Here is a 56,794-nt window from a genome sequence, read left to right as displayed (position 1 = left end):
ATGGATGTGCTGCGCACCGGCTGCTCCATGCTCGGCGATCTGGAGCCGGAAGATGGTTTCGAGCATGAGCATGAAGTGGCGGATCGGCTGCTGGCCGCCTTTCCGGGCATTCTGATCTACTGGTACAAGTTCAGTCACGAGGGCGTTCGCATCGCCCTCGATACCGATGAAGAGTGTATCGGTGGCCATTTCCTCGCGCTGCTGCACCAGAAAGCGCCGAGCGAGCTGGAGCGGCGGGTGATGCATGTCTCTCTCATCCTCTACGCCGAGCATGAGTTCAACGCCTCTACCTTTGCGGCGCGAGTTTGCGCCTCGACGCTCTCTGACATGTTCTCCTGCATCACCGCGGCCATCGGCACCCTGCGCGGCCCGCTCCACGGCGGTGCCAACGAGGCGGCCATGGCAATGATCGAACACTGGCAGGATGAAACGCAGGCAAGGCGCGAACTGCTGGCCAAGCTGGCGGCCAAGGAGAAGATCATGGGCTTTGGCCACGCCATTTACCGCACTTCTGATCCGCGCAACGTCATCATCAAGGAGTGGTCGACCAAACTCGCCGAGGCGGTAGGGGATGATCGCCTCTATCGCGTCTCCTGCGAGGCGGAGAAGGTGATGTGGGAGGAGAAAGAGCTCTTTCCCAACGCCGACTTTTTCCACGCCAGCGCCTATCACTACATGGGGATCCCGACCAAGCTGTTCACGCCTATCTTCGTCTGCTCGCGGGTCACCGGCTGGTGCGCACACGTGATGGAGCAGCGCGAGCACAACCGGATCATCCGCCCGAGCGCCGATTATGTCGGCCCGGCCCCCCGTCACTTTGTCTCTCTACAACAACGATAAGGAAATCACGATGTCCGCCAACGTCGACGTCAACCACAGACCCGAGCCCGATCAGGTGCTGGTCGATATTGCCGATTATGTCTGCAACCACCCCATTACCAGCGAGGCAGCCCTCGACACCGCCCGCTACTGCCTGATGGACACCCTTGGCTGTGGCCTGCTGGCCCTGCGCTTCCCCGAATGTACCAAACACCTTGGCCCCATCGTCCCCGGTACACTGGTACCCCATGGTGCCCGGGTGCCCGGCACCCAGCTCTGCCTCGACCCCGTCAAGGCAGCCTGGGACATCGGTGCCATCATCCGCTGGCTCGATTACAACGACACCTGGCTGGCCGCCGAATGGGGTCACCCCTCCGACAATCTGGGCGGTATTCTCGCCACTGCTGACTGGCTCTCCCGTACTCGCGTGGCCGATGGCAAGGCACCGCTCACCATGGCCGATGTGCTGGTGGCCATGGTCAAAGCCCACGAGATCCAGGGTGTGCTGGCACTGGAGAACTCCTTCAATCGGGTGGGTCTCGATCACGTGGTGCTGGTCAAGGTCGCCAGCACCGCCGTGGTGACTCACATGCTGGGTGGCACCCGTGATCAGGTGATCGATGCGGTCTCCCAGGCCTGGGTCGATGGGCAAAGCCTGCGTACCTACCGTCATGCCCCGAATGCGGGTTCCCGCAAGAGCTGGGCGGCGGGGGATGCCACCTCCCGCGCAGTGCGCCTCGCCCTTATCACCATGAGCGGCGAGATGGGCTATCCAGGCGTACTGAGCGCCCCCAAGTGGGGTTTCTACGATGTGCTGTTCAAGGGCAATCAGTTCGCTCTGCATCAGGGGTACGGCAGCTATGTGATGGAGAACGTGCTGTTCAAGATCTCCTATCCCGCCGAGTTCCACGCCCAAACTGCTGTGGAGTGCGCCATGAAGCTGCATGGGCAGGTGAAGGGACGGCTGGAGGAGATCAACAGTATCGAACTCACCACCCATGAGTCGGCCATTCGCATCATCAGCAAGGTCGGCTCCCTCAATAACCCGGCCGATCGGGATCACTGCCTGCAGTACATGGTGGCGGTACCGCTCATCTTCGGTCGCCTGATCGCCGAGGATTACGAGGACGATGTTGCCGCCGATCCCCGCATTGACGCGCTACGCGGCAAGATGGTGGTGCAGGAGGACAAACGCTACAGCCGCGAATATCTGGAGGCGGATAAGCGCTCCATTGCCAACGCCATCCAGATCTTCTTCAAGGACGGCACTCACACCGCCAAGGTGGAGGTGGAGTATCCAGTCGGCCATCGTCGCCGTCGGGAGGAGGGGATCCCGCTGCTGGTGGAGAAATTCCAGCACAATCTGGCCACCCGTTTCCCGGCCAAACGGGTCAACGATATTCTGGCCCTCTGTCAGGATGGGCCGCGCCTTGCCGCCACCCCGGTACATGCCTTCATGGATCTGCTGGTGATCTGACCGGTCTTGTATTGGGCTACATATCGGCAAACTGTGATAAACGAAAAGCGGGCTCATCGGCCCGCTTTGTTATTCTGGCGGCTTATCCCTCGCGTAAGCCTTACCCCAGCGCACGGCTGTCGCCGTTAAAGAGCGCCGTCATGATGGCCGTCTCACGACTGGCGATGGTCTCGAGAAACTCGTTGGCACGCCCCATCTGATGACACACCTGATAACCACGCTCGACAAAGGAGAAAAGCTCGCCAAGCCCCGCCAGATGGGCGGGACCTGACACCAGTTTGAGGGTTGCCCCCAGCAGTGGCTTTCTCGCCAGTCTGTCCAGCGTCATCCCAAGCTCGCTCACCAGCGCAATCTGATGTTCCCGGCGCGCCTGTTCACCCACGGCACGATAGGCGATGGTGTAATGATCCGGTGTGATGGGATCAATGCCATCAATGCGTCGCAGCGCCACCACCATCAGGTAGTCCAGCTCTTCGGAGAGGGCATCAAGCTCGATCGCCTGCGCCAGCACCTTGAGGCCGGACTCCGGCAACAGCCGCTCGGCGGTCGGCATCACCCGCATCACGTCCGCATCGCGGCGGGCGCAATCCCCGGGGCCATAGAGATCGGTCAGGAAAAACTCGGCGGCGGGGCCGTAGCGGTCACTCTCCAGCAGATCTCGATGGGTTCGCCCCAACCGGTCGGCCTGCCACTGGCGTAGCCGATCCCGATCCTGCTGATCTTCCGGGTGGGCACGCATCTGCTCGCGCAAGGCTGCAACCCGCTTGAGCTGGCGGTAGAGCCGACCCAGGGTGCTATCGTCGTCGTGGGCATGTTCTTGATGCGTCATCTACAGCTCTCTGGCCTTGGGCCCATTGATGAGAATTCGGTGATACGAAGATACAAGTGAATGAAAAACAAGCAGCTTTTGCTGACCGTTCCGTGACAAGTGTAGCGCGCACGGGGGAGGGAATAAATGCCATGCCCCGCTGATGGCCTGCATCCCTCTCGACTCTGTTAAGTGAGTCCCATTTATGTGAACCATCCTTTCATTTGTTGTGAACATGTGTTTAATATCAATAACTAACTTATGACCCAGAGTAACGACCATGTTCTTCAACTCGCTCGCTGGCAGCAGCGCACTCTCTACCATCCAGATCAGCCGTCAGCATCCGCTGGGATTGGCCGCCGCCCGGCTCGCGGCCGAAGCCATCGCTGCGGACATGAGCGAGAGCTATCAACTCGATTGCGAATGGGCAGATGAAGAGGAGACCGAGCTACACTTTCGCGGCTCAGGGGTACATGGCACTCTCACCCTGGACGAAGATACCCTGGAACTGGAAGTGCATCTTGGTTTGATGCTGTTACCGGTACGCAGCGTACTGGAGCAAGAGATCCTCGATTATGTCGACAATCGCTTACCTTGCCCCAAACGTGTTTGAAACTTTTCGTCGGACTGGCTTTAAATAAACCAGCTGTAAACGATGGCTGTTTGAAATAAGTTGGCAAGCCATATGGTTTGTCAGATTTATTATTCGGCGAGGTCTCGATTCTATTTTGTAAGTAATCTTTCATCTTTATTTCATATTTCGAGTCGGCACTCTTTAATGTCATTCTGATTGCATCAAGTCTTCATCCGGATATGAGGGCAGGAGCAATTTGCCGTCTCGGTAAATTCATTTTGTAGGGAAACAACCATGCCACTGAGTGAATTTATCTCCTGCGTCGATACCGCCTGGTTACGCATGGACAGACCCAACAACCTGATGCAGATCATCGGTGTCCTGATGTTTGAAGGAGAGCTTGATGAAGCGCGTCTGCGGGCCGGATTAAACCATACCATTTCGGTGCAACCCCGCTTCCACCAGCGAGCCGTGCTGGAGGGGGGCTCCTACTACTGGCGTCATGATCCCGATTTCGATCTCGATCAGCACCTCAAGCGAGTGATCCTGCCGGGTGAAGCGGGCAAGCTGGAGCTGGAGAAGCTGGTGGCCGATCTCGCCTCAACGCCGCTCAACCACCAGCGCCCCCTGTGGGATATGCACCTCACCGACACTTCGCTGGGTGGTCAAGCGCTGGTGGTGCGCATTCACCACGCCATGGGCGACGGCTTCTCGCTGGTGCGGGCCATGCTGACCATGATGGATAACACCCCGGAAGGGGCGCCGCGACCACCATCACCGGAGCCACTGGATGACAGCGATGACGAGGATGAGGAGGATTGCCACCAGGGCAGCCGTCTGGTGCGGGCCGGCCTCAAGCTGACCGGTAGCCTCTGGTCCAAATATGTCGAAGTGGTCACCCATCCCACCAAGGCGGTGGATTACCTCAAGACCGGGCGGGATGTGGCGAGCGAGCTGTGCAATATTGCCACCCTCGGTGATGATTCACCCTGCCGCCTGCGTGGCAAGACCACTAGCACCAAGCGGGTGGCCTGGTCGGAGCAAATTGATCTGCCGGATATCAAGGCAGTGGGCAAGGTACTGGGCTGCTCGGTCAACGATCTGCTGATCGCCGCCACCGCAGGGGCGTTTCGCCACTACCTGCAGGAGAAGGGGGATGATGCCAACAAGGTCAAGATCCGCGCCCTGGTGCCAGTCAATATGCGTGCACCGGACGATGAGGGGGCACTTGGCAACCGCTTCGGGCTGGTGGCCCTGGACTTGCCACTGGATGTTGAACACCCGTTGCAGCGGCTCTATACCGTACGTGACCGAATGCAGGCGCTGCGCACCTCGCTACAACCCGTGGTAGTGCTCAACTTGTTACATGCCCTTGGCATGGCCCCCAATGCGGTGCAGCAGCAGGCCGTCGAGCTGCTCACGGCCAAGGCCAGCGCGGTGATCACCAATGTGCCCGGCCCGCAGCAGACCCTCTATCTGGCTGGAGCAAAATTGCGTCAGCCGCTGTTCTGGGTGCCGCAATCGGGGGATATCGGCGTCGGCGTCTCCATCCTCTCTTACGATCACAAGGTGCAGCTGGGCCTTATCACCGACAAGAAGCTGGTACCTGACCCGGATCAGGTTGTCGACCGCTTCGCCGTGGAGTTTGAACAACTGTTACTGCTGGTGTTGCTGGAGCCTGAGCTGCTGTTCGACCCGAACGGCCTTGATGCGCTGCTGGGTTGATCCGATACGTAAAAATCCCAATAAAAAGAGGCCAACCCGCGGGTTGGCCTCTTGTTTTGCTACCTCTTAGTGGCAGGAGTGGCGGTTAATCCTCCAGCTCTTCGCGCGCCGCCTCCACATCGAGGCGCTCCATGGCATCCATCGGTTCGCACTCGGCTGCTTCAGCATAGAGGGCTTCGGCGGCTTTCAGGCGGCTCTTGCCGTGCAGCATTACCTGAGCGTTGGCGTACTCCATGCGGGCGATAGCGGAGTCGGGGATCAGCGCCAGCGCTTCCTTGAAGTGGCGCTCGGACTCCTCCTTCTTGGCGCCATAGGTGAGGCCGCCGATCATGGCCCCCAGCTTGTCGACGATCTCCGCATGCCAGGCACCAAAGGCGATATGGGCCTCGGCGTGATCTGGCGCCAGCTCCAGAGTCTTCTCAAGGCTTGCCTTGATCTTGTCGCCAATCCCTTGCGAGAGGGCCTTGGAGATGGAAATGACCTGACTGTAGCGCCCGAGTGCCAACGCGTGGAAATACCAGGCGTTGGCATTCTTGGGCTGGCGTTTTTGCAGCTTCTCGGCATGGCTGGCCGCCCGCTCGAAGGCGGCGCGCTTGGCATACTTGTCTTCCAGCAGATAGCTGGCGTGGATCACCAGTGCCTTGTTTGCCACATTGAGGCCCGCCTCACCGGCCGCTTCGCCAAGGGCGACGGCCCGGGCAAAATCCCCGGCATGATAGGCCCGCCAGGCATCCTGTACCTGTTCATCCTCGGGCCAGGGTTCGGCATCCCCCTGATGGAGACGATCCCAGTTTTCCGCCAGCTTCTGGCCAGCATACTCATAGGCCGCATCCGCGTAGGGGAAGGGGACAAATTCGAGTTGTGAAGTGGTCATGCTTGTTCTCCCTGTAGCATGTGAATCAAACCTTGTCGGTGTAGTGGTGGGCGAGGGCGCCCAGATGAGCGCGGGCATCGGCCCGCAAATAGGGTGCGACCAGTTGCATCACCTGAAAGACGCCGAGGGCGATATCGGCGTCCGCCTTGGGGTGCAGTGCCCGCTGGTAAGAGATCCAGAATGTGCCAACCAGCGCCACATTGGCTGCCAGCGTGCGCATCTGTTGCGCCGTGCCCTCCATCAGCCCGACCGTTTGCAGATGGTTGCAAATGGCGATGGCGGTCTGCTCCTTGCGGCGCAGCAGGGCGGAAAAGCGCTGCTCCACCTGATGATAACCACTCATCAGGGTCGCGATATCGTAGTAGAGGAAACGGTACTGCCAGATGGCTTCAAACATCAGGTGGAGGAAGAGCCAGATATCTTCTGGCTCATCGGACGGGGTGCTGACCGCCTCCAGCAGGCGATCCATCTGCTGTTCAAATTCGCAGAACAGGGCGTTGACGATCTCCTCCTTGTTGTGGAAGTGGTAGTAGAGATTGCCCTGGCTGATCTCCATCTCGGCCGCAATGGCCGAGGTGGTGACGCTGGGTTCCCCTTGTCGATTGAAGCAGGCGAGGGCAGTGGTCAGGATCCGCTCCCGGGTACGACGTTTGGGTTTGCGATCCATGCTACTCCTTTGGTGATGAACGGCGCACGCCGTGGCGATAGCGTTTGGCAAGCCAGTGCTGCAACTGCTCCAGCGACTTGTCGAGGGCGGCGACCGAGCCAATGCCGGGGGCCAGCAGGGTGCGATCTTCATCGGCCAGCGCGGCCAGATTGAGCTCGAGGCCATGCTTGGCCAGCACCGGCGCCAGCTCGTCACGACGCTGCCAGAGATCACGGCGGGTATGCTGGTAAGCGTGTTCGCAGAGGCGACGACGATCCCGATAACTGAACACATTGGTGAAGAACATCTCGCCATCGGCAGAAGAGGGCTCAAACAGCAGGGCGTCAGCGTCGGGATATTGGTGTTTGTAGCGATCCATCCCCACATGCATGCGGGAGTGGATGATGGCGCGAAAAGTCTGGGCCAGTACCACCGGCAGACCGCTGTCTACCAGATTGGTGGGCGCGCCGGCGGCCATGTCCGCATCATAGGGCACCAGCGGATTGATGCAGAACACCAGATCCGCCCCCTCTTCCAGCGCTACCGAAGCGTGCAGAGTCTTGATCAGCGCCCCGTCCACATAGTAACGACCGTTGATCAAGGAGGGCGGAAAGAGACCGGGCAGGGCGGCTGACGCCTGTACCGCCGCCGAGATGGGCACATCATCGAGCCCCGGGCTGCCGAAGGCGACCGGATGGCCGGTATCGAGTTCGGTAGCGACCACAAACAGTCGGCTGCGCAGCTGGCGAAAATCGTTGCTGCGGCCGGGACGAGAGAAAAACTGGGTCAGGGTGCGATCCACCCCGCGGTTGTCGAACAGTCCGGTCGGAATGGCCTTGGAGAGCCCCTGCAGCGATTCAAACAGGCTGCGCTTCCAGGGCGCCGCCAGATAGTAGGTCAGGCTCTGCCACGCCAGTGGCGGGATCGAGGTCAGGCGGTCGGCATATTCACGAAAGGCGGGTCGCAGCAAGGTAGCCGGGTCAAACATCTCCCCCGAATCATCGCTGAGCAGGATCCGCACCAGCTTAGCCGGCGAGATGCCATTGGCCAGCGCCGATGCCACCACGGCCCCCGAACTGACGCCAACATAGATATCGGCATGGTCAAGGCGCAGGCCGTTGATGCTGTCAGAGAGGGCTGCGCAGGCACCGATCTCGTAGATGCCGCCGAGCGGCCCGCCGCCAGCAAGGGCAATTGCGATGGTACTCATAGCGTTGCCTCTCTATCCATGACATTCACCATGACAAGACCGGCCCAGCGCAGGGCATGGGCCGGTATCAATCACCTTCCGTCACCGCGAGGGATCAGGGCAGGACGCTCTCTGCTTTGGCTTTCACCTCTTTCACCGCATCTTCAGCGGCGGAGAGGAGATCGGCGGCCTGCTCAACCACGGCCTCTTTAGCCTTGGCTACCGGTGCCTTTTTTACCGGAGGCTTGCGGGCAGCGGGCTTTTTGGCGGCAGCCGGTTTGGCTTCTGCGGCAGGGGCTTCCTCTTCCTGCGCATCCAGCAGTTGCTGGACCACATCGGTCAGCTCGGCCATGCGCTTGGAGAGCTTGTCGATATCCTTACGGGTCGGGATGCCGAGGCTGGCCACAGCGCGGGCCACGCGATCTTCGAACACCTGCTCCAGACGGCCCCAGGTATTGGCGGTCTTGTCGGTCACAGCGGCAATCTTCTCATCTGCGCTCTGACGGGTTTTGGCCTGCAATGCTTCCCCTTCCTGCACCAGGGCTTCAAAGATCTTGCCCCCCTCTTCCTGCGCCTTGGCATAGGCACCCAGACCCGCCAACCAGATCTGCTGGGTGGACTCCTTGATGGTGGAGGTGAGTTGGTTGTCGGTCACTGACCCTGCCAGCGCTTTCAATTTCTTAGCCATGATCTTCTCCTTGAATAACGACAGTTAAATGTAATGGCGACAACGAAACTGCAATCGGGTTGTGGCATTACTGATTTTTCAACTTCAGTCTAGGGAGAAAAAATAGAGGGTTCTACCTAATAACGGAACAGGCACACCACCGAAATTAGGGTTTGCTCACGAACCGACAATCAAATTGCGGATTCCCATATGAATCGTGATATATCTAACAACCTAGTAACACCCTAATCAGTAGCAGGATTCTCTTTATGAACTATTTCATTACTGGCGGTAGTGGTTTTATCGGGCGTCGATTGATCAAAAAGTTATTCCAACAGCATCCCGACTGTATCGTCTATTTTCTGATGCGCGCCTCTCATCAGGATAAATTGCCGGAGTTATTTGCATTCTGGAATGTGGATGAATCGCGCGCAGTCCCGGTTTTTGGCGACATGACGCAACCGCTGCTGGGGGTATCGGCTGAGATGCAGGAGCAGTTGATCGGCAAGATCGACCACTTCTTCCATCTGGCTGCCATCTATGATCTGAACGCCAAGGCCGGGATCCAGCAGCAGGTCAACACCGAAGGGACCCGTCAAGCCGTTCAACTTGCCGAGCGGCTGGGGGCGGGGCAGTTCCACCACTGCAGCTCCATCGCTGCAGCGGGCCTGTTCGACGGTCTGTTTCGCGAGGACATGTTCGATGAGGCCGAACACCTCGACATGCCTTACTTCCAGACCAAGCACGAAGCGGAAGGGATTGTGCGAAACGAGTGCACCATTCCGTGGCGGGTATACCGACCGGGCATCGTTGTCGGTGACTCCAATACCGGCGAGATGGACAAGATCGACGGCCCTTACTACTTCTTCAAGACCATCCAGAAGCTGCGTCGTCTGCTGCCGCCCTGGATGCCGGCCATCGGGGTTGAGGGCGGGCGCATCAATATCGTGCCGGTCAACTTCGTGGTCGATGCCATGGTGCATATCGCCCATCAGGAGGGCGAGGAGAACAAGACCTTCCATCTGACCGACCCCAACCCGATGCGGGTCGGCGACATGCTGAGCACCTTCTCCCGCGCCGCCCATGCGCCGGAGCCTGCGATCCGCATCAACGCCTCTCTCTTTAATTTCATTCCCCGCCACCTGACCGCCATGCTGATGACCATGGCGCCGGTGCGCCGTATCCGCGATGCCGCCATCGCCGATCTGGGTCTGCCCAAGGATGTGTTCCGTCTTATCAGCTATCCCACCCGTTTCGACAGCCGCGAAACCCAGCGAGTACTGAAAGGGACAGGTATCGAAGTGCCACCGCTGCACAGCTACGCCTGGCGGCTGTGGGACTACTGGGAGCGTCATCTCGATCCCGAACTCTTCATCGATCGCTCCCTGCGTGGTCGGGTAGAGGGCAAGGTGGTGCTGGTGACCGGGGCCACCTCCGGCATTGGCCGTGCAACCGCGCGCAAGCTGGCTGGAGCGGGGGCCAACGTCGTTACCATCGCCCGCGACGAGCAGAAGATTGCCGAGACTAAAGCGGAGTTTGCCGAGCTGGGGCTGACCATCGAGATCTATCAGGGGGATCTCTCCAATCTGGCGCAGGCCGAGGAGATCACCGCTCGCATCGTGGCCGATCACGGTGGCGTCGATATTCTGGTCAACAATGCCGGCCGATCCATCCGCCGCTCCATCGAGGACTCCTTCGATCGCTTCCACGATCTTGAACGCACCATGCAGCTCAACTACTTCGGCGCGCTCAAGGTGATCATGGGGGTGCTGCCCACCATGATCGAGAAGAAGAAAGGCCACATCATCAACATCTCCTCCATCGGGGTGTTGACCAATGCGCCGCGCTTCTCCGCCTATGTTGCTTCCAAGTCGGCCCTCGATGCCTGGGTGCGTACCGCCGCCTCCGAGTTTGCCGACAAGGGGGTCAGCTTCTCCATCATCAATATGCCGCTGGTGAAAACGCCGATGGTCGCACCGACCAAGGTCTATGAGCAGGTACCGATGATGACGCCGGAAGAGGCGGCCGATCTTGTGTGCGATACCATCATCAACAAGCATGTGCGACTGGCCACTCGCCTCGGGGTATTCGGTCAGGTGGTGCATGCCTTGGCACCACGTGTCGCCCAGGTGATCATGAATACCAGCTTCCGCACCTTTGCCGATCCCAAGGATGGCGACAAATCCAAAGCCACCGCCGATCAGGTTGCCGTCTCGACCCTGATCAAGGGGATCCACTTCTAACCGGATGATGGGATAAAGAGATCAACAGGGGCCTGAGCAATCAGGCCCCTGTTTTATTTGGAATAACAGTTGAAGGACGAATAAGGAGGATCAGACTCGGGACAGCAGATCAAGCAGCAGATCAGTCGTGCGACGGGAGTAGAGCAAAGAGAGATGGCCAATGGCGGGCAACTCGATATCCTCCATTCCCACCAATCGTTGCCGCTCTTGCGGCATCACCACATTGTCGTGACTGGTGCGCACTGAGATGCCGGGCACGCAGAGAGGAACCGAGGCAAAACGTTGCAACCAGCCGGAACCGGGCTCCATCTCGCGGGCATTGGCCCCAAGCCCAAGGGCGGCCAGCTGACTGCCCTGATGAGGCGTAGCCAGGGTGATCAGGCGCGCGACCTTATCACCACCATGGATAGCCAGATAGTCGCGGCAGACCAGCCCGCCCATACTGTGGCCGACCAGCACCAGCTTGTCAGCCCCGGTCTGCGCCAGCACATCGTCAATCCGGGTGGCCAGCAGCGGCACCATCTCATCGATATGACCAAATGGTGGCATCAGGGTAATGGTGGCAACCACATGGCCTGCGGCCTCCAGTCGGGTGCGCAGGGTGCGCCAGATACCGCGGCTGCAACCGTAACCATGCACCAGCAATACGGGACGCTGGCATGGACGCAGCCGATCGGGTGCCATCAACAAAGGCTCGAACGGTAGCAACAAGGTGAAGGTGTAGAGGTAGGCCAACATCTCCTGCGCCATCATCTTCACCCTGCGCCAGGGGCCGATAGCCGGGGAGGGGTAGAAGCGGGTAAACAGCCAGCTGCCGAGCACCACCAGACAGCGCAACCCAAGCAGGGCAAACACGACAAACAGCAGGGTCAGCAACCAGGGGAGTCCCACGACCAGGTGGGCGATACTCCCGAGGAGCAGCACCTCTACCATCAGCAGGATAAACAGGTGTCGTACGATCGTCATAAGGCCATGATCCGACCAGTCTGGCGTGGAAGTCAAATGGCACTTTGAGACAACTTGATCCAACGCGGCTTTTGTCGCTAAACCCCGGCGAACTCTTTTCCGGTGAGGTTATTTGCAATACTGTATATCCATACATATACTCTATCCATCATCACCAAGAGGAGGCCATCATGGCTGTCGAGATCAAATATGTGGTTGTTCGTGGGGGAGTGGAAAAAATGACCTTTGCCAGCAAAAAAGAGGCCGATGCCTATGACAAGCTGCTGGATACGGCCGACGAGTTGATGACCCTGTTGGCTGGCGCCCCGATCGAGTTGGCCCCAGAGCAGCAAGAGAGTCTGGCTTTCTACCTGGCAGAGCAGCGTGATGTGCTGCAAACCCTGCTGCGTGGCGGCAAGGTTCAGGCAGGCACGAAAGAGGAAGAGGCCCCAGCAGCCAAGCGCAAGGAGAAGCCACTCAAGCAGGTGGCCTGATTGCACAGACCTTATTTCTCGGGATAAATAACTCAATGCATTCACTTTATTTGCATTTAAAACCATTTTTACGGCTATTTACCCCGAGAATTTTTTAACAATGGTGCATATCCAATGCATAACTGAATAGCGTGCACCACTGAGCGACATCAGCCAGATCTATGAGGAAATAATGAGCAAACAGTGGAGAGAACGTTATCCAGATCGCTCCCGGTGACCTTAATCAGCAACAACAAGAGGTAGTACCAATCCCAATAGAAGTCGCATTCATCTATCACGAGCACTTTTCTAGCAACTCGGCTCACAGGCTCATATCGACTCATCTCAGCATCAACAAGCAACACCATGACTCAACAACCATTATCCTTGCCGCCAGCCATGCCGCTGTTTGACAGCCTTATCTATCTGGAAGCTGGCAATCCGCAGGTCAATCAGTACCTTGCCAACCTCAGCCTCAATGATGTGCCCGATGCCGGGCTGGTTTACGAACTGGCGGTTGATTGGCTGCTGGAGCAGCGCAACAGCGAAAACAACTACAAAACCTATCGCAGCGAACTGACCACTTTTTTACACTGGTGCTTTCGCGAGGCAGCCATCAGCCCGAAAGATCTCACTCGCCGGATCATGATCCGCTATCTCGACTACTGTCAGTCCCCCCCTGACGAGTTGATCGCCTATCGCAACGTAGCGCAATTTGTCCTCGACAAGGAGTGGGGGGAGCGGTTGCCTAATCCGCAATGGCGACCGTTTCTCGGCAAGCGGGAGCTGGGCCGCTCCTTGCCCTACCGTCTTAGCGAGCAGGCGATGAAGACCAAGCTCGCCATCCTGTCGGCCTTCTTCCAGTTCCTGATCCAGGAGGAGTACATGGACAGGAATCCAGCTCTGCTACTGCAGCGGGTCAAACGCCCGCAACAGCAGGAGGCCGATGATCAGGTGCATGCCTTCAGCGAGTTGCAGTGGTCATACGTGATGCAGGCCGCCGACACCCTTGCCAACGACCATCCGGAGCAACACGAGCGCAGCCGTTTTCTCACCATTCTGATGTACGCCTGCTATCTGCGGATCTCTGAGGTTGCAGCCCGGCCGGGCTTTACCCCTGTGATGGGGCAGTTCAGGCGGGATCGCAAAACCGGCGTCTGGGGCTACTTTATTCCGCAAAGCAAGGGGGGCAAACGGCGTACCGTAGCGGTATCACAAGCGCTGCTGGCGGCACTCGAACGCTACCGCCGTTTCCTCGGTCTCTCTCCCTTGCCGACACCGGATGAACAGACGCCATTGTTCGTTCGCCATAAAGCGGCAGCCCACGGCCGCGAGCAGGGTGAGCTAAACGCCAACTTGGGAATTCGCCAGCTACGGGATTTGATCATGGTGATCATCGGTAAAGGCGCAGAATTGGCAGAGCAGGATGGATTTGCCCAGGATGCAGCCGAAATGCGGCAACTCTCTCCCCATGCGATCCGCCATACCGGGATCACCCATGACATCAACCTGCATGGGAGACCGCTTTCCCACGTACAGGCCGATGCAGGGCATGACAGCATCGACACCACTTCGAAATACCTGCACACCAGCAACAGTGAACGACATGAGAGCGCCCAGCAAAAGCCGCTGGACCGATTGAACCAACATGTGAGAGATAACGTTCACAAAAGCTAACGAGCAATGTGAACATGACCCTGATTTGTATTGACTGCTCTTAGAACACAGAATGGCTTGTTTGGGGTGTCATAGAAGTTGGCACGGCAATGTTGTACTTCTCTGGATGGCAATCTGTTCAGGAAATATTTTTGGCTCACATGGATGATTCAGAACAGGCACCTTGCCATCTGCGAAATACATATTTATCCCGTAGCAGAGAAGCAAAAAACGAAATTGCTTGCTGAAACAACGAGAACACCCGATGCCGAAAGCCAAGTAACATGCCGGAAGCAGTCATATTCGGTTGAACAGGCCTTGTTATCACACTTGCATATCCAGTCATCATTGGTGATATTGATATCAATATTAACGAGATACCAAGGAGCGGGTATGCAAGTGGCAGTGGTGGAAAAGACCTTCAGGATCGTTGGCAAAGGGTCTCTCATAGCCCAGTTCACCTTTATCTCTTCAGGCACGCTGCATATCTGGTTTCCGGATGTGGGCCTGCAGATGGAGGCCCACTGCAAAGAGTTGCGTATCGAAGATTGCACCATTATCTATACCAATGGCCTCCAACACGGCCAGCCCAGAGCGCTCTGGTCCTTAACCCTCCATCCCGACGATATGAACGAGCTCAAACGCACATTGCAGCAGTTCAACAGCAACCTCTACTTTACCTGCCAGTCACCCACATTGGCCATCGCCAAACGTGCCTTGAATATGAATTGACCCGACTTCCAAAAGAGTCGCAATCATGCCAGCCACAACAATAAGCCGTGAGGATTAAGGGGAGGGGAATCTACCGCGATAGTCGGCATTTTTATGGCTATTTTACAAAAAGGAGTATCAATATTTCCAGAGAGAGACCTCTCAGATATTTCTAAGAATATTCACGGTAATGACGTTGGTTATAACGGTGCCAATCTAACTTAACGCTCCATTGGTGAGGGGGAATCCAGCGCGGCGTACTGATTTAATAGTGGACTCTTGTCTCAAAATGGGACATTTCGGTGATGTGGGGCAGGGTGGTTGACTGTGTTATTCTGTTGTCGCTGCAAGAGCATCTGCAGGAGGAATCAACCAGATATTGTCTTTCTGCTTTGGCCAGTCAGATCGCTGGAGGTCTGTGTGTAGCCTCGATCCTGGTCGATTTCCGAACCTTTAAGCTAAGGAAACGCTGCGGGCTACTGCTTTCAACAAGCCTTGTTATCTCTCACAATAATGCCGATAACCCTATTTATCGGCATCGGCTGAAAAGGTCAGGCATGTCCGAACATCAAAAAGATCCATTGATTCAGCTGCTGGAATTGTCCATGGCAGATATAGAACAGGGGCTCACTTACAGCCTGTCTGAAGCACGGTCAGCTCTTGCTCAGCGTAGTTCTAGATCAGAGCCGTCAAATTCACGTGACTTGAATGGTTTTTTTGATACCGAACCGGCATCCCCAGATTTCCTGACTGAGCGCGAGGATGTCATCACAGTGCGTGGGCCAGACCAGGAAGAAAATCCGTCAGAAGCTGCTCCTGATGAGTAATTCTTTATTGTTCAGTTGATTTCGGTGACTTGTCGGATGCATCCCAATCCCAACCGATTTCGTCAGGATCGACCTTGGCCAGTAGCTCCGGCAGATAATCCTGGCGCTCTAAACCCACATCGGCTCCCCAATCTGTTTCACCTAGTGACGTGGCATTGGGGTCACACTGAGCCAGCAGTTCTTCCAGCGTGTAGCGCGGCTGACCATTCAGTTTTACGCGAGCACGTTCTACATCATCCAACGCAGCTTTCAGCAGCGCCGGATCACCATCTTCAAGGGCTGCCTGCAGATAGGCAACCATATCGGCCTCAATGGCCAAGCAGTCAACCGCATCAAAGCAGCTCCATTGTTCGGTTCTCTTCATTTCGTCCTCCTGCACCCTTTATTGCGCATAATGCGACGTTTTGTTAAATGCCCATCCGAAACCCGCCGATAAGCCACTCCACGCAATTTTGCTGGTTTATCAGGTATTTACTTGGATGGAACGAGAGTTGACCAAAAACTTCATTTTTCGTTGGTTTGAGTGCGGTTTATCAATTGAAGAGACGGCCAATCTTTGTTTTGTTTCTGTGAGGCAGGTCACATATTGGGATAAGGGCAAAGAGATCCCACCTGCTTATAAACGGCTTATGCGTATGGCTTCGGGTAGGGAGTTGCCCACTATCTGGAAGGAATGGGAAGGCTGGCGAATGAAGAATGATTGCCTTGTCTCACCGACAGGAGTCACCTACGACAGGAGAAGGCTGGAGGCTATAGCCATCATCCAAGCGGAGAGATCCGAACGGCAGATGGAAGCCTTCTACTGGAGGAAAAAGCTAGGCGTGATGTGATGTTTGGGGGCTGCGGCCCCCATTTTGTTGGGTTGATAGAAAAGACATATGTCGGCGCGTAGCGCCGCAAAAGCTGGAGGCTGCGCCCCCCGCGCTTTAGTAAGAGCGCCCCTGCTCTAAACACTCGCCCGAGTGGGCCTGAGCCAAGAGGTTGCCCGTATGGCCCCACCATAGAGGCTGGAAGGGTTCCGAGAGGGTAGGGGATGGGGTAGAATTCCCCCCGTATTACTACACGGGGGGGGAGACACAATGAATCGCAACGGTGAAATATTATACAAATACTATGATAACTTACCCATAAGTTATTTTGATAATCCAAATCTAAAACTATCTCCACCTGAAACGCTGAATGATCCTTTTGAATCAATTATACCTAATGACCTAAAATCACTAACTATAAACGATGTTATTGAAAAATATGAATTAAATTTAACAAAAGATGGAAAAAAAAGAGACAGCACGCCAGCACAACTTTTAAATGATATGGGTTACCTTGGAATGGTGAGACGAATAGGGATAATATCTCTATCCGAAACATCTAGAAATCTATTAATGTGGGCTCATTATGCAAATAACCATGAGGGATTTTGCATTGGCTACGATAGTGAACTATTTAAAGAAGAAACGTCAAGTGACGAGCAGCTTCCAATATCTACCTCTGCGGTTAAGATGAAGTATAATAATTGTCGATTTGATTTTACTAATACCTCTATCGACATAAGCAAAAACCATAATGACAAGCTTAAGTCTATTCTATTTCATGTTCTTACAACAAAAAGTGATGAGTGGATATATGAAAAAGAATATAGAATTATACTTCCACTAAAAAATTGTGACGATGTTATTTATTTAGGGAGTAATGAGAACACAAAAAAAGACATCTCATTATTTCAACCTAATAATTATCAGGGATCATACGTTGAAATATCGAACAAAAAGGATTTCATGTTCACGAAGAGAATAAGTAAGAAATCAATTAAAAGCATCCATTTTGGGTGCAGAATAGACATGAAAACAGAAAATCACATTATAGACAAAATATTAAGTGATGACGAATACAAGCATGTTTTATTATACAAGTACGAACCCAATCCAAATAGGTTTGAGCTAGAGAACAAATGCTTCAATTATGCTCTCAGAAATAAAAATCCTCTTGCGCTGTAGCGTTCACTTCCCTCAGTACCGGAAAGCCTTAAAAGCCGGTTTAGCAGGGAAGGGGGGGCTCCAGTCTCGGGTCAATATGGGCGTGTTCCGCCGCGAGGCTTTTGGAGGTCAAATAGACAGCAGGGGGCGGCTTGTAGGGGCTACCGCCCCTGTTCTTTGTGGCATTAACATCCATATTTAACATAAATATCCGCGTTACGCAGTTAGCATAAAACTGCCGCGCTATCGCTTGCCCGCCAGCTCTGAAGTACAGCGAAAAGATGCTGTACTTCAGAGCCGGCTCTAATTATGTCCGGTCATCACTTGGTTTGTTTTTGGTATCACCGCCAGCAAAGAGGGCTGCATTGTATTTACGGCGTAGGGCGTCACCTTCTGGATCACAATAAACGTCAACAGGCTTGCCCTGATACTTCACTACGGCATGGCAGGCGCTCATAGCGTCCACACTGGCCAGTTGATCCGGCCAGTCGTCACTGTAAACGGGTTGCACATCATCACCCTTGCGCAGGGCAAAACAATACTCGACCCGATATGATCCCCGTTCATCCTTTACCAACACATGGCAACTGATGATCAGTTTGTGTCCCGCGAACGGGCCTACAGAAAGAACCCCGCTATCAGACGCAACAGGAGCGCCGCTAGGACGTACCCCAGCAGTGGGCGAAGCACCCACCGCCCCAGAAGTCGCAGCAGCGGCAGGAGAGGGCGCAGGGGCCTTACTAGGCTTATCAATAAATTCCGGCTTGATGAGGCCAAAATAGAGACAGAATCCAATAACACCCAGAAAAAACAGAATTTTAGGATCTCGCAGAATCGAGCTACCCGCGATTGTATCCGTGACTTGGCCTGTTGTAGTTGAGTCGTAGAGCTTGAAAACATAGTTGGGCACCTTGTTGAATGGCTTGGCCTGCAATACATCGGACATGGATGCGCCGCTGTTGTCGGCCAGATGCAAGACCGTTTTATAGCGCTTCCCAAAGCCCAATAGCTTCATGTTGGTGTGTCTGATCGCCGTCTCTGACGCGGCCCTGATCACGGCGTGAACCTTTTTGATGTTCGGGGTGGTAAAGACGAAATCCCAGTTGTGGTGACGGTGCATATCAAAGGCAACGTCTATGGTTTCCGGTCGCCCGTCAGCCTTGGCGACTTCCGGCCCACCCGGATAATCGAGTCGGTCTAGGTCGCTCTGGCGCCATGCAGGCGGAAAGATCCGCTGCACTTCATCGACCAGAAAGAACACCCCCTTCGGTGCCCAGTGGTAGAAGCGGGCCAAGTGGTCGCGGCCCTCTTGGGCTTCCGTGTCGATGTAAGTCACCTTGAACTCATCGGGCACAGCCTTACCCAGTACCTCTTTGCAGCGTTCGGCGGTGAACCCGCGAACGTTGGTGATGATGTGGCGGCCTGCCTTGATGGCGGGGATCACATCGGTGTGGATAGCCCCTGATGATTTGTAAGAGCCTGGCGCCCCGTGGTGGATCTTGATGGACATTTACCACCCCATGATGTTCAGCAGGAAGCGGGTAACGAAGGCTTGCGTCAGGATGGCGAGCCCCTTATCCAGATGGATAAAGAGCAGCATCGAGCGAAAGTCGGCGGGGAGGGCATTAAAGGATTGGGAGATCATTTCACTAAAGTGAACGTTCACCAAAATTTGCTTGGCAACGTCCCATGTGAAGGTGAGCATAAACAATTTAAACTCTACCCATTGCACCGCCATTCTGATTGCCAGCCATGCACCGAACTGCACAGCCAGTTGATATATATCGTTGAAGAACGAATTAAAGAACTCACCAAGCCATTCCATGACGTGTTACCTCTTAAATACAATTGCGAACGCAATGAAGTAGAAAATAAACATCATCAGCGCGGCGATGATGTTCCAATATTCTTTTGCAGGTGGACAAACGCGATAGTCTTTTCCGCCGTAAGTGAAAAAGTCGAAGCACTCCATAACCCCAGCAGAGCCGGAAAGCTGAAAATCAAAAATATCCCTGACTTCATCGCCAATATCTTTGTATTTGTCAGAGATGGCCTTGTTTGCCTCATCCAGTTTCTTTTGAATGGCTGCAACATCAAAGAAACAGTCATTACCAGAACATGCAGAAGAATACTTAGCCTCTTTCACAGAAAGCGGGTTGTCCCCAGAGCCTGGCAGCTTGGAGTAATCAATACTGGAACCATCACCACCAGAGCCACCGCCAGCCTCGCCGGATGCCAGCTGACGCTGCAACTCATAGAAAGCCTGCAACAGATCACCAGAGTTATTGGCAGTCGTGCCGCCTGTTCTGCTTATATTGTCGTTGATAGCCTCAAGCATATTGAACAGCTGTTCTTGATTGGGCGAACCAGTAGAGCCGCCAGTAGAACCACCGCCCGTTGAGCCACCACCAGAAGAACCTGACGACATTTGCTCCATCAGCTGACGTATGGCGTAAACATTACCGGCCATGCCATTACGACCTAAAGCACCTTCAATAGCAGCCAAATGGCCTTTAACATCGCTCATCTTGAAATCTATGTTATTCAAAGAGCCATAACGCATGGAATCCAAAGTGCCAAAAAGTTTGTCCTCGAATTCCTTTGATAAATTGCCACCTGTACCAGTCGCACCTGAAGCAGCCCCAGAGGAAGAATCAAGTTTACTGATCTTCTCTAAATAATCATTGGATGTATTAATACGACCCATGATATCCATGAGGGTATTTTTTGAATAAAATGTTTCGTTAGCTGTTCGTTCAAGATGATAAAGCGCAGTTTTCATATCCCGAGAAAATGACTCGGCACTATGAGCAATAGAATTAAGATTGCCAGAATCCTGTTTAGAACCTTCAACAACCTGACGCAGAGCAACACCAAGGTTTTTATTTAGTTTAGCAACAGCCCCCGAAACAGATGTTCCGGTGGCATCACCAATAACTGGTTCAAAATCAAGCCAGCCAGCAATCGGTTTAGTGCCAGAAGGGCCTTCATCTGGCGTATTGCCACTGCCATCTGAATCGCCGTTGCCACTACCATTCTCGGTAATACTGCAAGCCGTTCCGGTAGTCTCTACTGGCCCCTTGGTATTTGCCAGCGGCAACTCTACACACACACCATTACAAGCAACCAAACAGCCACCAAGCTGAGAGCCTTCAAATTTAAGACAAACAGGCAATGGAGTTGCCATCGTGACGTTACCCAATTGCACACCGACAGGACAACCCGCAATAGCAAATGCTGCCGATGGAAATAACAGTAAAAGCCAACCTAAGCGCACACAGCCCCCAATATAAAAAAGGCGACCGGAGCCGCCTTAAATAGAGAAGGATGTTCGCCATCCCTCGACAAAGAACAAAAACCAGAGCGTCCCGATAAGCAGGGACATGGTTTAGGCTTTACGGATCAGGGAAATAACGATACCTGTAGCGGTCACCAGTGCGACAACCAGCAACACCTTGGGAGAGGTGGCAGTTACGTCAGCCTGTGCGGCCTCCATCGCTTTACCTGCTGCATCAGCAAGTCCGGTTCCCTCGGCCATTGCCGCATTGGCAGACAGACCACACACAGCCGCAATGCAAGCATTACGGAACAAGCCTGATACTTTTTTCATTATTTTATCCTCGTTTTGCACCAACAATTACACGGGCAATCGCGCCCAATTTTACGCCCAAGACCCAGACAGCAAGGCCAGAGCCAAAGGCAATCCCCACAGTGGATATATCGAACTGGAACCAGTTTGATATATCCGTGAGTCTGGAATGCTCCTGAACAGTCAGGAGCACATATTTACAAGCATCCCCCTCGGATAATCGAGCATATCCCTCGGAGGTAATATCTAGACAAAGCATTATCGCGCCCTCGTCGTCGCTCGCTGCGCGCTCTCGCTCCTCCTCCTCGGTGCGCGGCAGTTATACCGGCTTTTTGTTAGGCTGGAAGCCAACAACCACATTTCGGGTCGGATTCTGGGGATCGGCTTCAAGCACAAGATCAATGGCAACCAACTTGGGGCAGTCAGCCATTTCTTTGATAGTTGCCGCATCATTACGAAGGGCCAGTTGGCGAACTTCATAACCCCATGAGTGGATATTGCACTCGGGTTTGTTGACGTTATTTGCCGGAGCCAAATATTCCACTTGCGCGAAGTCATAAGGGACAGGAGCGCCAGATTTACGGGACACACCATAACCATGAGTAACACGAGTTACCAAAACACCAGTGAGCAGGGACATAATATTTACCTCGTTGAAGAACCTGATTTATAGGTCAAACTAAACAATGTTCACCCGATATAAACTCGGGTGGTAGCGGCATTCTTAACCGCGCTGGAATATCATCTTCTTTAAGATGCGCTGTTAATTGGTGAACAATCGTTTCAGGGGCGAGCCCCTCAACACTTGCTAACCAATTAACAAGGCGGCCCGCCATCCGAGACATATGAAAAACTGCATTGTCCCGACTGGTCTTGAACTTGTTTTTAAACGTGGTCACACGTACCGGAACAGATTCCGACTGCTTAATAGCATCAAGCCATTTAGCAAATTGCGGATACATCCCAGCGAAATAGGGATCAGGATTGATCAATACATCAAGCGGTATTATCCGGTCTTTATTGTGTAACTCGCCTTCGGCGCGTACCCAATTTGGGTTCTCTGCCGATTGCATTTGTTTACCCTTTTCGTATACCCGAGCACATTTACCGTTGATCCGGCTGCCCACATAAAAAGAACAGCCCTTGGTCGGTGCCATGCCAAACCGCTTTACGATGCCCTTGGCAATCTCGGATATGACGAACTCACCGGATTCGATTTTCATCCACGCCGGAGCACGGCCCCGCTCTGGGTGAAACTCGCCAGCCTGAGCGCCATCAATGGCCCCCTGATAACTGATCACCTCACCGCTGTAGTCATCGAGCGCCAAATCCACCCGAGTGATACGAACAGACGGAATGTGAGAGATAACAGAGTGCAAAGCCTGCATATCGAGGGCGGCACAACCCACGCCGGAAAAACTCACCATGCAACCGTGGTTGGCAGCACCCCAACCAATCAGGCCACAGGGGAGGCCATCACACAGCAGGTCGGCAGAGTTGGCATACCCATGCAGACCGGAGCGGCGAGGGCGCATTGTGAAACGAGGCTCGGGGATAGGCACCCCGATCTTGGTGTTCAGCTCTTCCAGCCACAGCTCGATCTCGGAACAGCAGAGGGCATCGAGAAATTGCACCCCGTAGCAGTCGATCAAATCGTTATAGGCTTCCCAATACTTGGCACCCTCGACCACCTCGAACTGGGAGAACTTGAGCAGGGAGGCGCAGACAGCTTTCAGCTCTTTGCGCATATCGGCCCGAGAACGGTAGTTAGAGTGCAAGGCCCGCTCCATCATTTCAGTCATGGAAGGGGTAAAGACGGGGGCAGGGGACTTGACCACACCCTTTAGGCTCAACCGCTCGGTGGCCTTGTCGTAGACACGTGCCGCAGTAGGGGCAGGGGTTGCGCCCAACCGCTGCGCCTTATCACAGAGCCGCTCTGACACCTTGTCGAAGTGGGTGAGGGGAGCGAAACCGACCGGACGCTTCCACAGGTAACGCAGACCCTCGACAGCAGGCTCAGAGAACGCTGCTTGCAGGGCTTTTACCTTGGTGTCAAAGCGCGGGATAGCCTTCAAGAGCGCACCTTGCTTGGCAAGCTCGGTCATCTGGCGCAACTCGGTCGGCGCCCAGGTGAAGGACAGATAATCGATCAGGGTTTTGGTGCCGATAACGCTATTTATCGGCATCACGGAATTATGACCAGTCATCGAAAAAGACTCCCTGATCATAGAAACCTTGCCATGTGTCCTCGGTCACTTCGACCAGCTCGAACACGGTATCGGGGTACGTCATGGACAGATAGACCCGCAGCTCATGCAGATCCCGAAACATCTCGACCTGACCCGCGATGCAGGCGGAGAGATCGCCAGTCGGTTCAGCCTGCCAATAAACCTTTCGCTCAATGAGAGCAGGCAGATCAAGGTTTTGTGGGCTAAAGTGGGTCATAGGTAGATAAGATTTATTATGAACTGACTGGATTGAATCAGATCTAAATCTAACTAACAACGGGTGACTTTTAGCCCAAATAAGTGTGTGATATGCCCACTGAAGCAAGCGAGGAAACAGCAAAATGGACTCAAAAGCCCTGATTCAGGCGTACATGAGAACCAAAAAGCTCACCCAGTATCAGCAAGTCGCTGCTGAGCTTGGTTTTACCAAGTCGCACATATCCAGTTTGACCACTGGTAAGGTGCAACTCACTGATGCAACAGCAAAAAAGATTGCCGAGGAAATCGGCCTAGACGTTGAGGAAGTGCTGTTAAGCCTTGCCGCCGTCAGGGAGACAGATCCCGAGATAAAGCAGGCTTGGTACAACATTCTTGCGAAGTACACAAAAGGTACAGGCACGGCTGTAGCCCTTGCGGTTGCTATGTTCCTGACCCCCAGCCACGGGCCAGACAACACTGCGCATAATGTATATTATGTTAAATTAGATATCTTGTTTCCTGTCACCACTAATTGAACTGTGTATAATGGCAACAATTGATCCTATCTTCGACCGGATGTCTTAAGTGGCTGAATTAACATCAGAACAATTAAAACCCGCTTTTGCGATTGAACAGTTCTCCAAGCTTAGCGAGCTTGAACCTATCCCCTTTGCTGCGCTGCAACCCAGAGCCATTTCCGGCATCAAACGTCTTGCCAGTTTTGATGGTGACTGTCCGGTCATGCTGCTCAACGGGTTCCCCGGCGCAGATTACGAAGGCGTTTGCCAAACGTTGATTGCCGACTCAAATGGCAAGGATGGTGACCTGTTTGATCTCTGCTACACCGAGAATCTGAACAACCCCTACAAGCCTATCTGGCTGCGCCTGCAACCGGGCACCGGCGTCGAGTTTTGCGAAATGGTTGGCGAGCTGCTCAAGCTGTTGAGCCACCATCTCGATGCCGAACGCATCGTGACCCGCATCATGCGCAAGCAGAACAATGATCCGAAAATCGATGATTTCCTCTCCGACCTGGCGGCTCACGTGGCATTGGGTCTGGAATTCCAGCACCCCATTCTGATCAACCTGTTGATCCATCACGAAGCGCAGGAAGCGCCGGTGATTTATGGCCGTGATCTCAACTGGGATACCCTGTTTGGCTCCATCAATTACCAGACAGAACAAGGCTCTGTCTATGCCAACCAGCACCTTTTGGAGCCTGGCTTGCTGCGCGAAGCCAACGGCGGTTACCTCATTTTGCAACTGGATGAGCTGCTGGATCAGCCGCATCTCTGGTTCAAACTGAAAAATGCCATGCAAAAAGGTGAGCTGGACTGGAACGCCTATCAGGAAGGGAAAACTCTGACCCCCTTCTTCGCGCCTGAAGCGACCCCCATCAAGCTCAAGCTGATCCTAGTGGGTGACCGACTCGATGTGGCCGAGTTCCAGATGCTGGATCGGGATATGTCCGAGCGCATCTTCCTGCGCGCGGATCTGGTGTCAGAGGTGAATATTGAAGAGGATCTGCAGGAATTTCTGCAGTACCTGGCTTGGCTGCGCCAGCGCTGGAGCCTGCTGGACTTCACGCCAGCCGCCCTCGCCGCCCTTTGTCGTCATGCCAGCCGCCTCTGTGACCATCAGGAGTGGTTGTCGCTCTCCGAAGTGCAACTCTCCGCCATCATGCGGATGGCTGACAGTCTGGCCCGGGAGCTGGGATCCGATGTGGTCACCGACGAGCATATTCGCGGCGCACTGGAAGAGCAGGATTACCGCCTCAACTATCTGGTTGAGCAGTCCGATCAGGGGGTTATCGACGGCCAGATCCTGCTGCAAACCGACGGCGAAGAGATTGGCCAGATCAACGGCCTGTCTGTCATTCAGGTCTCCGGTCACCCTTATGACTTCGGCGAGCCGGTGCGCCTCACCGCGACCGTACACCTTGGTGATGGCGATGTGGCGGATATTGAGCGCAAAGCGGAGCTGGCCGGTCATATCCACGCCAAGGCGATGATGATCATCCACGGCTATCTGTCCAACAAATTTGGCGCAGAGAACCCCTCCCCCCTGTCGGCCAATCTGGTGTTCGAGCAGTCTTACCACGAAATTGATGGCGACAGCGCATCCCTGACCGGCTTGTGTGCCCTGCTCTCTGCCCTCGCCCGCCAGCCTATCTATCAGCACTTCGCCGTGACCGGTGCGGTCGATCAGTTTGGCAATGTGCAGGCCGTTGGTGGCGTCAACGAGAAGATTGAAGGCTTCTTCCGGGTGTGCAAAATCCACGGCATCACCGGCAAGCAAGGTATCATTTTGCCGGGCACCAACATCCAGCAGCTGAACCTCTCTGACGAGGTGATTGCAGCGGTTGAAGCAGGCCAGTTCCACATCCACCCGGTGGATCATGTGGAAGAGGCCATCGAGTTGCTCACTGGCTGTGTCGCCGGTGAGCCTGATATGCCCGATACCCTGTTTGGCCGTATTCAGGAGCGGTTGGACGAGTTGAACGGCTCCACTGCCAAAGTCGGACTGCTGCAATCCCTGCTGGGGCGCCTGTTTGGCCGCTGATGAAGTGATCGGAGTTGTTTAGCGAACAACTGTAAGCTAAATTGGCCCGGCTTTGACCCATTTGAAGGAAATACCGCGTGACCGTAGACAATACAACCATGGAAGCCCGCCTTTCCCTGTGCGAACAGGGCAAAAACTCTTTTACCCGTGAAGAGCTGCTGGCTTGCAGCCGTGGCGAACTGTTTGGTGAGGGTAACAGTCAGCTGCCTGCCCCCAACATGTTGATGATGGACCGCATCGTCAAGATCAATGACAACGGCGGCGAACACGGCAAGGGCGAGATCCTGGCAGAGCTCGACATTACCCCCGATCTCTGGTTCTTCGATTGCCACTTCCCGGGTGATCCCGTAATGCCGGGCTGTCTCGGTCTGGATGCCATGTGGCAGCTGGTTGGCTTCTTCCTCGGCTGGAAAGGCGGCCCGGGCAAAGGCCGTGCACTGGGTGTCGGTGAAGTGAAATTTACCGGCCAGATCCTGCCGACCGCCAAGAAAGTGACCTACAAGATCACTTTCAAGCGGGTCATCAACCGCAAGCTGGTGATGGGGATTGCTGATGGTGTGGTCGAAGTTGACGGCCGTCCGATCTACAGCGCCACCGACCTGAAAGTGGGCCTGTTCAAAGATACCACCGCATTCTGATCTCTCTGATTGGTGGTAAAACAGCATTAACGCAAAGGGGCCACAACGGCCCCTTTCCTTTTGTAATGAGTGATGAAGTACCTGCTACTTCATGAAGAGGCCTGAGCCCCGCCCTTCCATGGCGTCACGCCAACCACCAAGCCAATGCCCTCGGGCATCCAGGCATTGATACGGACACGCTTCTTTCTGTTTGCCGACCACGCCAGCCTGATAACCACGAGCACGAGCTCTTTCCAGACGGTCCCGCTTCTGTCTCTTCATCATCTACGACCCTCTTCGTGGAACAAAAAAAGCGACCAATTCTGCATCGGTCGCTTTCATCTTTACTCCTGCGAGCGCACTCGGTCAAACAAAAACTTCCACCCTAACCGGGCTATGTGACACAAGGCACTGAACTGGATTAAGTTTTAATTACAGGGAACTTACTCCTGATTTTTGAGTCCTTCCAGCTCTTCCCAGCGAGCAAATGCCTGCTCCAGCGCTGCTTCAGCGGCATTGAGCGCATCCAGTTTCGGCTGGGTTTTATCTGCCGGCAGCGAGAAGAACCCTGGCTGGTTGATCTCGCTTTGCAGCGCATCCAGCTCGGCTTCCAGCTGCTCAAGACGAGCGGGCAACCCTTCCAGTTCAAGCTGCAGCTTGTAGGAGAGCTTCTTGCTCTTCTTCGGCGCTTCTGGCGCGGCGGCAACGACCAGCTCGGGCGCCTTGACCGGTGCACTCTTGGCCTGTTGTTGAGCGTTCTGCTGTTCGCGGGTCGCCATCATATCGGCGTAACCACCCACGTAATCGCTGATGCGGCCATCCCCCTCAAACAGCCAGCAGCCGGTCACTGTGTTGTCGATGAAGCGACGATCGTGACTCACCAGCAGCAGGGTGCCGGGGTAGTCGGAAAGCAGCTCTTCCAGCAGCTCCAGAGTCTCGACGTCGAGGTCGTTGGTCGGTTCATCGAGGATCAGCAGGTTGCTCGGCTTGAGGAACAGCTTGGCCAGCAGCAGCCGGTTCTTCTCGCCACCGGAGAGCGCCTTGACCGGCGTACGGGCCCGCTTGGGCTCGAACAGGAAGTCCTGCAGGTAACCGAGGATATGACGGGAGCGGCCACGCACCATCACCTCCTGCTTGCCCTCCCCGACGTTGTCCACCACTGTCTGCTCGGGATCGAGCTGCTCGCGGTACTGATCGAAGTAGGCCACCTCCAGATTGGTGCCCCCCTTGACGGTGCCACGGGTTGGCTCAAGCTGACCCAGCAACAGCTTGATCAGGGTCGATTTGCCGCAGCCATTGGGGCCGACCAGCGCAATCTTGTCACCGCGCAGCACTTGCAGATCGAGCCCCTTGAACAGGGTGCGATCGCCAAAATCCAGCCCCAGCCCTTCGGTCTCGAACACCAGCTTGCCGGATCGATTGACCTCGTCCAGTTGCAGCTTAGCCTTGCCCTGCAACTCGCGACGCTGGGAGCGCTCCATCCGCATCGCCTCAAGGGCGCGCACCCGACCTTCGTTACGGGTACGACGAGCTTTGATACCCTGACGCACCCACACCTCTTCCTGGGCCAGCTTGCGGTCGAACTCGGCATTTTTCAGCTCTTCGACCCTCAGCCACTCCTCTTTCCCCTGCAGATACTCGTCGTAGTTGCCCGGCCAGGAGGTGATGGCGCCGCGATCGAGATCGATGATCTGGGTGGCCAGCTTGTGGATGAACTCCCGATCGTGAGAGATAAAGACGATGGCGCCGCGAAAATCCTTGAGGAAATCTTCCAGCCAGTTGATGGCTTCGATATCCAGGTGGTTGGTCGGCTCATCGAGCAGCAACAAGTCGGGATCGCAAGCCAGCGCACGGGCCAGCGCCACTTTGCGCAGCCAGCCGCCGGAGAGGCTGTCGAGGGTCACGTCAGGATCCAGCCCCAGCAGGGTCAACACCTGACTGATACGGGTCTCGAATTGCCAGCCGTTCTGATAATCGAGCTGCTCTTGCAACTCGCTCATCTTGCGAATGTTGGCATCTGACGGATCATGCGCCAGTTCCATGGAGATATGGTGATACTGTTTGAGCAGCTCCCCTACCCCGGCCAGTCCTTCGGCGGCATAGTCAAACACCGTCAGCTCGCTGGAGGCCGGTGGATCCTGCTCAAGGCGGGTTACTTTCAAATCTTGTTGCAGCACCAGGCGGCCGTCGTCCAGCGGCAATTCACTGGCAATGACCTTCATCAGGGTGGACTTGCCTGCCCCGTTGCGGCCAACCAGACAGAGGCGCTCGCCCCGCTCGATGGTCAGTTCGGCATTGTCGAGAAGCGGGAAATCACTGAACGACAGACAGGCGCCGTGCAATGTTAAAAGAGCCATGTGTGTTCCTTATTTCATATGAAAAAAACGGGCAGCAGACTGGGTCTGCCCCCGTTTTATCGTCAAATCACTCTCACCCCTGACGGGCGGCCCAGCTTTTGAGCTCGGCCAGTGTGAAGGGCCAACCGAGCTCGCGGCCTGCTTCGTCACGCAGCACCGGAATGCGCACCCGATAGGCGGCAAGCCACTGCTCATCATCCATGATGTCGCACTGGCGGGTGGCGGTGGCAAGACCAGCCTCCTCCACCAGCGCCCAGGCCTGCTCGCACAGGTGGCAACCGTCGGTATGAAACAGGGTCAGCATCACGCCTCGCCTTGCTCCGGCGCATGGGTGATGATCCAGCAGTTGTGGATGTGCTGGTTACGTTCGAAATCCTTCGGTCGCGTCTTCTGGGTGATGTTCTGGGCCTTGAGACCAGTGGCCTCGAGACCGGCCAGATCCATCTTGAAGTGACGCTTGTTGTTGGAGAAGACCAGAGTGCCGTCCGCCGCCAGCAGGCGCTTCAGGTGCTGCATCAGCAGCAGGTGATCGCGCTGTACGTCGAAGCTCTCGTCCATCCGCTTGGAGTTGGAGAAGGTGGGCGGATCGATGAAGATGAGGTCGTACTGCTCATCGGCTTCAGACAACCACTTCAGGCAATCTGCCTGCACAAACTTGTGTTGACGGCCCACCAGCGAGTTGAGACGCATGTTGTCCTGCGCCCAGTTCAGGTAGGTGTGGGACATGTCCACCGTGGTGGTCTCGCTGGCACCGCCAAGACCCGCGTGCACGGTGGCACTGCCGGTGTAGGCAAACAGGTTCAGGAAGCGCTTGCCCTTGGCCATCTGGCCCAGCATACGGCGAGTCTGACGGTGGTCGAGGAACAGGCCGGTATCCAGATAGTCATAGAGGTTGACCCACAGACGGGCGCCGTACTCCTGCACTTCCATCCGGTGCTGCTCTTCGGAGAGCTTCTGATATTGCTGTTTGCCCTCCTGACGCTCACGCACCTTCAGGATCACCTTCTCGCCATCCATGCCGGTCACCTTGATGGCGGCCTGAACCATGTCAAGCAGACGCTGACGGGTCTTCTGGGCGGGGATGTCCTTGGGCGCGGCATACTCCTGCACCACCAGATAGTCCTGATAGCGGTCGATGGCGGCGTTGTATTCCGGCAAGTCGGCATCGTAGATGCGATAGCAATCGATGCCCTCTTTGTTGGCCCATTTCTCGAGGGTTTTCAGATTCTTGCGCAGACGGTTTGCAAAGTCCTGTGCCACCTCTTTTTGGGAAGCCACAGAGTCCAGTGCGATCTGGTAGTTACGCAGCTGACACTCGAGGGCGCCGTTGAACAGGCGATATTGCTTGTCGGCGCGCAGGCGCAGACAGCTGAGCAGCTCGGGCGATGCGGAAAGAATGGAGACTTTCCAACCCTGGAAGCCGCGACGCAGGGCATCGCCGAGGGCCTGATGCACTTCCAGCAGCGCCGGAAATTCGCCAAGACGCTCGCCATAAGGCGGGTTGGAGATCAGCATACCGACCTGGCGGGCCTCCCCTTGACCTTCTTCCCCTTCAACAGGGGCAGGCATCGGCAGCGGGTTTTCCAGCTTGGTGACATCGGCCTGCTTGAAGGTGATGAGATGGGCCACACCGGCCGCTTTGGCATTGTCGCGGGCTTTGAGCAGCACGCGCTGGTCGGCATCACAGCCAAACAGCTTCACTTCGCAACGTTGCATGCCGCGTTTGGCGCGCACTTGCGCTTCCATCATCAGGCTCTGCCACAGCTCGCTATCGTGCTGCAGCCAGCGATCGAAACCGAAGCGCTCGCGGCGCAGCGCCGGTGCCATGTCGGCGGCAATAAAGGCCGCTTCAATCAGCAAGGTACCGGAACCGCACATGGGGTCCATCATGGGCTCACCGGCCCAGCCGCTACGGGCAAGCATGGCGCAGGCCAGGTTCTCTTTGAGGGGCGCCTCACCGGTGCCCTGACGATAGAAACGCTGGTGCAGCGCCGGGCCTGACAAGTCCAGCGTGATATTGGCCTTGCCTTTGCCCAGATGCGCCATGATACGGATATCCGGCGACTTTTTGTCCACGTCCGGACGCACGTGACCGCGCTTGGTGAAGCGGTCAACGATGGCATCCTTGATTTTCAGCGCGCCATATTGGGTATTGCGAATGGCAGGGTTGGTACCGGTAAAGTCCACCGCGATGGTAGAGGTACCGGAGAAGTGCTCTTCCCAGGGGATTGTGTGGGCGCCCAGATAGAGATCCAGATCATCGTTCATCTGGAATTCGGAGAGCACCAGCACGATACGGGAGGCAAAACGGCTCCACAGGCAGGCCTTGTAGCCAATCGCCAGTTCGCCTTTGAAATGGACGCCAGCCACGGTCTCACGGACCTGCTCTGCGCCAAGATTGGTCAGCTCATCGGCCAACAGGTTTTCCAGCCCCTTGGGGCAGGTTGCAAAAAATTCTTTCATCACGCTCACGGGGAACCCATAAAAATAGTGCCGCATTATACCTCATCAGGCGGGCTGGAGCATGCAAAAGTCGGCGCAAACAGCAGGATGGAAACAGATTGATAGGTGGCGAAAAGGTAAAAGGCCCCATGACTATCCGATGGCAAGATCATGGGGCCAGACATCATTTAGCGGATCACTTCATACGAGCCTTGAAACGGGGATTGCTTTTGCAAATCACGAACAATTTGCCCCGACGACGCACCAACTGACAATCGGGATGGCGCGCCCGTGCGGATTTGAGTGAACAGACGACCTGCATTCAGGACTCCTTCTTGCTTGAAAATGCGCCAAAGCGCTTGTTGAAACGGGCCACACTCTCCTCACTAGAAACCTGCTTCTGTTTGCCGGTATAAAACGAGTGCGACTGGCTGGAAACATCGAGCGATACGTAGGGATACTCCTTCCCGTCTTGCCACGTGTAGCGGCGATCACTCTTGATGGTTGACCCGACCAGGAAAAAGGCATCTGCCGCCGTGTCATGGAACAGCACCAAACGATAATCCGGATGAATATGAGGCTTCATGGCAACTCCATTTTGTTATGTTATAACAAAATGTAAGTGAGAATAGCTCTCGTTTCAAGCATAAGATGTTATATAGAAGAAAATCGCTTCAGGGAGTGATGTGTTGATGCTGAGGTGGAGGCACTACACAAGCAGAACGAAACAAGAGGGAGACACCATGCTTGCAGCACGGAAGACCAAGATACTGCGTGGGTCAGAACACAAGGTGCAAGTGGATGTAATAAGCCTCAGGAGAGGCTGGATCACAACCATCAATGAGAATGGGCAAGATGTTCGAGGATCAATGAAGTATCAGAAACGAGGCGCGATTGAGGTGACAACAGTAAAAACAGACAGCGGTGTAATCACAGAGATAAAACGATTGATGAAAATATATCAACTGACCTGACGATATTGCTCGGTCACGGTAATACGCGGTTTCATCCGGTTATTCATCACCTTGATCACCCCGAAACGCGGTAAGGTTTTACTGGTGGTCAATACCAGATCGGCTGTGAGGTTCAAACAGACGCTAGCCTGATCCCCTGCCTCAATGACCATAAATTCGCCGTTGCCATGAGGTGTATTCATCAGGACCAGATCACCGTTTTGCGGGATCACTTGCGGATGCTGTTCACTAAAAAACCAGCTTTGCGGCATCAGGGGTTTATAAAAGCGACTGACAGCGATGGCATTAAGCACCAACTGAACCTGATGGGGAATACTCCACTCAAGTTCGGCTGCTTTATCCATCAACTGATAATAGAGGGCGGCATCATCGACACAAAAAGGCTGGGCTGCAAACGAACTGGGCACCAATTGTCGCCCTTTATACTCGGTCGCAAATAACATGTTATCAGACAGGTCCAACATCAGACGATCATTCTGGGCATCATAGTGCCATTGCCAGCTATCGGTCGGTTGGATAAACATGTTGGAGCCCTTACTTGATAATTACCAGTTGACTTTATTCCATATGCAGAAAATCAGCAACGTCAAATAAAGGGCTCCGCCATCTATTTCTTAAATATTGGTCACAATCTCTTTGACCAACCCCGGTCCTTTATAAATAAAGCCGCTATAAATTTGTACCAGACTGGCACCGGCGGCCAATTTTTCACGGGCGGCCATGGCACTATCAATACCACCCACCCCGATAATTGGCAGAGCACCATTGAGCGCCTTGGCCAGATGACGGATCACCTCGGTACTCTTGTGCTGCAGCGGACGCCCACTCAGGCCACCCGCCTCACCGGCGTGGGGCATGTCATAAATCATCTCGCGCTCGAGGGTGGTATTGGTGGCGATAACCCCATCAATACCATTCCGTACCAGCGAAGCGGCCACCTGATCTATTTCTTCAAGGCTTAAATCCGGGGCGATTTTAACCGCCAGCGGCACATACTTTTTATATTGGGCGGCCAGCTCTTTCTGACGCACCTTGAGGGCTGCCAGCAATTCATCCAGCGCGTCGCCATATTGCAGCGAACGCAAACCCGGGGTGTTGGGGGAAGAGATATTGACGGCAATATAACCGGCATGATCATAAACCTTGTCCATGCAGATCAGGTAATCATCCTTGCCCTGTTCGATGGGAGTGTCTTTGTTCTTGCCGATATTAATGCCGATGACCCCCTGATATTTGGCCTCTTTTACCTTGGCCACCAGATGATCCACCCCCTTGTTGTTGAATCCCATCCGGTTGATGATCCCCTCTGCCGGAATAACCCGGAACAGGCGCGGCTTGTCATTGCCGCTCTGGGGTCTGGGGGTGACGGTACCGACCTCGATAAAGCCAAATCCCATGGCCCCCAATGCATCAATACACTCCCCATCTTTATCCAGACCGGCCGCCAACCCCACCGGATTGGCAAAAGAAAGCCCCATGACAGTGACGGGGCGTTTCGGCAAATTCTGGCGGAAGAAACAATCGAGTGGCGTACCGAGAAGGCGGGGCAAATATTTCATGGAGAGATCGTGAGCCTGTTCCGGATTGAGTTTGAACAGGAAATGCCTGGCGATGGGGTACAACATCTTTGCTCCTTAAAGAAAGCCCCGGCAACTGGCCGGGGCTTTGGGTGTAATGTCGGTGTCATGCCTTAATCTGGCAATTAAAGTGCCCGACAATTCAACTGGAGCAGGTTCAACTCTCGCAAGGCCACCGAGAACTTGGCGAACTCGTGAGTACTGGTGGTCTTGAAGTCGGCCAACATGTGGGTCCAACGGGACAAGAGTTGCTCATGCTCCGAAATCCAGTCGGCCAGTATGGTAGCGCATTCTCCCTGATCTTTGCACCCTTCCAGTACCACAGAAGTGAGACTGCGTTGCTGCCAGTCCAGATCTTCGCGGAAGGAGGCTCGCGCCATCGCCTGCCAGTGGTTGCCGACCGGCTGATGGTTGATCTGGTCGAGGAACCAGTGCAGATCCAGTTTGGCTCCGAGGCGATAGTAAACGTTGGCGGCACGCAGGATATCGGTCTTGTGCTCCGCGGCAATCTGCGCCAGATCCAGGCTGGAGAAGAGGCTGCTCATATGGGCGACCTGACGGGCAATGGCTTCAGGCACCTGTTTCTCCATCCACTTGGCAACAGCCTGACGATGCTCGGCCACTTCGCTCTCATCCATCACCTCGTAGAGGTGCTTCCCTAAGGTCTCGAACGCCGGACGGAAGAAGGCGATGTTCTCGCTGATACTCCAGCTGCGATTACGGGCACGCAGGAACCAGCGGGTGGCACGGCGCACGATCCGGCGGCTGTAGAACATCAGCTCGAGCTGAGTCTGGGCATCCACCAGATTGTCGCACCCTTCGATATCGCGCCAAAGCTGGTTCATGCCAAACACCTCGCGGGCCATGGCGAAGCAGCAAGCCACTTCCGCCACCGAGGCACCGGTCTCGTCCTTCATTCGGCTGGCGAAGTTGAGCCCCATGTCGTTGACCAGCATGTTGGCCACCCGGGTAGCGATGATTTCACCGCGTAGCGGGTGATCGGCCAGCTGGGCACCAAACTGCTGCTGCACCTTGGCCGGGAAGCTGGTGACCAGCATGTTGGCGAGGAAGGGCTCGTCGGTCACTTCCGGGCAGTTGAGCTGCTCTTTCAGCACCATCTTGCCGTAAGCCACCAGCACCGCCAGTTCGGGGCGGGTCAGTCCCTGCCCTGCCGCCATCCGCTCGGAAAGCTCCTCATCGGATGGCAGGAACTCCAACGCACGGTCCAGCTTGCCTTCCCGCTCCAGCCCTTGAATAAAGCGCTGCTGCTCTTTAAGTTGTTCAGAGCCGCGGAAGCTGGTGACCGAGATGGACTGGGACTGGCGATAGGCATTGGTGATCACGATCTGCGCCACGTCGTCGGTCATCTCGTAGAGCATCTGGTTACGTTGCTTGAGAGTCAGATCCCCTGCCGCAACCAATTGGTTCAGCAGGATCTTGATGTTCACCTCGTTGTCGGAGCAATCCACACCGCCCACGTTGTCGGTAAAATCGGTATTGATGCGACCGCCCTGACTGGCGTACTCCACCCGACCGAGCTGGGTAAAGCCGAGGTTGCCCCCCTCACCCACAATACGGGCCCGCAGATCGCGACCATTGACCCGCAGAGCATCGTTACTGCGATCCCCGACTTCCCCATCGCTCTCGCGAGCGCTCTTCACGTAGGTGCCGATGCCGCCGTTCCACAGCAGGTCGACATTGAGGCAAAGCAGCGCCTTGATCAGCTCGTTCGGCGCCATGCTGGTCTTGTCGGTGCCGAGCAGTGTCTGCATTTCCGGGCTCAGCTTGATGGACTTGGCCGAGCGCAAGAAAATGCCCCCCCCCTGTGATATCAGCTCGCGGTTGTAGTCATCCCAGCTGGAGCCCGGCAGATCGAACAGGCGCTGGCGTTCGACAAAGCTCTTGGCCGCATCCGGGGTCGGGTCAACGAAGATGTGCATGTGGTTGAACGCGCCCACCAGCCGGGTGTGCTCGGAGAGCAGCATGCCGTTGCCGAACACGTCCCCCGCCATGTCGCCGATCCCGACGCAGGTAAAATCGGTGGTCTGGCAGTTGACGCCAATTTCACGGAAGTGGCGCTTGACCGACTCCCAGGCACCGCGGGCGGTGATGCCCATCTTCTTGTGGTCGTAACCGACCGAGCCGCCGGAAGCGAACGCGTCGCCAAGCCAGTGGCCGTATTCGAGGCTGATCTCGTTGGCAATATCCGAGAAGGTGGCAGTCCCCTTGTCGGCAGCAACCACCAGGTAGTAGTCATCCTCATCGTGGCGTACCACGGATTTGGGCGGGATCACCTCGCCGCCGATAATGTTGTCGGTTACATCGAGCAGGCCGCGGATAAACAGGCGATAACAGGCCTTGCCCTCCTCCTGGATGACGGCACGGGGCGCCCCCACCGGCATCTGCTTGCAGTAGAAACCGCCCTTGGCCCCCACCGGCACGATGACGGTGTTCTTGACCTGCTGGGCTTTCACCAGACCCAGCACTTCGGTGCGGAAGTCCTCTTTTCGATCAGACCAGCGCAGGCCGCCACGGGCCACTTTACCCCAGCGCAAATGTACCCCTTCCACCCGCGGCGAATAGACGAAGATCTCGAATTTCGGCAACGGTAGCGGCATGTCGGTGATGCTGGAGGGAGCCAGTTTGAAGGAGATGTAGGGCTTGATGTTGCCCGCCTTGTCAAGCTGGTAGTAGTTGGTGCGCAGGGTAGCGTCAATCATCTCCACATAGCGGCGGATGATGCGATCGTCATCCAGGTTGGCCACCTGATCCAGCTTGGCGGCCAGCTCCTCGTGCAGCTTGGCGGATGCCTTGGCATCTTGCGATGGCACCTTGGCGTCCTGCTTGCCAGCCGGGTCGAGGCGCTGTTCGAACAGGGTAAACAGCAGCTGGGCGATATCGGGGTAACGGGTCAGGGTCTCTTCGATATAGGACTGGCTGAAGGAGACACCGGTCTGGCGCATGTATTTGGCATAGGCGCGCAGCACCGAGACCTGGCGGCCGGTGAGACCCGCCCCCAACACCAGCCGGTTGAAGCCGTCATCTTCCAGCTGCTTGTTCCAGATGGCGGCAAACGCCTGCTGGAAGCGCTGCTGGCTCTGGGCCAGATCAAAGGGCTGCTCGCCGTGCAGCAGCATGGAGAAGTCGAGGATCCAGAACAGATCACCGCCCGGAGTGCGAACCTGATACGGGGTCTCGCCGATCACCCGCAGTCCCATGTTCTCCAGCATCGGCAACACATCGGATAGGTGAATGGGTTCGGTGCGATGGAAAAGCTTGAGCCGTACCCGACGATCGTTCTCCTCCTCCTGCGCGCGGTAAAACAGCATGCCCAGCGGCTCGGCTTCGCTCAGGTTATCGAGCGCCATGATGTCGGCCACGGCCGAGCCCGGCAGCACATCTTCCTTGTAAGCGCGGGGGAATGCGGTGCTGAAACGGCGACGCAACTCGTTGCCACGGGCCTCGCCATAGTGGGAAAGCAGCACGGAGTCGAGTCTGTCGTCCCAGCTGCGGGCCGCTTCAATCAGGTTGTTCTGTACTTCGTTCACATCCACATCCACGTTGTTGTTATTGACCCGCACTATGTAGTGGGTCCGCGCCAGCACGCCTTCGGTGAAGTAGACGTTGAACTCCACCTCTTCATTGCTGCCAAAATATTTCTGCAAAATTTGCTGGGTCTTGATCCGCAGCGCCGTGTTGTAGCGCTCCTTGGTGACATAGACCATGCAGGAGAAGAAACGACCATAGACATCCCGGCGCACGAACAGCCGCAACATGTCCCGCTCCTGCATCTCCAGCACCCCAAGACCGGTGGCCAGCAGCTCCTCTTCATGGGCCTGGATTAGCTCGTCACGGGGGTAGGTTTCCAATACGTTGAGCAGCGCCTTGTAGGCGTGGGAGCCCTTCTCGTGACCGGAGGCGGCCATGATGCGTTCGAGACGATGGCTGATGAGCGGGATCTGGGTCGCGCTGGTGTTGTAGATGGAAGAGGCGTAGAGGCCGATGAAGCGATCTTCCCCGATCACCTTGCCATGCTCGTCAAAGCGCTTGATGCCGATGTAATCCACATAAGCCGGACGGTGCACCCGGGACTTGCTGTTGGATTTGGTGAGGATCAGCAAGTCAGAACTCAGGGCGGCGTGACGGGCACTGGCCGGCATGTTGCCAAGGCGCTGGCCCACCTCCTTGATGGAGTTTTTCATCAGCCCCAGGCTGGAGCTCGCCTGCGGCAGGATCTCGTGATCCCCCTCCACCGCCTTGACGTCGTAACGACGATACCCCATCAGGGTAAAGTTGTGGGCAGCTACCCATTTGAGGAAGGCAACGCAGGAGGCCACCTCCTCCTTGCTGACCGGGTGCTTGCGCTTGGGCAGTTCGTCGATGATCTCATTGAGCTTGGCCAGCATCGGCTGCCAGTCGCCGACTGCCAGCGCCACTTCACCGGCCACCGAGTTGAGCTCGGCAGCCAGCGCGGCCATCTGCTCCTCGCTGGTGAGGTGATCGATCTCGATAAGGAATGCCGTTTCAACCGAGGTCTGCCCGTCGGTGTTGTCGAGCTCCAGGATGGCGTCAATCTTGCCATCCGCACTACGAATGAGGTGCAGCGGTTGGTGCAGCATCATGTGGGCGGTGATATTGAGTCGCTTGAGCGCCATCCGGATGGAGTCGACCAGGAAGGGGGAGTCCTGCAGGATCACCTCGACGATGGTATGGGGCGATTGCCAGCCGTGACGGGTCAGCTCGGGGTTGTAGACCCGGATGTAGGGATCGGTACCGCTGCGCTGATTGAGGGCATTCCACAGGCTCAGGGCCGCGCCATAGAGATCGCTGTCATTGCGATCGTGCAGGTCGGAGCTCGCCATGTTGCCGTAGAACTTGGCAACGAAGCGCTCGACCAGAGAGGCACTGTTTTTGGGCAACTTCTGATGGATCAGGCTGAGAACGTTTTCGAGCAGAACTGAGGTAGGGGCGTCTTTCAATGCCATTTTTATATTCCTTATCGGACGACATTAACCACCGACGCAGAGGCAACCACCCTGGTTACCCGCTGGTGCAGAGTTGTTGCGAAGTGTAATGGCTTGGCTAAGGGAAGGCGAGGAAAGGTGCTAACGAGATGTTAAAAATAAGGTGCAGATCACGGCTTAAACTGTGAGAAATTTTGCAAATTACCAAAAATACAGAAATTCCCACTACCTTTGTGCCAGTTTGCCGGATAGATAGTGACATAAAGCAGATAAACAGTCGGTAATCTGTTCTATTTTTGTTAATTTATGCGTTCGAGACTGATAAAGCGGTAATCGTCCTGGGTTTTCAGCCGAAAATAGCCATGCACACCATTGATGGCGACAAAGGGGCGTATTTTTTCTATGCCAAGTTCCAGGGTCAATCCTTGTTCGCTGCGCACCACCAGCCGTCTGGCATGGCCCTGATACATCAGCATCACCTCATCGCTATTCAATGAGAGCCGAAAAGTAAACTGCTTCACGCTTGCTCCTGATCACACAATAGAGGCAGGCGCATTCACGCCCCTGCCCCGTCGACACTTACTGCTGCAGCGCCTTGCTGACCTTCTCGAACAGATCCCGCGCCAGCCCTTCAAGGTTGGCAAGACGGGTCAGCTCGGCGCGGATCAGGGCCTTGCGCGCCTCATCCAGTCGCTTGAACTGGATAAGCGGCGTGATGAGGCGGGAGGCCACCTGCGGATTGACCTCGTTGAGCTCGATCAGCAGATCGGTCAGGAAGCGGTAACCGCGACCATCGCGCGCATGGAACTGCACCTGGTTGTTCATGGCAAAGCTGCCCACCAGCGCCCGCAGCCGGTTCGGATTGCGAATGCTGAAGGTGGGGTGCGCCATCGCCTGCTTTACCTCTTCCAGCACGTCTTCTGCCGGCTTGGCACCCACCAGCCGCAGCCAGTTGTCCAGCACCAGTCCGTCCTTGGCCCACTTGCCCTCGAAGTCGGCCAAGAGCTCGGCGCGGCACGGCAGCAGATGACTGTTGGCCACCTGCAGCGCCGCCAGGGTGTCGGTCATGTTGTCGGCGGCCGCATATTGCTGGCGTACCAGCAGATCGGCGCTGCCGGCGTCGAGGGCCGCCAGATAGCCCAGCACGACCCCCTTGAGCGCCCGCTTGGCCATGTCGGCGTGCACCACCTGATAAGCCGGCAGGCGCAAACTCTCGTAGCAGGCCACCAGACGGGCCCCGAAGGCCTGGGCCAGCGAGGTCTGGATCTCGTTGCGCACCTGATGGATGGCGTCGATGTCGGCCACCTCGAACAGCTCGGCTAGGGTCGCCTCACCCGGCAACGCCAGGATCTCCGCCTTGAGGGCCGGATCCAGCTCGCTGTCGTCCAGAATGGCGACGAAGGCGGCCAGCAGGGTTTGGGAGAGCTCAACCCCCTGCCCGTGCTGGACCCGCGCCACCCCGTCGATGACTGCTTTGTTGATCAGCATCTGGGCCGCATCCCAGCGGGCAAACTCGTTGCGGGCATAGCGCATCAGGAAGGCGAGTGCTTCGTCGCTGTAGTCATAGTGCAGCTTGACTGGCGCGGAGAAGTCCCGCAGCAGGGAGGGAACCGGCTTGACCGGCACCCGATCGAATTCGAAGGTCTGCTCCGCTTCCAGCACGTCGAGCACGTTGCCGATGGCCTTGCCCTGATACTGCAGCGCAATGACGGCACCCTGCTCGTCATATAGCTCGATATCGAGGGGGATATGCAGCGGCAGCTTCTGCGGTTGATCCTGGGTCGGTGGGGTGTGCTGGCTCACATGGAGGCGATAGATACCGCTGGCGGCATCATACTCGTCGGTCACGGTCAGCTCGGGGGTGCCGGACTGGCTGTACCAGCGGCGGAAACGACCGAGATCGACACCGGACGCATCCTCCATCGCCTGCACGAAATCATCGCAAGTAGCGGCCGAGCCGTCGTGACGCTCGAAGTAGAGACGCATACCAGCCTGGAAGGCATCTTCCCCCAGCAGGGTGTGCATCATGCGGATCACTTCCGACCCCTTCTCGTAGACGGTGAGGGTGTAGAAGTTGTTCATCTCGATCACCACATCCGGGCGGATCGGGTGTGCCATGGGGCCGGCATCTTCCGCAAACTGCGGGCCGCGGACGGTACGCACGTTGTTGATGCGGTTGACGCCACGGGAGCCGAGATCGGAGGAGAACTCCTGATCCCGGAACACTGTCAGCCCCTCTTTCAGACTGAGCTGGAACCAGTCACGACAGGTGACGCGGTTGCCGGTCCAGTTGTGGAAATATTCGTGACCGATCACCCGTTCGATACCGTGGTAGTCGCTGTCGGTGGCGGTGGCCGGATTGGCCAGCACGAACTTGGAGTTGAAGATGTTGAGCCCCTTGTTCTCCATGGCGCCCATGTTGAAGAAGTCCACCGCGACGATCATGTAGATGTCGAGGTCATACTCGAGGCCAAAACGCTGTTCGTCCCAGCGCATGGAGTTGATGAGGCTCTCCATGGCAAAACCGGCGCGATCCAGGTTGCCCTTGTCGACGAAGATCTCGAGGGCCACCTTGCGACCGCTCTTGGTGGTGTAGTGGCTGCGCTCCACATCGAAATCACCGGCCACCAGGGCAAACAGGTAGCTCGGTTTGGGGAAAGGATCCTGCCACTGCACGAAGTGACGGCCGCCATCCAGATCACCGCTGTCGACCTTGTTGCCGTTGGAGAGCAGGAAGGGGAACTGGGCTTTGTCGGCGGTAATGCGGGTGCTGTAGCGCGCCAGAATGTCGGGGCGGTCCAGATAATAGGTAATACGGCGAAAACCCTCCGCTTCACACTGGGTGCAGTAGGCATCGCCAGACTTGTAAAGCCCTTCCAGCGCGGTATTGGCGGCCGGATCCAGCAGGGTGACAATGGTCAGTACACATTCGGCAGGCAGGTTGAACAGGGTCAGACTGCTCTCGCCTTGCTCGTAGTGGTCACAGGGAATGCCATCAATGGCAACGCTCTTGAGAGTCAGCTGTTCACCATCGAGGACGAGCGGCGCATTGTGCTCGCCGTTGCGGCGAATGCGAGTGATGGCGGTGACCTGGGTCAGCGGCTCCTGCAGTTGGAAATCGAGGTCTATGGTGTCGATCCAGTAGAGCGGCGCCTGATAATCCTGGCGATATTTGGCCGTCATGGCCTGGGAGTGATCGGTCATTATTGTCTGCTTCCACGCTTGTTAAAGGCGAGAAAGAGGCTGTCACAACCAACTGGCGGGGTCAAACAATTTGCATTACGTCAGATACGCCAGACAAAAAGAAAGGGCGACCGCAGTCGCCCTTGTGCATTGGGATAACCTTGTCAGCTGCGCTTGCTGACCTTGGCCAGATCCGCCGTGATATTGGCCGCTTCGATGAGATACTCATCGGGCGCTTCAAAATCAGCGGGCAGTTCATCCAGGCTCTTCACCGCCGGCTTGCCAAGACGTGCCAGACGCTCGTTGGTACGTTTGAGCGCTTTCTCATCCTGTTTCGCCTGCTCTGCAACACGCTCCGCCTCGTTGAGGGAGACCGACTTCTTGTCTTTCTCCTCCTTGTAGTCGGCGATGTCCTGCATCACATAGGCAAACTCGGGATCCCTGGCGATCCGGGCATCGTGAGCTGCCTGCAACTTGGGCAGTACACTGGCGAAGTTGCCGAGTCTCTCGTAGTTGGCGGAGGCAATCTTGTCCCACGGCAACGCATTGAACTCACGGCTTTCGCCCGTCTCTTCCGGAGCAACCGGTGTCGGGAAGCTGATATCCGGCGCAACGCCCTTGTTCTGGGTGCTGCCACCGTCGATCCGGTAGAACTTGGCGATGGTGTACTGCACGTGACCCAGCGGCTGCTCGTAGAAGTCATAGACCTTGGCGAGGCTGCGATGCTGCTGCACCGTCCCCTTGCCGAACGAGTTTTCACCCAGGATCAGGGCGCGGCCATAATCCTGCATGGCGGCAGCGAAGATCTCGGAGGCCGAGGCACTGTAGCGGTCGATCATCACCGACATGGGGCCGCCGTAGTAAACGTTGCCATCATCATCACCATTGACCGTGATACGGCCCATGTGATCACGAATTTGCACCACGGGACCGCTGGCAAAGAAGAGACCGCTCAGGGCGGAGGCTTCGGTCAGGGCGCCACCGCCGTTACCGCGCAGATCGATGATCAGACCATCGATCTTCTGCTTGTTCAGGCTGGAGAGCTCCTTGATCACGTCATCGTGCAGATTGACGTAGAAACTCGGGATCTCGATGACGCCAATCTTCTTGCCTTCGGCGTTAATCACCTTGGACTTGGCGGCCCGGTCTTCAAGGCGCACCTTGTCGCGGGTCAGCTCGATCTGCTCGGTCTTGGCGGTTGCGCCCTTGCCGCGCTGGATCTCCAGCTTGACCTTGCTCCCCTTGGGTCCCTTGATGAGCTCGACCACGTCATCAAGACGCCAGCCGATCACATCGACAATCTTGCCATCTTCCTGCCCTACCCCGGTGATCTTGTCATCGGGCTTGAGGTGGTTGGATTTGGCAGCCGGGCCACCGGGTACCAGCGAACGGATGACGGTAAAGTCATCTTCCGCCTGCAACACGGCACCAATCCCCTCCAGCGAGAGGTTCATCTCGGTGTTGAAACGATCGGCACTGCGCGGTGAGAGGTAACTGGTGTGCGGTTCGATGGCGCGAGCGAAGGAGTTCATGAAGAGCTGGAAGACATCCTCGCTCTCGGTCTGGGACATCCGCTTGATGGCGTTGTTGTAACGCTTGCCAAGCAGCTCCTTGATCTCGGGCCACTCCTTGCCGCTGAGCTTGAGACTCAGGGCATCAAACTTGACCCGCTGACGCCACAGCTCGTTGAGCTCTGCTTCATCTTTGGGCCAAGCCGCCCCTTCCCGATCAAACACATAGTTGTCGGTCTGGGTAAAATCGAAAGGAGTATCAAGCAGTTTGAGGGCGTATTCGAACCGCTCATAACGCCGCTGCTGACTCAGGTTGAACATCTCGTAGGCGGGAGCCAGACGGCCTCTTTCGAGGTCGGTGTCAAAACCGTTACGGTACTTTTCAAAACGGCTGATATCAGAGGCCAAAAACAGGTTGCGGCTGTAATCCAGATTCTCCAGATATTTATCGAAAATCACGGAGGAAAAGGCATCGTCCAGCTTGAACTGTTTGTAGTGCGAGCGGGTAAACAGATTGGTAATTCGCTTGCTGGCCGTAGCATGTTGGCTCTCTTGAGCCAACACAGGCAAATCACTCTCCTTGAGCACCGGCTCGATGGCCTGTGCAAGCCCGGCAAGCGCCAGGCTACAGGCAACGAGGGAAAAACGAATTACGCCATGCTTCAACATTTGTCTCCTTAGAGAACCAAGTGCTCTGATTTGACCCGCACCATCATGCCGGTCTGCAGTTGGACCTGTACATCGTCCTTGGTTACTTCCTTGATGGTTGCCGGAACCGGGAATTTACCCATAACGACGCGCACATCCTGGCCCACTTTCAGCGTAGCGGCATCCACTTTAACCAGCGGAGCGTCAGCGACCGGTGCCTTGGCGGCAGCTTTCGGCTTGGCAGCTACATCAGCTTTCTCGGTTTTGCGCACAGCAGGACGACGGGGCTTCTTGGCCTTCTCATCCTTCTCTTTGGTATTGGTACGACGGCTGGCGAATACGCGCTCTTTGCTCTCTTTCAGAGCTTGCTTGGCGTGCTCGATGTGCTCTTCGGTCAGCAGCTCGCCCGGGTTGCCATCCAGATCAACGCGAGCCTGGCCAGCTTTGAGACCGTGCAGGTAGCGCCAGCTGGAGGTGTATTGACGCAGTGCGGAACGCAGCATGGTCTTGGAGACTCTGGCATCGTCAGCAAGACGCTCGGCCAAATCCTGGAAGATGCCAATCTTGAGCGGCTTGGCCTCTCCTTCAGCAACGAAGCAGGCCGGGAATTTCTCGACCAGGTAGGCAACGATCTCTTTACTGTTCTTCAGCTTCTCAGTGTTTTCCATGTATAACCTTGGCTTTCATATAAACGCACGGGCACGTCCCGAGCACAACAAAGGCCCCATTATAGAGAGCTTGGGGCCTTTTGCGAACCATCTAGCAATGACTTAGAGCATGCTTTCCAAAATTTGCACCGTTTCTTCGAGGCCAATCCGGTCTTGCTGGTCGAAACGGTTAAAAATCGGACTGTCGATATCGAGTACCCCGATGATCTCGCCACCACGGCGCACCGGGATCACGATTTCCGAGTTGCTCGCGCCATCACAAGCGATGTGACCATCGAACTGGTGGACATCGTCAATGAGCTGGGTTTCCCCCTCTGCCACTGCCGTACCACACACCCCACGGCCGACCGGGATCCGTACGCAAGCCGGTTTGCCCTGAAATGGCCCCAATACCAGGGTCTCGCCCTGCAACAGATAAAAACCGACCCAGTTGATCTCCTCCAGCTCCTGATTAAGCAGTGCGGAGAGGTTGGCCAGATTGGCAATCAGATCGGTTTCCCCCTCCAGCAGCGCCTTGGCCTGCTGGTTGAGGGTGCGATAAAACGGTTGTTTTTCAATCATGATTAAATGAACTTCACTCCCTGATGGTTTGGGGAAGGTAACGCCTGGCCGGGAAATTTCAAATATTTTTTCCACTCCCCACCTCTTGCGCCGTTATTCCCGGGCAACGGAAAGCGCCAATTGCTGGCGTTGACCATTACTCCACTCGATATTTAACAACCAGATCATGACGGGTGATGTACAGCTCCCCACCTGGGTTACCCCCTGCCACTGTCCGTCTATTTCTTCAAAGCTCACCGGAATGGTGCCCATAAACATATCTTTGCCTTCGAGTGTCGCTTTCACCGGTTTGATGGCCGGATCGCCGCCGCTAATAGCGATGGCAAAGTCATGTTCGGCGCGCAGCGGTAATTCCTTGATGGCGACCGTCAGCGACTTGTCACCAATCAGCGCGCTGCAAGGGGTGTGGGAAAGATCACAAATCTGATCTTTTTTCTGGTCAGCAGAGACGCTGTTATCGGCCGAAAACCAGGTGCGATAGGCCATCAGCGCCAATAACAGCGCCAATACCAGTACGAGGTGCAAAACTTTACGTGCGGTAAGTCTCTCTTTCATCAAAAACAGCCCGATTAAGATGCAATTAAAATAGTTTTTTGTGATCTCGAACAAGGTAAAAAACTGCCATATCGAGACCGGACGGAGCCAAATATATCACTGTTTATACTGTTATTTTACCTGTCACTTCAGTATCATTCCCATGCAGTTTTCATTTAGCCATCTTTTGCTTTTCCTTTCGTTAACAGATGTTAACAACTGGTCGGCGGTGGCTGATGAAGCCAGTCCGGTCCTCCGGATACAAAACCAAACAACAGCAGCATCGGAAGCGGAATATAACGATGAGCCATACAACTAACCATCCTGAGTACAACTACACCGTTGTTCGCCAGTTTACCGTCATGACGATTGTCTGGGGAATTGTCGGCATGTCGGTTGGCGTACTGATCGCAGCCCAGTTGATCTGGCCTGCCCTCAACTTCGAGACCCCGTGGCTGACTTACAGTCGTCTGCGGCCCCTCCATACCAACGCAGTGATCTTCGCCTTCGGCGTCAGTGCACTGATGGCCACCTCCTTCTACGTGGTGCAGCGCACCTGTCAAACCAGACTGTTTGGTGGCCCGCTGGCAACCTTCGTCTTCTGGGGCTGGCAAGCAATCATCCTCTCTGCCGCCATCTCTCTGCCGCTGGGTTACACCTCCGCCAAAGAGTATGCCGAGCTGGAGTGGCCGATTGATATCGCCATCACTGTGGTATGGGTCGCCTATGCCATCGTCTTCTTCGGCACCCTGATGAAGCGCACCACCTCCCACATCTATGTGGCGAACTGGTTCTTCGGCGCCTTCATCATCACCGTTGCGGTGCTGCACATTGTCAACAACATGGAAGTGCCGCTCTCCGGCATGAAGTCCTACTCCATGTACTCTGGCGCCATGGACGCCATGGTGCAGTGGTGGTATGGCCACAACGCGGTAGGCTTCCTGCTGACCGCCGGCTTCCTGGGGATGATGTACTACTTCGTGCCCAAGCAGGCCGGTCGTCCGGTTTACTCCTATCGCCTCTCAATCGTGCACTTCTGGGCGCTGATCTCCCTCTATATCTGGGCCGGTCCGCACCACCTGCACTACACCGCACTGCCTGACTGGGCACAGTCCCTCGGCATGGTGATGTCCCTGATCCTGTTTGTCCCCTCCTGGGGCGGCATGATCAACGGCATCATGACCCTCTCCGGTGCCTGGCACAAACTGCGTTATGACCCCATCCTGCGCTTCCTGATCGTCTCTCTCTCTTTCTACGGCATGTCGACCTTCGAAGGCCCGATGATGGCGATCAAAACCGTCAACGCCCTCTCCCACTACACCGACTGGACCGTCGGTCACGTGCACTCCGGTGCGCTGGGTTGGGTTGCCATGGTCTCCATCGGTGCTGTCTATCACCTGATCCCGAACCTGTTCGGCCAGGGCCGGATGTACAGCGTCAAGCTGATCAACGTTCACTTCTGGCTGGCGACCGTGGGCACCGTGCTCTACATCGTTGCCATGTGGATTTCCGGCGTGATGCAGGGCCTGATGTGGCGTGCAGTCAACGAAGACGGCACCCTGACCTACAGCTTCGTTGAAGCGCTGCAGGCATCCTATCCCTTCTATTTCGTGCGCTTCCTGGGTGGCTGCTTCTTCGTCACCGGCATGTTGCTGATGGCTTACAACGCCTATCGCACCATCACTGCGCCCAAATGTTCTCTGGAACCTGTCGCCCAGCCAGCATGATTGAAGAGGTCACCCCATGAGCAACAATAACCGTCACGAAATATTTGAAAAAAGCGTTCCCATGCTGGTGGTCGGCATCATCTTCGCCATCAGTCTGGGGGGCCTGGTTGAAATCACCCCGCTGTTCTTCCAGAAGCAGACCACCGAGCCGGTGGAGGGCCTCAAGCCCTACACCGCTCTGCAGATGGAAGGACGCGACATCTTCATTCGCGAAGGCTGCACCAACTGCCACAGCCAGATGATCCGTCCGTTCCGTGCCGAAACCGAGCGTTACGGTCACTACTCGGTCGCAGGCGAGAGCGTCTGGGAGCACCCCTTCCTGTGGGGCTCCAAGCGTACTGGTCCGGATCTGGCCCGTGTTGGTGGCCGCTACTCCGACGAGTGGCACAAGGTTCACCTGATCAACCCGCGCGATGTGGTGCCGGAATCCAACATGCCAGCCTACCCCTGGCTTGATACCAATGTGCTGACCGGTGAGATGACGGCCAAGAAGCTGGCGCTGTTCCGCGATCACTTCGGTGTGCCCTATACCGACGCCGATATTCAGGGTGCTGGCGAAGCCGTCAAGGGCAAAACCGAGCTGGATGCGCTGGTGGCCTATCTGCAATCACTGGGTCATGCCCTGAAATAAGGAGGCGAAAATGGACTACGGCACATTTCGCGGTCTGTATACCCTGCTGTTGATGGCCATCATGATTGGCATCATCGTCTGGGCCTACAGCAAACGCCGCAAGACCTCTTTCGACGAGGCTGCCAATCTGGTTTTTGCCGATGATGAGCAACCCGGTGCTGATAAAAAGAACGCAGGAGCGAAACAATAATGAGCACTCTGTTTAGCATTTTTGTGACTGTCATCAGTCTGGGAACCATCCTCGGCTGCTTCTTGCTGCTGATGTGGTGCCGCAAGGACAAGATGGGTGTGGAAGAAGGCAAATCGATGGGTCACTCCTTCGATGGCATTGAGGAGATCAACAACCCGCTGCCGAAGTGGTGGACTTACATGTTCCTCTTCTTCATCGTCACCGGTCTGCTCTATCTGGTCGCCTTCCCGGGGCTTGGCAACTTCAAAGGCCTGCTGGGCTGGCAAAGTTCCAACCAGGACGTGCGCTCGCTTGCCGAGTCCAAGGCTGCAACCGAATCGGCCAAGGCCGAAGGTCGCGCGGTGGAGTACGACCGCGAGGTCGCCAAGGCTGACGAGATCTACGGCGCCAAGTTCCGTGAACTCACCTATGAAGCGGATGGCAAAACCTATCGTGCCATCACCGAGATCGCCAAGGATCCGGAAGCCCTGAAAGTGGGTCAGCGTCTGTTCCTGCAGAACTGCTCCCAGTGCCACGGATCCGATGCCCGTGGTGGTCGCGGTTTCCCGAACCTGACCGACAGCGAATGGCAATGGGGCGGCCAGCCTGATCAAATCAAGACCACCATCATGGGCGGTCGTCAGGGGATCATGGCTGCCTGGGGTGAAATCCTCGGCAAAGATGGCGTTCAGGAAGTGGCCTCGTATGTGTTGAGCCTCTCCGGTCGCAAGGTCGACCTGGTGGAAGCGAAGAAAGGTGAAGCACGCTTTGCCATCTGCGCTGCCTGCCACGGGGCCGATGCCAAGGGCGGTGTTGCCGTCGGTGCGCCAGATCTGACCAACAACACCTGGCTCTACGGTGGCTCCCGCGAAGTGGTGGTACAGACCATCACCCACGGTCGTCACGGTGTGATGCCAGCCTGGAAAGACATTCTGGGTGAGGACAAGGTTCACCTGCTGGCCTCCTACGTTTACAGCCTGTCTCATCAACAGTCTGCCAAATAAGGTTCGCCCGTAACGTTGTAACATGTGATAAACACGTGATTACACAGCAAAAAGCCTCGACTCCTCGAGGCTTTTTGTTATCTTGTGTTGCGTAAAAACCATCTTCCACGTTAATCATTCGTTTCATGGCAGTAGCAATCATGACCCAACCTCTATCCAAACCGTGGTATCGCCAATTCTGGCCCTGGTTTATCATCGCCCTCCCCACTGCCGCCGTTGTCGGCAGCATCGCCACCGCCATCATCGCCAGCAAGGATGGGGTCAATCTGGTGGCCGAGGACTATTACAAACAAGGGAAAGAGATCAATCAGGACTTGAGCAAGTTTGACCGCTCCGAAGCGCTCAATATCCGCTTTGGGCTGGAGGTTGACGGCAACGAGCTGACCCTCAAACCCATCTGCGGTGACATTCCTGCCGGGCAAGCTCTCTATCTCTCATTGTTCCACCCGACCTTGGCCGGTCAGGACAGCGAACACATGATCACCGCCGATGCGAGCGGCACCTATCGCCTCCATTTTGACAAGCCGCTGGTCGGCAAGTGGCACATTCGGGTCGATGCCTTTGACCACGAGTGGCGATTGCAAGAGACCGTCCAGCTGCCCACCCTGGCCCCTGTCGAACTCGACCCGAAAGGACGCTAAGCCATGACCGGCTGTTCTCACTGTGGCGAGCCGGTGCTCGCCACCGCCCTTGCTGCTTGCATTCTGCATTCAGGGAGGCATAACGCATGACCCCCTGCTTTCACTGTGGCGAGCCGGTACCCGCCAATAGCGGCTATTCCCTCGAGATAAAGGGGATTGTTCGCCCCATGTGCTGCCCCGGTTGTCAGGCTGTGGCAGAAACCATCATGGAGTGCGGCCTTGCCAGTTACTACGATCACCGCACCGCCCCCGGTACCAAGGGGGATCTGGTACCCGAGGAGCTGGCCGCCCTCACCCACTACGATCTGGCAGAAGTGCAACAGGATTTTGTCACCGACAGCGGTACCCTTCGCGAAATCCAGCTGACAGTTGAAGGGCTCACCTGCGCCGCCTGTGCCTGGCTTATCGAGCGCCACCTGATGACCCTTGGCGGCCTGCGCTACATCAACGTCAACACCACCACCCACCGGGCCCGTATCAAGTGGGATCCAGACCAGCTCTCCCTGAGTGACATCCTCAAGGGATTTGCCCAGATCGGCTATCGCGCCTATCCGTTCCAGACCCATCAACAGGAGGCGCTCTACGCCAAAGAGGTGCGCAGCTATATGTTCCGGCTGGCACTGGCAGGGCTTGGTTCAATGCAGGTGATGATGTGCGCCGTGGCCCTCTACATGGATCTCTTCATCAGCGTTGAAGATGAGTTCATGGTCTACTTCAAGTGGATAAGCCTGCTGCTCTCCACCCCCATCATGATCTACTCGGCCCAACCCTTTTACGTGGGTGCCTGGCGCAGCCTGAAACAGGGTCACCTGTCGATGGATGTGTCGGTGTCGCTGGCGCTGATCGGTGCCTTTATCGCCTCCATGTGGGCCACTGTGTTCAATACCGGTGAGGTCTATTACGACTCCATCACCATGTTCGTCTTCTTCCTGCTGCTGGGGCGCTTTCTCGAGTTGCGGGCCCGGCGCAAGGCGTCGGAGTCGAGCTCCAACCTGGCGCGACTGGTGCCCATTATGGCGACCCGCATCGATGATGAAGGAGAGCATGAGGTAGCGGCCAAGACCTTGCAGGTCGGCGATCGGGTACGTGTGCTGGCTGGAGCCACCTTGCCGGCGGACGGCATCATTGTCGAAGGACAAGCCAGCCTCAACGAATCCATGCTGACCGGTGAACAGCTGCCCCTGCTCAAACAGCCCGGTGATCAGGTCTATGCAGGTACCATCAACACGGATGCGCCGCTGCAGATCCGGGTCAGCCACCGTATCGAAGAGTCGCGGATCGCCCAGATCATGCGGCTGCATGATCACGCCCTCGACGACAAACCGGCCATCGCCCAGATGGCGGATCAGCTGTCACGCCACTTTATTCTGGTGCTGCTGATCATTGCCGCCGCGGTCTGGACTTTCTGGCACTTCCATCAACCGGATCAGGCGTTCTGGGTCACTCTCGCCGTGCTGGTTGCCACCTGCCCCTGTGCCCTGTCGCTGGCTACCCCGACGGCGCTGACCTCGGCCACCGCCAATCTGACCCGCAACGGCATTCTGCTGCGCCGTGGTCATGTGCTGGACGTGCTGACCAAGGCCAACCGGATCGTGATGGACAAGACTGGCACCCTGACCACAGGGGAAATCAGCCTGACCGGCACCACCACCTTGGCAGACGTGGACGAGGCGCACTGCCTTGCCATCGCCCGGGCCATGGAGGCGCAATCCGAACACCCCATAGCTCGCGCCTTCCGGCTGCCTGCCGACAGCATCGCCGTGTTGCCATCCGCTCGCGAGATCACCCCGGTCATCGGTCACGGCATCACGGCGCTGGTGGATGGCGTACACTACCGCATCGGCAGTGCCCGCTGGCTTGGGCTGGATCCGGCGCAAGAACGCGGCCGCGGTCTGGCTATCTATCTGGCCGACGAGCAGCAGGTCTTGGCCCGCTTCAATCTGGAAGATACCCTGCGCCCCGATGCCAAGGCGCTGATCGCGGCATTCAGGGCAGCCGGTCTGCAAACCACTGTGCTGACTGGCGACAGCTCCCTGCAGGCCGACGAGATTGCCCGCGAGCTGGGAGTGGATGAGCTGGTCAAGGGGGTCTCACCCGATGGCAAGCTGGCCTACCTCAAGGCCCGGGAAGCCCAAGGGGATATCAGCATCATGGTGGGCGATGGCATCAACGACGCCCCGGTACTGGCCGGGGCGCACGCCTCGTTTGCCATGGCTGGTGGCACCGATCTGGCGAAAAACAGCGCCGATGCCATCCTGCTGGCCGATGACCTGAGTCGACTGCTCGAGGCCAGAGTGCTGGCAATGCGTACCCGCAAGATCATCATCGAGAACTTCGCCTGGTCCATCGGCTACAACCTGCTGGTGTTGCCGCTGGCGGCCTACGGCTGGCTGCCCCCCTATCTGGCGGCGGCGGGCATGTCGCTCAGCTCGCTCATCGTGGTGACCAACTCCATGCGTCTCAACCGATGAGGCTGGTGGTGAAAAATAGCTGAAAGTGTGGCCTGCCTCCGATGCAGGCCACATTTCTCACTGATAGCGGCTGGCCCCCTGCCCGAACAGGGTTACCATAGGGAACGCTTGCCAAGGATGAACGCCAAGGTACCTCTCATGAATATAATTTTTGTCCTGATCCCCATCGCCATCCTGTTTGTGATCATCGCCGGGGTCGTCTTCTTCTGGGCCATTCGCTCCGAGCAGTTTGAAGATCTCGACCGGCAGGGTTCCAACATCCTGTTTGACGAAGAGCAACCCACCCACAAACCCGCAAAGCCTGCTGACCATGACCCACAACCTTGATCTGGCCGGGGCCCTGCTGGTCGGACTGGCAGGCTCCGCCCACTGCATCGGCATGTGTGGGGGGGTCTCCGCCGCGCTCTCCATGGCAATCCCCGCCAACAAGCAGCATTTTTGGGGACGACTCGGATATCTGCTCAACTACAACCTCGGCCGGATCCTGAGCTATGTGATTGCAGGTGCACTGGTGGGCGGCCTGCTCGCCACCACCAGCGAGCTGGGCGCAGGCAAACACGCTATTGCCGGCTTGCGTCTCGTGGCAGCTCTATTGATGATTGCGCTTGGTCTCTATCTGGCGGGCTGGTGGCAAGGGATCCTGCTGCTGGAGCGGCTCGGTGCCAGACTTTGGCCCCGTATCAAACCGCTGGCGGGCAAATTTATCCCCTTCACCTCACCTGTGCAGGCACTGCCCTTTGGCATGGTGTGGGGCTGGCTCCCCTGCGGGTTGGTCTACTCCATGCTGACCTGGAGCGCGGCGGCCGGTTCGGCCAGTGGCGGGGCACTCATCATGCTCTTTTTTGGTCTCGGCACCCTGCCCACCCTGTTTGCGTTGGGCGGGCTCGCCGATCGCCTGAGATACTGGCTCACCCTGCGCAGTTTGCGCCTTGGCGGTGCCCTGCTGCTCATTTTGTTCGGGGTACATACCTTCTGGATTGGCATTGCTTCCTTTTGAAACCCTATCCAAAACGGATGAGTTGATGGTAAACTTGTTTGATATAAATCAATTATTCGTATGAGCCTATGATCCCGGAAAAGAAACCTGGCAGACGTATCCAGAGCGGTGGCTGTGCAATTCATTGCCAGGATTGCAGCATCAGTCAGCTCTGTATTCCCTTCACTCTGAACGACAACGAGCTTGATCAGCTGGACAGCATCATCGAGCGCAAGAAGCCGATCCAGAAGGGTGAAGAGCTGTTCAAGGCTGGCGATGAGTTCAAATCGCTCTATGCCATCCGTTCCGGGACCATCAAGTCTTACACCATCACCGAGCAAGGGGATGAGCAGATCACTGCGTTCCACCTCGCTGGCGATCTGGTCGGGTTTGATGCCATCAACAAGCAGGCCCACCCCTCCTTCGCCCAGGCGCTGGAAACGGCCATGGTGTGCGAGATCCCCTTTGAAGTGCTGGATGATCTCTCCGGCAAGATGCCCAAACTGCGCCAGCAGATCATGCGTCTGATGAGCAGCGAAATCATGGGCGATCAGGAGATGATCCTGCTGCTCTCCAAGAAGAATGCTGAAGAGCGCCTCGCCGCCTTCTTGCACAATCTGTCGGTACGCTTCTCCGAGCGCGGTTTCTCCGCCAAGGAGTTCCGTCTCTCCATGACCCGTGGTGACATTGGCAACTATCTGGGTCTGACTGTCGAGACTATCAGTCGTCTGCTCGGCCGTTTCCAGAAGTCCGGTCTCATCAGCGTCAAAGGCAAATACATTACCGTGCTGGATCAGGTCGCGCTGGGCATGATGGCCGGTGCCACTCGCCCGCCCTGCGGCTGATTTTTCCGCTTACCCTCTCGCTTTTCTCCTGCTTTCCCTGCCGGATCCTTTCCTCTGGAATGTGATCCGGTACGTTCCCCATACCCTCCTCCTGCGCTAAGCTGTAATGGCTAAGATTCTGCTGTCATTGGACTTTTCCAAGGAGGAGAAGATGGTCAAATATCAGAATATTCTGGTGGTTATCAATCCAGAAGAGGAGCGTCAAATCGCCCTCGAACGGGCAGTCAAAGTCGCCGAGCTGGACGAAAACGCCCATCTGACCCTGCTGCTCACCATCTATGACTTCTCGTATGAAATGACCGCCATGCTCTCGGTGGACGAGCGGCAAGAGATGCGTGATGGCGTCATTTCACAGCGACGTGAGTGGCTGGACGAGATCCTGACCCCCTATCGGGCACAGGGGATCGAATGCGAAGTGAAGGTGGTCTGGCACAATCGTCCCTTCGAGTGCGTCATTCAGGAAGTGCTGGAGCAGCGCCACGATCTGGTAGTCAAAGCCACTCACCATCACAGCTTCCTGCAAACCTTCATCTTTACCCCCACCGACTGGCACCTGCTGCGCAAATGCCCCTGTCCGGTGCTGCTGGTCAAGGAGGGTCACTGGCAACGGGGCGGCAACATCATCGCCGCCATCAACTGCTCAAGTGACGATCCGGATCAGAAACTGCTCAACGAACGGATCACCCAGGAGGGGAGCGACATCGCCGAGCTGCTGGGCTCCAACCTCTATCTGGTCAACACCTACCCGGGCACTCCGGTCAACGTGGCCATCGAGCTGCCAGAGTTTGACCCCAACGCCTACAACGAAGCGATCCGCAAACATCACGAAAGCCTGCTGCTCAGCCATGCCGACAAGTTCGGGATCGGTCATCTCTGGACCCGGGTAGCAGAGGGGCTACCGGAAGAGGTGCTGCCGGATATGGCCGAAGAGCTCAAGGCGACCCTGATGATCATGGGTTGCGTCGGCCGTACCGGGCTTTCTGCAGCTTTGCTCGGCAATACTGCCGAACATGTGATTGACCGCCTCTCCTGCGACATCCTGATCCTCAAACCGGCGGACTACAGCTGCCCGGTCGACAGTCGTCGCAATCAATCATAAGGTGCCTGGCACCTTGCCCTCCCCCGGGACATGGCTATAATAACGCGCTTATTTGTGTCCCGGGTTTTACGAGCATGCTAGAAGAGCTGAACGCCAAAGAAAAATACAGTTTTAACAAACTGCAGAAGCGCCTGCGGCGCAACGTGGGTCAGGCCATTGCCGACTTCAACATGATTGAAGAGGGCGACAAGGTCATGGTCTGCCTCTCCGGCGGCAAGGACAGCTTCGGTATGCTCGACATACTGATGAGCCTCAAAGCCAGCGCCCCCATCCATTTCGATCTGGTTGCCGTCAACCTGGATCAGAAGCAGCCCGGCTTCCCCGAGCATGTGCTGCCCGAGTATCTGGATTCCCTCGGCATCGAGTACAAGATCGTCGAGGAAGATACCTACTCCATCGTCAAGGAGAAGGTACCGGAAGGCAAAACCACCTGCTCCCTCTGCTCACGGCTGCGCCGCGGTATTCTCTACCGCACCGCCCAGGAGCTGGGTTGCACCAAGATTGCCCTTGGCCACCACCGCGATGACATCCTCGAGACCCTGTTCCTCAACATGTTCTACGGTGGCAAGCTCAAGTCCATGCCGCCCAAGCTGGTGAGCGACGATGGCAAGAACGTGGTGATCCGCCCGCTAGCCTATTGCAAAGAGAAGGATCTGATCCGCTACGCCGACGTCAAAGCCTTCCCCATCATTCCGTGCAACCTGTGCGGCTCGCAGGAGAACCTGCAGCGTCAGGCCATCAAGCAGATGATGCAGGATTGGGATCGCCGCTTCCCCGGTCGTATCGAAACCATGTTCACCGCCATTCAGGACGTGATCCCGAGCCACCTGCTCGACCACAAGCTGTTTGACTTCAAGAGCATCAATCGCGACTCCGGCATCATCGATGGTGGCGACAAGGCGTTTGATCCGCCCGAGATGCCAAAGGCGCCGCTGCTGGACATCGACGAGATGGACATGCTGGATGTGATTGAAGTGCGCTAAGCCGCGCTCACAGGGCAAACGCCACTGT

Annotated in this window: 55 protein-coding genes (1 of these 55 cut by a window edge); 26 read left to right on the top strand and 29 right to left on the bottom strand. The window is 56.2% G+C overall.

Features of this window, described 5'->3' with window-relative positions; all coding sequences use genetic code 11:
• On the top strand, nt 1-840 hold the 3' portion of the coding sequence (prpC, locus tag AACT07_RS05360) for a bifunctional 2-methylcitrate synthase/citrate synthase (RefSeq protein WP_069526831.1). The gene continues 288 nt to the left of window position 1, outside the view; 840 of the gene's 1,128 nt are visible here — the last part of the coding sequence; its start codon lies beyond the left edge, outside the window; it ends in the stop codon at nt 838-840.
• A gap of 10 nt (nt 841-850) precedes the next feature.
• Nucleotides 851-2,296 carry a bifunctional 2-methylcitrate dehydratase/aconitate hydratase gene (locus AACT07_RS05355; RefSeq protein WP_069526830.1) on the top strand — a complete coding sequence of 482 codons (1,446 nt, stop codon included), beginning with the start codon at nt 851-853 and terminating at the stop codon, nt 2,294-2,296.
• Nucleotides 2,297-2,396: 100 nt separating this feature from the next.
• On the opposite strand, the gene AACT07_RS05350 is transcribed toward AACT07_RS05355, so the two are convergent.
• Nucleotides 2,397-3,125: an FFLEELY motif protein gene (locus AACT07_RS05350; protein ID WP_069526829.1), complete on the bottom strand. Its 729-nt coding sequence runs from the start codon at nt 3,123-3,125 to the stop codon at nt 2,397-2,399.
• Nucleotides 3,126-3,384: 259 nt separating this feature from the next.
• On the opposite strand from AACT07_RS05350, the gene AACT07_RS05345 reads away from it, so the two are divergent.
• Both AACT07_RS05345 and AACT07_RS05340 read left to right on the top strand, forming a co-directional pair.
• On the top strand, nt 3,385-3,717 hold the full coding sequence (locus AACT07_RS05345) for a polyhydroxyalkanoic acid system family protein (protein WP_069526828.1): 333 nt from the start codon (nt 3,385-3,387) through the stop codon (nt 3,715-3,717).
• A gap of 255 nt (nt 3,718-3,972) precedes the next feature.
• A complete protein-coding gene (locus AACT07_RS05340) occupies nt 3,973-5,403 on the top strand; it encodes a wax ester/triacylglycerol synthase family O-acyltransferase (RefSeq protein ID WP_069526827.1) in 1,431 nt (476 codons plus the stop codon).
• Between the two features lie 85 nt (nt 5,404-5,488).
• Here AACT07_RS05340 and AACT07_RS05335 read toward each other — a convergent pair whose 3' ends face one another.
• From AACT07_RS05335 to AACT07_RS05320, 4 genes are all read right to left on the bottom strand, one after another.
• Complete coding sequence (locus AACT07_RS05335; RefSeq protein ID WP_069526826.1) at nt 5,489-6,277, bottom strand: hypothetical protein; 789 nt, start codon at nt 6,275-6,277, stop codon at nt 5,489-5,491.
• Between the two features lie 25 nt (nt 6,278-6,302).
• Complete coding sequence (locus AACT07_RS05330) at nt 6,303-6,944, bottom strand: TetR/AcrR family transcriptional regulator (RefSeq protein WP_005345492.1); 642 nt, start codon at nt 6,942-6,944, stop codon at nt 6,303-6,305.
• 1 nt (nt 6,945) lies between these two features.
• A complete protein-coding gene (locus tag AACT07_RS05325) occupies nt 6,946-8,133 on the bottom strand; it encodes a patatin-like phospholipase family protein (protein ID WP_040065538.1) in 1,188 nt (395 codons plus the stop codon).
• Between the two features lie 94 nt (nt 8,134-8,227).
• Nucleotides 8,228-8,800, bottom strand: coding sequence for a phasin family protein (locus AACT07_RS05320; protein WP_005333118.1), 573 nt, complete (start codon nt 8,798-8,800; stop codon nt 8,228-8,230).
• A gap of 248 nt (nt 8,801-9,048) precedes the next feature.
• Here AACT07_RS05320 and AACT07_RS05315 point away from each other — a divergent pair, with 248 nt between their 5' ends.
• Nucleotides 9,049-11,022, top strand: a complete 1,974-nt coding sequence (locus AACT07_RS05315) for an SDR family oxidoreductase (RefSeq protein WP_069526825.1) — start codon at nt 9,049-9,051, stop codon at nt 11,020-11,022.
• 90 nt (nt 11,023-11,112) lie between these two features.
• Here the strand turns inward: AACT07_RS05315 and AACT07_RS05310 are convergent, their stop codons facing one another.
• Entirely contained in the window at nt 11,113-11,988 is an 876-nt protein-coding gene (locus tag AACT07_RS05310) for an esterase/lipase family protein (RefSeq protein WP_069526824.1), read from the bottom strand.
• A gap of 170 nt (nt 11,989-12,158) precedes the next feature.
• Between AACT07_RS05310 and AACT07_RS05305 the strand changes: the two genes are divergently transcribed.
• The 4 genes from AACT07_RS05305 (at nt 12,159) to AACT07_RS05290 (ending at nt 15,634) form a co-directional block, all read left to right on the top strand.
• On the top strand, nt 12,159-12,461 hold the full coding sequence (locus AACT07_RS05305) for a YebG family protein (protein WP_005333111.1): 303 nt from the start codon (nt 12,159-12,161) through the stop codon (nt 12,459-12,461).
• Nucleotides 12,462-12,839: 378 nt separating this feature from the next.
• On the top strand, nt 12,840-14,117 hold the full coding sequence (locus AACT07_RS05300) for a tyrosine-type recombinase/integrase (protein WP_069526822.1): 1,278 nt from the start codon (nt 12,840-12,842) through the stop codon (nt 14,115-14,117).
• A 372-nt stretch (nt 14,118-14,489) separates the two neighbouring features.
• Nucleotides 14,490-14,828 (top strand): hypothetical protein, encoded by a 339-nt coding sequence (locus AACT07_RS05295; protein WP_069526821.1) that lies wholly within the window; start codon nt 14,490-14,492, stop codon nt 14,826-14,828.
• Nucleotides 14,829-15,364: 536 nt separating this feature from the next.
• Nucleotides 15,365-15,634: a hypothetical protein gene (locus tag AACT07_RS05290; protein WP_139123745.1), complete on the top strand. Its 270-nt coding sequence runs from the start codon at nt 15,365-15,367 to the stop codon at nt 15,632-15,634.
• Nucleotides 15,635-15,638: 4 nt separating this feature from the next.
• Here AACT07_RS05290 and AACT07_RS05285 read toward each other — a convergent pair whose 3' ends face one another.
• Nucleotides 15,639-15,998: a hypothetical protein gene (locus AACT07_RS05285; RefSeq protein ID WP_069526820.1), complete on the bottom strand. Its 360-nt coding sequence runs from the start codon at nt 15,996-15,998 to the stop codon at nt 15,639-15,641.
• Nucleotides 15,999-16,113: 115 nt separating this feature from the next.
• Here AACT07_RS05285 and AACT07_RS05280 point away from each other — a divergent pair, with 115 nt between their 5' ends.
• Nucleotides 16,114-16,464 carry a DUF3653 domain-containing protein gene (locus AACT07_RS05280; RefSeq protein ID WP_069526819.1) on the top strand — a complete coding sequence of 117 codons (351 nt, stop codon included), beginning with the start codon at nt 16,114-16,116 and terminating at the stop codon, nt 16,462-16,464.
• Nucleotides 16,465-16,713: 249 nt separating this feature from the next.
• Complete coding sequence (locus tag AACT07_RS05275) at nt 16,714-17,628, top strand: DUF2971 domain-containing protein (RefSeq protein WP_083249920.1); 915 nt, start codon at nt 16,714-16,716, stop codon at nt 17,626-17,628.
• Nucleotides 17,629-17,914: 286 nt separating this feature from the next.
• Here the strand turns inward: AACT07_RS05275 and AACT07_RS05270 are convergent, their stop codons facing one another.
• The 7 genes from AACT07_RS05270 to AACT07_RS05240 all read right to left on the bottom strand — a co-directional run bounded on the left by AACT07_RS05270 (nt 17,915) and on the right by AACT07_RS05240 (nt 23,641).
• The gene (locus tag AACT07_RS05270) at nt 17,915-19,117 is read right to left on the bottom strand and encodes a zonular occludens toxin family protein (RefSeq protein WP_083249919.1); all 1,203 of its coding nucleotides are present in this window, start codon (nt 19,115-19,117) and stop codon (nt 17,915-17,917) included.
• The gene (locus tag AACT07_RS05265; RefSeq protein ID WP_019446390.1) at nt 19,118-19,432 is read right to left on the bottom strand and encodes a DUF2523 family protein; all 315 of its coding nucleotides are present in this window, start codon (nt 19,430-19,432) and stop codon (nt 19,118-19,120) included.
• A 6-nt stretch (nt 19,433-19,438) separates the two neighbouring features.
• Complete coding sequence (locus AACT07_RS05260; protein ID WP_139123744.1) at nt 19,439-20,884, bottom strand: hypothetical protein; 1,446 nt, start codon at nt 20,882-20,884, stop codon at nt 19,439-19,441.
• A 111-nt stretch (nt 20,885-20,995) separates the two neighbouring features.
• On the bottom strand, nt 20,996-21,217 hold the full coding sequence (locus tag AACT07_RS05255) for a Flexible pilin (RefSeq protein ID WP_069526816.1): 222 nt from the start codon (nt 21,215-21,217) through the stop codon (nt 20,996-20,998).
• Nucleotides 21,218-21,515: 298 nt separating this feature from the next.
• Nucleotides 21,516-21,836, bottom strand: coding sequence for a hypothetical protein (locus AACT07_RS05250; protein WP_023583768.1), 321 nt, complete (start codon nt 21,834-21,836; stop codon nt 21,516-21,518).
• Between the two features lie 34 nt (nt 21,837-21,870).
• Nucleotides 21,871-23,403 carry a replication initiation factor domain-containing protein gene (locus AACT07_RS05245; protein WP_026035069.1) on the bottom strand — a complete coding sequence of 511 codons (1,533 nt, stop codon included), beginning with the start codon at nt 23,401-23,403 and terminating at the stop codon, nt 21,871-21,873.
• Nucleotides 23,390-23,641: a hypothetical protein gene (locus tag AACT07_RS05240; RefSeq protein ID WP_069526815.1), complete on the bottom strand. Its 252-nt coding sequence runs from the start codon at nt 23,639-23,641 to the stop codon at nt 23,390-23,392. Before AACT07_RS05240 ends, AACT07_RS05245 begins: the two co-directional genes overlap by 14 nt.
• Before the next feature lie 124 nt (nt 23,642-23,765).
• Here AACT07_RS05240 and AACT07_RS05235 point away from each other — a divergent pair, with 124 nt between their 5' ends.
• The 3 genes from AACT07_RS05235 (at nt 23,766) to fabA (ending at nt 26,822) form a co-directional block, all read left to right on the top strand.
• The gene (locus AACT07_RS05235) at nt 23,766-24,158 is read left to right on the top strand and encodes a helix-turn-helix domain-containing protein (RefSeq protein ID WP_069526814.1); all 393 of its coding nucleotides are present in this window, start codon (nt 23,766-23,768) and stop codon (nt 24,156-24,158) included.
• A 49-nt stretch (nt 24,159-24,207) separates the two neighbouring features.
• Nucleotides 24,208-26,184: a Lon protease family protein gene (locus AACT07_RS05230; protein ID WP_069526813.1), complete on the top strand. Its 1,977-nt coding sequence runs from the start codon at nt 24,208-24,210 to the stop codon at nt 26,182-26,184.
• A gap of 77 nt (nt 26,185-26,261) precedes the next feature.
• On the top strand, nt 26,262-26,822 hold the full coding sequence (fabA, locus tag AACT07_RS05225) for a 3-hydroxyacyl-[acyl-carrier-protein] dehydratase FabA (RefSeq protein WP_005336586.1): 561 nt from the start codon (nt 26,262-26,264) through the stop codon (nt 26,820-26,822).
• A gap of 84 nt (nt 26,823-26,906) precedes the next feature.
• Here the strand turns inward: fabA and rmf are convergent, their stop codons facing one another.
• From rmf to AACT07_RS05195, 6 genes are all read right to left on the bottom strand, one after another.
• Complete coding sequence (gene rmf / locus AACT07_RS05220; RefSeq protein WP_005315693.1) at nt 26,907-27,086, bottom strand: ribosome modulation factor; 180 nt, start codon at nt 27,084-27,086, stop codon at nt 26,907-26,909.
• Between the two features lie 158 nt (nt 27,087-27,244).
• Entirely contained in the window at nt 27,245-29,158 is a 1,914-nt protein-coding gene (gene uup / locus AACT07_RS05215; protein ID WP_069526812.1) for an ATP-binding cassette ATPase Uup, read from the bottom strand.
• A gap of 73 nt (nt 29,159-29,231) precedes the next feature.
• Nucleotides 29,232-29,462: a glutaredoxin family protein gene (locus AACT07_RS05210; RefSeq protein ID WP_064336064.1), complete on the bottom strand. Its 231-nt coding sequence runs from the start codon at nt 29,460-29,462 to the stop codon at nt 29,232-29,234.
• Nucleotides 29,462-31,657 carry a bifunctional 23S rRNA (guanine(2069)-N(7))-methyltransferase RlmK/23S rRNA (guanine(2445)-N(2))-methyltransferase RlmL gene (gene rlmKL / locus AACT07_RS05205; protein WP_069526811.1) on the bottom strand — a complete coding sequence of 732 codons (2,196 nt, stop codon included), beginning with the start codon at nt 31,655-31,657 and terminating at the stop codon, nt 29,462-29,464. Before rlmKL ends, AACT07_RS05210 begins: the two co-directional genes overlap by 1 nt.
• A 139-nt stretch (nt 31,658-31,796) precedes the next feature.
• Nucleotides 31,797-31,922, bottom strand: a complete 126-nt coding sequence (gene ykgO / locus AACT07_RS05200; RefSeq protein WP_005336596.1) for a type B 50S ribosomal protein L36 — start codon at nt 31,920-31,922, stop codon at nt 31,797-31,799.
• A complete protein-coding gene (locus AACT07_RS05195; RefSeq protein WP_069526810.1) occupies nt 31,923-32,186 on the bottom strand; it encodes a type B 50S ribosomal protein L31 in 264 nt (87 codons plus the stop codon).
• A gap of 157 nt (nt 32,187-32,343) precedes the next feature.
• Here AACT07_RS05195 and AACT07_RS05190 point away from each other — a divergent pair, with 157 nt between their 5' ends.
• The gene (locus AACT07_RS05190; RefSeq protein WP_253182229.1) at nt 32,344-32,574 is read left to right on the top strand and encodes a hypothetical protein; all 231 of its coding nucleotides are present in this window, start codon (nt 32,344-32,346) and stop codon (nt 32,572-32,574) included.
• Here the strand turns inward: AACT07_RS05190 and AACT07_RS05185 are convergent.
• The 9 genes from AACT07_RS05185 to AACT07_RS05145 all read right to left on the bottom strand — a co-directional run bounded on the left by AACT07_RS05185 (nt 32,562) and on the right by AACT07_RS05145 (nt 46,241).
• On the bottom strand, nt 32,562-33,098 hold the full coding sequence (locus tag AACT07_RS05185) for a cell division protein ZapC (protein WP_069526808.1): 537 nt from the start codon (nt 33,096-33,098) through the stop codon (nt 32,562-32,564). The genes AACT07_RS05190 and AACT07_RS05185 overlap by 13 nt on opposite strands.
• A 90-nt stretch (nt 33,099-33,188) precedes the next feature.
• Nucleotides 33,189-34,199 carry a quinone-dependent dihydroorotate dehydrogenase gene (pyrD, locus tag AACT07_RS05180; RefSeq protein ID WP_069526807.1) on the bottom strand — a complete coding sequence of 337 codons (1,011 nt, stop codon included), beginning with the start codon at nt 34,197-34,199 and terminating at the stop codon, nt 33,189-33,191.
• A gap of 77 nt (nt 34,200-34,276) precedes the next feature.
• A complete protein-coding gene (locus tag AACT07_RS05175) occupies nt 34,277-39,136 on the bottom strand; it encodes an NAD-glutamate dehydrogenase (RefSeq protein ID WP_069526806.1) in 4,860 nt (1,619 codons plus the stop codon).
• 278 nt (nt 39,137-39,414) lie between these two features.
• Nucleotides 39,415-39,636 (bottom strand): DUF2835 family protein, encoded by a 222-nt coding sequence (locus tag AACT07_RS05170; RefSeq protein WP_005351919.1) that lies wholly within the window; start codon nt 39,634-39,636, stop codon nt 39,415-39,417.
• A 58-nt stretch (nt 39,637-39,694) separates the two neighbouring features.
• Nucleotides 39,695-42,319: an aminopeptidase N gene (pepN, locus tag AACT07_RS05165; RefSeq protein WP_069526805.1), complete on the bottom strand. Its 2,625-nt coding sequence runs from the start codon at nt 42,317-42,319 to the stop codon at nt 39,695-39,697.
• Nucleotides 42,320-42,462: 143 nt separating this feature from the next.
• On the bottom strand, nt 42,463-44,478 hold the full coding sequence (gene prc / locus AACT07_RS05160) for a carboxy terminal-processing peptidase (RefSeq protein WP_069526804.1): 2,016 nt from the start codon (nt 44,476-44,478) through the stop codon (nt 42,463-42,465).
• Nucleotides 44,479-44,486: 8 nt separating this feature from the next.
• A complete protein-coding gene (gene proQ, locus AACT07_RS05155; RefSeq protein WP_005351923.1) occupies nt 44,487-45,125 on the bottom strand; it encodes an RNA chaperone ProQ in 639 nt (212 codons plus the stop codon).
• A gap of 102 nt (nt 45,126-45,227) precedes the next feature.
• Complete coding sequence (locus AACT07_RS05150; RefSeq protein ID WP_069526803.1) at nt 45,228-45,686, bottom strand: GAF domain-containing protein; 459 nt, start codon at nt 45,684-45,686, stop codon at nt 45,228-45,230.
• 93 nt (nt 45,687-45,779) lie between these two features.
• Nucleotides 45,780-46,241 carry a hypothetical protein gene (locus AACT07_RS05145; RefSeq protein WP_069526882.1) on the bottom strand — a complete coding sequence of 154 codons (462 nt, stop codon included), beginning with the start codon at nt 46,239-46,241 and terminating at the stop codon, nt 45,780-45,782.
• A gap of 281 nt (nt 46,242-46,522) precedes the next feature.
• On the opposite strand from AACT07_RS05145, the gene ccoN reads away from it, so the two are divergent.
• The 11 genes from ccoN to ttcA all read left to right on the top strand — a co-directional run bounded on the left by ccoN (nt 46,523) and on the right by ttcA (nt 56,766).
• Nucleotides 46,523-47,947: a cytochrome-c oxidase, cbb3-type subunit I gene (ccoN, locus tag AACT07_RS05140; protein WP_069526802.1), complete on the top strand. Its 1,425-nt coding sequence runs from the start codon at nt 46,523-46,525 to the stop codon at nt 47,945-47,947.
• A 16-nt stretch (nt 47,948-47,963) separates the two neighbouring features.
• Nucleotides 47,964-48,578, top strand: coding sequence for a cytochrome-c oxidase, cbb3-type subunit II (ccoO, locus tag AACT07_RS05135; RefSeq protein ID WP_005336618.1), 615 nt, complete (start codon nt 47,964-47,966; stop codon nt 48,576-48,578).
• A gap of 10 nt (nt 48,579-48,588) precedes the next feature.
• A complete protein-coding gene (locus AACT07_RS05130; RefSeq protein ID WP_005336620.1) occupies nt 48,589-48,768 on the top strand; it encodes a CcoQ/FixQ family Cbb3-type cytochrome c oxidase assembly chaperone in 180 nt (59 codons plus the stop codon).
• Nucleotides 48,768-49,751, top strand: a complete 984-nt coding sequence (ccoP, locus tag AACT07_RS05125; RefSeq protein ID WP_069526801.1) for a cytochrome-c oxidase, cbb3-type subunit III — start codon at nt 48,768-48,770, stop codon at nt 49,749-49,751. Before AACT07_RS05130 ends, ccoP begins: the two co-directional genes overlap by 1 nt.
• A 140-nt stretch (nt 49,752-49,891) precedes the next feature.
• Nucleotides 49,892-50,392 carry a FixH family protein gene (locus tag AACT07_RS05120; RefSeq protein ID WP_069526800.1) on the top strand — a complete coding sequence of 167 codons (501 nt, stop codon included), beginning with the start codon at nt 49,892-49,894 and terminating at the stop codon, nt 50,390-50,392.
• 86 nt (nt 50,393-50,478) lie between these two features.
• Complete coding sequence (locus AACT07_RS05115; RefSeq protein ID WP_069526799.1) at nt 50,479-52,863, top strand: heavy metal translocating P-type ATPase; 2,385 nt, start codon at nt 50,479-50,481, stop codon at nt 52,861-52,863.
• 138 nt (nt 52,864-53,001) lie between these two features.
• Nucleotides 53,002-53,190 (top strand): cbb3-type cytochrome oxidase assembly protein CcoS, encoded by a 189-nt coding sequence (gene ccoS / locus AACT07_RS05110; RefSeq protein WP_005360558.1) that lies wholly within the window; start codon nt 53,002-53,004, stop codon nt 53,188-53,190.
• The gene (locus AACT07_RS05105; RefSeq protein WP_069526798.1) at nt 53,174-53,860 is read left to right on the top strand and encodes a sulfite exporter TauE/SafE family protein; all 687 of its coding nucleotides are present in this window, start codon (nt 53,174-53,176) and stop codon (nt 53,858-53,860) included. The genes ccoS and AACT07_RS05105 overlap by 17 nt, the downstream gene beginning before the upstream one ends.
• A 68-nt stretch (nt 53,861-53,928) precedes the next feature.
• Entirely contained in the window at nt 53,929-54,684 is a 756-nt protein-coding gene (locus tag AACT07_RS05100) for an FNR family transcription factor (RefSeq protein WP_005351934.1), read from the top strand.
• Nucleotides 54,685-54,835: 151 nt separating this feature from the next.
• Nucleotides 54,836-55,783 (top strand): universal stress protein UspE, encoded by a 948-nt coding sequence (uspE, locus tag AACT07_RS05095; RefSeq protein WP_005345417.1) that lies wholly within the window; start codon nt 54,836-54,838, stop codon nt 55,781-55,783.
• Nucleotides 55,784-55,857: 74 nt separating this feature from the next.
• A complete protein-coding gene (ttcA, locus tag AACT07_RS05090) occupies nt 55,858-56,766 on the top strand; it encodes a tRNA 2-thiocytidine(32) synthetase TtcA (protein WP_005336634.1) in 909 nt (302 codons plus the stop codon).
• The last annotated feature ends 28 nt before the right edge of the window (nt 56,767-56,794 follow it).

The organism is Aeromonas sp. ANP5 (assembly GCF_963870295.1).
GTDB lineage: Bacteria > Pseudomonadota > Gammaproteobacteria > Enterobacterales > Aeromonadaceae > Aeromonas > Aeromonas veronii.
The sequence above is the reverse complement of the archived record's forward strand: the minus strand, read 5'-3'. Positions and strand labels throughout refer to the sequence as shown.

Coding starts and splice junctions, on each gene's coding strand:
- AACT07_RS05100 (WP_005351934.1), top strand. CDS start 53,929: ATGATCCCGGAAAAGAAACCTGGCAGACGTATCCAGAGCGGTGGCTGT.
- AACT07_RS05305 (WP_005333111.1), top strand. CDS start 12,159: ATGGCTGTCGAGATCAAATATGTGGTTGTTCGTGGGGGAGTGGAAAAA.
- rlmKL (WP_069526811.1), bottom strand. CDS start 31,657: ATGCGGCACTATTTTTATGGGTTCCCCGTGAGCGTGATGAAAGAATTT.
- AACT07_RS05105 (WP_069526798.1), top strand. CDS start 53,174: ATGACCCACAACCTTGATCTGGCCGGGGCCCTGCTGGTCGGACTGGCA.
- ccoO (WP_005336618.1), top strand. CDS start 47,964: ATGAGCAACAATAACCGTCACGAAATATTTGAAAAAAGCGTTCCCATG.
- AACT07_RS05295 (WP_069526821.1), top strand. CDS start 14,490: ATGCAAGTGGCAGTGGTGGAAAAGACCTTCAGGATCGTTGGCAAAGGG.
- AACT07_RS05120 (WP_069526800.1), top strand. CDS start 49,892: ATGACCCAACCTCTATCCAAACCGTGGTATCGCCAATTCTGGCCCTGG.
- AACT07_RS05265 (WP_019446390.1), bottom strand. CDS start 19,432: ATGGAATGGCTTGGTGAGTTCTTTAATTCGTTCTTCAACGATATATAT.
- AACT07_RS05300 (WP_069526822.1), top strand. CDS start 12,840: ATGCCGCTGTTTGACAGCCTTATCTATCTGGAAGCTGGCAATCCGCAG.
- proQ (WP_005351923.1), bottom strand. CDS start 45,125: ATGGAAAACACTGAGAAGCTGAAGAACAGTAAAGAGATCGTTGCCTAC.
- AACT07_RS05350 (WP_069526829.1), bottom strand. CDS start 3,125: ATGACGCATCAAGAACATGCCCACGACGACGATAGCACCCTGGGTCGG.
- AACT07_RS05290 (WP_139123745.1), top strand. CDS start 15,365: ATGTCCGAACATCAAAAAGATCCATTGATTCAGCTGCTGGAATTGTCC.
- AACT07_RS05270 (WP_083249919.1), bottom strand. CDS start 19,117: ATGTCCATCAAGATCCACCACGGGGCGCCAGGCTCTTACAAATCATCA.
- AACT07_RS05150 (WP_069526803.1), bottom strand. CDS start 45,686: ATGATTGAAAAACAACCGTTTTATCGCACCCTCAACCAGCAGGCCAAG.
- AACT07_RS05255 (WP_069526816.1), bottom strand. CDS start 21,217: ATGAAAAAAGTATCAGGCTTGTTCCGTAATGCTTGCATTGCGGCTGTG.
- AACT07_RS05240 (WP_069526815.1), bottom strand. CDS start 23,641: ATGACCCACTTTAGCCCACAAAACCTTGATCTGCCTGCTCTCATTGAG.
- rmf (WP_005315693.1), bottom strand. CDS start 27,086: ATGATGAAGAGACAGAAGCGGGACCGTCTGGAAAGAGCTCGTGCTCGT.
- pyrD (WP_069526807.1), bottom strand. CDS start 34,199: ATGTTGTACCCCATCGCCAGGCATTTCCTGTTCAAACTCAATCCGGAA.
- AACT07_RS05115 (WP_069526799.1), top strand. CDS start 50,479: ATGACCCCCTGCTTTCACTGTGGCGAGCCGGTACCCGCCAATAGCGGC.
- AACT07_RS05245 (WP_026035069.1), bottom strand. CDS start 23,403: ATGACTGGTCATAATTCCGTGATGCCGATAAATAGCGTTATCGGCACC.
- AACT07_RS05130 (WP_005336620.1), top strand. CDS start 48,589: ATGGACTACGGCACATTTCGCGGTCTGTATACCCTGCTGTTGATGGCC.
- AACT07_RS05320 (WP_005333118.1), bottom strand. CDS start 8,800: ATGGCTAAGAAATTGAAAGCGCTGGCAGGGTCAGTGACCGACAACCAA.
- uspE (WP_005345417.1), top strand. CDS start 54,836: ATGGTCAAATATCAGAATATTCTGGTGGTTATCAATCCAGAAGAGGAG.
- ykgO (WP_005336596.1), bottom strand. CDS start 31,922: ATGCAGGTCGTCTGTTCACTCAAATCCGCACGGGCGCGCCATCCCGAT.
- ccoS (WP_005360558.1), top strand. CDS start 53,002: ATGAATATAATTTTTGTCCTGATCCCCATCGCCATCCTGTTTGTGATC.
- AACT07_RS05195 (WP_069526810.1), bottom strand. CDS start 32,186: ATGAAGCCTCATATTCATCCGGATTATCGTTTGGTGCTGTTCCATGAC.
- ccoP (WP_069526801.1), top strand. CDS start 48,768: ATGAGCACTCTGTTTAGCATTTTTGTGACTGTCATCAGTCTGGGAACC.
- AACT07_RS05175 (WP_069526806.1), bottom strand. CDS start 39,136: ATGGCATTGAAAGACGCCCCTACCTCAGTTCTGCTCGAAAACGTTCTC.
- AACT07_RS05145 (WP_069526882.1), bottom strand. CDS start 46,241: ATGAAAGAGAGACTTACCGCACGTAAAGTTTTGCACCTCGTACTGGTA.
- AACT07_RS05345 (WP_069526828.1), top strand. CDS start 3,385: ATGTTCTTCAACTCGCTCGCTGGCAGCAGCGCACTCTCTACCATCCAG.
- AACT07_RS05285 (WP_069526820.1), bottom strand. CDS start 15,998: ATGAAGAGAACCGAACAATGGAGCTGCTTTGATGCGGTTGACTGCTTG.
- ccoN (WP_069526802.1), top strand. CDS start 46,523: ATGAGCCATACAACTAACCATCCTGAGTACAACTACACCGTTGTTCGC.
- prc (WP_069526804.1), bottom strand. CDS start 44,478: ATGTTGAAGCATGGCGTAATTCGTTTTTCCCTCGTTGCCTGTAGCCTG.
- AACT07_RS05310 (WP_069526824.1), bottom strand. CDS start 11,988: ATGACGATCGTACGACACCTGTTTATCCTGCTGATGGTAGAGGTGCTG.
- AACT07_RS05340 (WP_069526827.1), top strand. CDS start 3,973: ATGCCACTGAGTGAATTTATCTCCTGCGTCGATACCGCCTGGTTACGC.
- AACT07_RS05315 (WP_069526825.1), top strand. CDS start 9,049: ATGAACTATTTCATTACTGGCGGTAGTGGTTTTATCGGGCGTCGATTG.
- AACT07_RS05250 (WP_023583768.1), bottom strand. CDS start 21,836: ATGTCCCTGCTCACTGGTGTTTTGGTAACTCGTGTTACTCATGGTTAT.
- AACT07_RS05280 (WP_069526819.1), top strand. CDS start 16,114: ATGGAACGAGAGTTGACCAAAAACTTCATTTTTCGTTGGTTTGAGTGC.
- AACT07_RS05210 (WP_064336064.1), bottom strand. CDS start 29,462: ATGCTGACCCTGTTTCATACCGACGGTTGCCACCTGTGCGAGCAGGCC.
- AACT07_RS05330 (WP_005345492.1), bottom strand. CDS start 6,944: ATGGATCGCAAACCCAAACGTCGTACCCGGGAGCGGATCCTGACCACT.
- AACT07_RS05325 (WP_040065538.1), bottom strand. CDS start 8,133: ATGAGTACCATCGCAATTGCCCTTGCTGGCGGCGGGCCGCTCGGCGGC.
- AACT07_RS05185 (WP_069526808.1), bottom strand. CDS start 33,098: ATGTTTATCCAACCGACCGATAGCTGGCAATGGCACTATGATGCCCAG.
- AACT07_RS05235 (WP_069526814.1), top strand. CDS start 23,766: ATGGACTCAAAAGCCCTGATTCAGGCGTACATGAGAACCAAAAAGCTC.
- AACT07_RS05355 (WP_069526830.1), top strand. CDS start 851: ATGTCCGCCAACGTCGACGTCAACCACAGACCCGAGCCCGATCAGGTG.
- pepN (WP_069526805.1), bottom strand. CDS start 42,319: ATGACCGATCACTCCCAGGCCATGACGGCCAAATATCGCCAGGATTAT.
- uup (WP_069526812.1), bottom strand. CDS start 29,158: ATGGCTCTTTTAACATTGCACGGCGCCTGTCTGTCGTTCAGTGATTTC.
- AACT07_RS05275 (WP_083249920.1), top strand. CDS start 16,714: ATGAATCGCAACGGTGAAATATTATACAAATACTATGATAACTTACCC.
- ttcA (WP_005336634.1), top strand. CDS start 55,858: ATGCTAGAAGAGCTGAACGCCAAAGAAAAATACAGTTTTAACAAACTG.
- AACT07_RS05190 (WP_253182229.1), top strand. CDS start 32,344: ATGCTTGCAGCACGGAAGACCAAGATACTGCGTGGGTCAGAACACAAG.
- AACT07_RS05335 (WP_069526826.1), bottom strand. CDS start 6,277: ATGACCACTTCACAACTCGAATTTGTCCCCTTCCCCTACGCGGATGCG.